The 57,671-nt window shown below is 62.4% G+C and carries 42 protein-coding genes and 2 pseudogenes (2 of these 44 cut by a window edge); 27 read left to right on the top strand and 17 right to left on the bottom strand.

What is annotated here, in order from left to right; genetic code table 11:
• Together ACZ5M5_RS02505 and ACZ5M5_RS02510 are read right to left on the bottom strand one after the other, a co-directional pair.
• Positions 1–782: pseudogene (locus ACZ5M5_RS02505) on the bottom strand (lysophospholipid acyltransferase family protein); it reaches 27 nt to the left of the window's first position.
• Positions 758–1,477 (bottom strand): beta-ketoacyl synthase chain length factor, encoded by a 720-nt coding sequence (locus ACZ5M5_RS02510; protein WP_060739509.1) that lies wholly within the window; start codon positions 1,475–1,477, stop codon positions 758–760. Before ACZ5M5_RS02510 ends, ACZ5M5_RS02505 begins: the two are co-directional and overlap by 25 nt.
• A 357-nt stretch (positions 1,478–1,834) precedes the next feature.
• Here ACZ5M5_RS02510 and ACZ5M5_RS02515 point away from each other — a divergent pair, with 357 nt between their 5' ends.
• Positions 1,835–2,602 carry a ParA family protein gene (locus ACZ5M5_RS02515; protein ID WP_060739508.1) on the top strand — a complete coding sequence of 256 codons (768 nt, stop codon included), beginning with the start codon at positions 1,835–1,837 and terminating at the stop codon, positions 2,600–2,602.
• A 24-nt stretch (positions 2,603–2,626) separates the two neighbouring features.
• On the opposite strand, the gene ACZ5M5_RS02520 is transcribed toward ACZ5M5_RS02515, so the two are convergent.
• Entirely contained in the window at positions 2,627–3,628 is a 1,002-nt protein-coding gene (locus ACZ5M5_RS02520; RefSeq protein WP_060739507.1) for a GntR family transcriptional regulator, read from the bottom strand.
• 347 nt (positions 3,629–3,975) lie between these two features.
• Here ACZ5M5_RS02520 and ACZ5M5_RS02525 point away from each other — a divergent pair, with 347 nt between their 5' ends.
• The 8 genes from ACZ5M5_RS02525 (at position 3,976) to ACZ5M5_RS02560 (ending at position 11,728) form a co-directional block, all read left to right on the top strand.
• The gene (locus ACZ5M5_RS02525; protein ID WP_464738540.1) at positions 3,976–5,337 is read left to right on the top strand and encodes an amidase; all 1,362 of its coding nucleotides are present in this window, start codon (positions 3,976–3,978) and stop codon (positions 5,335–5,337) included.
• A 37-nt stretch (positions 5,338–5,374) separates the two neighbouring features.
• On the top strand, positions 5,375–6,256 hold the full coding sequence (locus ACZ5M5_RS02530; RefSeq protein ID WP_060739506.1) for a polysaccharide deacetylase family protein: 882 nt from the start codon (positions 5,375–5,377) through the stop codon (positions 6,254–6,256).
• A 27-nt stretch (positions 6,257–6,283) separates the two neighbouring features.
• Positions 6,284–7,624 (top strand): MFS transporter, encoded by a 1,341-nt coding sequence (locus ACZ5M5_RS02535; protein ID WP_060739505.1) that lies wholly within the window; start codon positions 6,284–6,286, stop codon positions 7,622–7,624.
• A gap of 11 nt (positions 7,625–7,635) precedes the next feature.
• Positions 7,636–8,397 (top strand): SDR family NAD(P)-dependent oxidoreductase, encoded by a 762-nt coding sequence (locus ACZ5M5_RS02540; protein ID WP_103308862.1) that lies wholly within the window; start codon positions 7,636–7,638, stop codon positions 8,395–8,397.
• A 70-nt stretch (positions 8,398–8,467) separates the two neighbouring features.
• Complete coding sequence (locus ACZ5M5_RS02545) at positions 8,468–9,217, top strand: SDR family NAD(P)-dependent oxidoreductase (protein ID WP_207283423.1); 750 nt, start codon at positions 8,468–8,470, stop codon at positions 9,215–9,217.
• Between the two features lie 14 nt (positions 9,218–9,231).
• Positions 9,232–9,531 (top strand): hypothetical protein, encoded by a 300-nt coding sequence (locus tag ACZ5M5_RS02550; protein WP_192261917.1) that lies wholly within the window; start codon positions 9,232–9,234, stop codon positions 9,529–9,531.
• Positions 9,528–10,532, top strand: a complete 1,005-nt coding sequence (locus ACZ5M5_RS02555) for a CobW family GTP-binding protein (RefSeq protein WP_060739501.1) — start codon at positions 9,528–9,530, stop codon at positions 10,530–10,532. The genes ACZ5M5_RS02550 and ACZ5M5_RS02555 overlap by 4 nt, the downstream gene beginning before the upstream one ends.
• Complete coding sequence (locus ACZ5M5_RS02560) at positions 10,532–11,728, top strand: ABC transporter substrate-binding protein (RefSeq protein ID WP_060739500.1); 1,197 nt, start codon at positions 10,532–10,534, stop codon at positions 11,726–11,728. Before ACZ5M5_RS02555 ends, ACZ5M5_RS02560 begins: the two co-directional genes overlap by 1 nt.
• Positions 11,729–11,731: 3 nt before the next feature.
• On the opposite strand, the gene trxC is transcribed toward ACZ5M5_RS02560, so the two are convergent.
• Complete coding sequence (trxC, locus tag ACZ5M5_RS02565; RefSeq protein ID WP_060739499.1) at positions 11,732–12,154, bottom strand: thioredoxin TrxC; 423 nt, start codon at positions 12,152–12,154, stop codon at positions 11,732–11,734.
• Positions 12,155–12,327: 173 nt separating this feature from the next.
• Entirely contained in the window at positions 12,328–12,954 is a 627-nt protein-coding gene (gene ycaC, locus ACZ5M5_RS02570) for an isochorismate family cysteine hydrolase YcaC (RefSeq protein WP_025211469.1), read from the bottom strand.
• A 207-nt stretch (positions 12,955–13,161) separates the two neighbouring features.
• Here ycaC and ACZ5M5_RS02575 point away from each other — a divergent pair, with 207 nt between their 5' ends.
• The 4 genes from ACZ5M5_RS02575 (at position 13,162) to ACZ5M5_RS02590 (ending at position 15,472) form a co-directional block, all read left to right on the top strand.
• Positions 13,162–14,067 (top strand): LysR family transcriptional regulator, encoded by a 906-nt coding sequence (locus tag ACZ5M5_RS02575; protein ID WP_464739323.1) that lies wholly within the window; start codon positions 13,162–13,164, stop codon positions 14,065–14,067.
• Positions 14,068–14,333: 266 nt separating this feature from the next.
• Positions 14,334–14,612 carry a hypothetical protein gene (locus ACZ5M5_RS02580; protein ID WP_464738541.1) on the top strand — a complete coding sequence of 93 codons (279 nt, stop codon included), beginning with the start codon at positions 14,334–14,336 and terminating at the stop codon, positions 14,610–14,612.
• Between the two features lie 165 nt (positions 14,613–14,777).
• Positions 14,778–15,074 carry a type II toxin-antitoxin system HigB family toxin gene (locus ACZ5M5_RS02585; protein WP_464738542.1) on the top strand — a complete coding sequence of 99 codons (297 nt, stop codon included), beginning with the start codon at positions 14,778–14,780 and terminating at the stop codon, positions 15,072–15,074.
• The gene (locus tag ACZ5M5_RS02590) at positions 15,071–15,472 is read left to right on the top strand and encodes a helix-turn-helix domain-containing protein (RefSeq protein ID WP_092253088.1); all 402 of its coding nucleotides are present in this window, start codon (positions 15,071–15,073) and stop codon (positions 15,470–15,472) included. The genes ACZ5M5_RS02585 and ACZ5M5_RS02590 overlap by 4 nt, the downstream gene beginning before the upstream one ends.
• A 245-nt stretch (positions 15,473–15,717) precedes the next feature.
• Here ACZ5M5_RS02590 and selO read toward each other — a convergent pair whose 3' ends face one another.
• From selO to ACZ5M5_RS02610, 4 genes are all read right to left on the bottom strand, one after another.
• Positions 15,718–17,181, bottom strand: a complete 1,464-nt coding sequence (gene selO / locus ACZ5M5_RS02595) for a protein adenylyltransferase SelO (protein WP_464738543.1) — start codon at positions 17,179–17,181, stop codon at positions 15,718–15,720.
• Positions 17,182–17,218: 37 nt separating this feature from the next.
• Positions 17,219–20,581, bottom strand: a complete 3,363-nt coding sequence (mscK, locus tag ACZ5M5_RS02600) for a mechanosensitive channel MscK (RefSeq protein WP_464738544.1) — start codon at positions 20,579–20,581, stop codon at positions 17,219–17,221.
• A gap of 34 nt (positions 20,582–20,615) precedes the next feature.
• Complete coding sequence (locus ACZ5M5_RS02605; protein WP_060739492.1) at positions 20,616–22,358, bottom strand: potassium/proton antiporter; 1,743 nt, start codon at positions 22,356–22,358, stop codon at positions 20,616–20,618.
• A 213-nt stretch (positions 22,359–22,571) separates the two neighbouring features.
• A complete protein-coding gene (locus ACZ5M5_RS02610; RefSeq protein ID WP_060739491.1) occupies positions 22,572–24,197 on the bottom strand; it encodes a methyl-accepting chemotaxis protein in 1,626 nt (541 codons plus the stop codon).
• A gap of 256 nt (positions 24,198–24,453) precedes the next feature.
• Here ACZ5M5_RS02610 and ACZ5M5_RS02615 point away from each other — a divergent pair, with 256 nt between their 5' ends.
• On the top strand, positions 24,454–24,684 hold the full coding sequence (locus ACZ5M5_RS02615) for a hypothetical protein (RefSeq protein ID WP_060739490.1): 231 nt from the start codon (positions 24,454–24,456) through the stop codon (positions 24,682–24,684).
• Positions 24,681–24,983, top strand: coding sequence for a cell division protein ZapA (locus tag ACZ5M5_RS02620; protein WP_464738545.1), 303 nt, complete (start codon positions 24,681–24,683; stop codon positions 24,981–24,983). Before ACZ5M5_RS02615 ends, ACZ5M5_RS02620 begins: the two co-directional genes overlap by 4 nt.
• A 217-nt stretch (positions 24,984–25,200) precedes the next feature.
• On the opposite strand, the gene ACZ5M5_RS02625 is transcribed toward ACZ5M5_RS02620, so the two are convergent.
• Together ACZ5M5_RS02625 and putA are read right to left on the bottom strand one after the other, a co-directional pair.
• Positions 25,201–27,003, bottom strand: coding sequence for an acyl-CoA dehydrogenase (locus ACZ5M5_RS02625; RefSeq protein ID WP_060739488.1), 1,803 nt, complete (start codon positions 27,001–27,003; stop codon positions 25,201–25,203).
• A 274-nt stretch (positions 27,004–27,277) separates the two neighbouring features.
• A pseudogene (gene putA / locus ACZ5M5_RS02630) lies at positions 27,278–31,230 on the bottom strand (trifunctional transcriptional regulator/proline dehydrogenase/L-glutamate gamma-semialdehyde dehydrogenase).
• A 462-nt stretch (positions 31,231–31,692) separates the two neighbouring features.
• Here putA and putP point away from each other — a divergent pair.
• Positions 31,693–33,177, top strand: a complete 1,485-nt coding sequence (putP, locus tag ACZ5M5_RS02635; protein WP_192261926.1) for a sodium/proline symporter PutP — start codon at positions 31,693–31,695, stop codon at positions 33,175–33,177.
• A gap of 72 nt (positions 33,178–33,249) precedes the next feature.
• On the opposite strand, the gene ACZ5M5_RS02640 is transcribed toward putP, so the two are convergent.
• Positions 33,250–33,747, bottom strand: coding sequence for a DUF2165 family protein (locus ACZ5M5_RS02640; protein ID WP_464738546.1), 498 nt, complete (start codon positions 33,745–33,747; stop codon positions 33,250–33,252).
• A 268-nt stretch (positions 33,748–34,015) separates the two neighbouring features.
• On the opposite strand from ACZ5M5_RS02640, the gene ACZ5M5_RS02645 reads away from it, so the two are divergent.
• The 3 genes from ACZ5M5_RS02645 to ACZ5M5_RS02655 all read left to right on the top strand — a co-directional run bounded on the left by ACZ5M5_RS02645 (position 34,016) and on the right by ACZ5M5_RS02655 (position 37,719).
• A complete protein-coding gene (locus ACZ5M5_RS02645) occupies positions 34,016–36,073 on the top strand; it encodes a type VI secretion system Vgr family protein (RefSeq protein WP_464738547.1) in 2,058 nt (685 codons plus the stop codon).
• Entirely contained in the window at positions 36,070–36,801 is a 732-nt protein-coding gene (locus ACZ5M5_RS02650; protein ID WP_464738548.1) for a DUF4123 domain-containing protein, read from the top strand. Before ACZ5M5_RS02645 ends, ACZ5M5_RS02650 begins: the two co-directional genes overlap by 4 nt.
• 81 nt (positions 36,802–36,882) lie before the next feature.
• Entirely contained in the window at positions 36,883–37,719 is an 837-nt protein-coding gene (locus ACZ5M5_RS02655; RefSeq protein ID WP_092203467.1) for a 23S rRNA (adenine(2030)-N(6))-methyltransferase RlmJ, read from the top strand.
• A gap of 87 nt (positions 37,720–37,806) precedes the next feature.
• On the opposite strand, the gene msrA is transcribed toward ACZ5M5_RS02655, so the two are convergent.
• The 5 genes from msrA to aceE all read right to left on the bottom strand — a co-directional run bounded on the left by msrA (position 37,807) and on the right by aceE (position 47,479).
• Positions 37,807–38,454: a peptide-methionine (S)-S-oxide reductase MsrA gene (gene msrA, locus ACZ5M5_RS02660; RefSeq protein ID WP_060739480.1), complete on the bottom strand. Its 648-nt coding sequence runs from the start codon at positions 38,452–38,454 to the stop codon at positions 37,807–37,809.
• An 84-nt stretch (positions 38,455–38,538) separates the two neighbouring features.
• A complete protein-coding gene (locus ACZ5M5_RS02665) occupies positions 38,539–41,232 on the bottom strand; it encodes a putative bifunctional diguanylate cyclase/phosphodiesterase (RefSeq protein ID WP_060739479.1) in 2,694 nt (897 codons plus the stop codon).
• A 182-nt stretch (positions 41,233–41,414) separates the two neighbouring features.
• Positions 41,415–42,806, bottom strand: coding sequence for an alkaline phosphatase D family protein (locus ACZ5M5_RS02670; RefSeq protein ID WP_464738549.1), 1,392 nt, complete (start codon positions 42,804–42,806; stop codon positions 41,415–41,417).
• Between the two features lie 375 nt (positions 42,807–43,181).
• Positions 43,182–44,822 (bottom strand): dihydrolipoyllysine-residue acetyltransferase, encoded by a 1,641-nt coding sequence (gene aceF / locus ACZ5M5_RS02675; protein ID WP_464738550.1) that lies wholly within the window; start codon positions 44,820–44,822, stop codon positions 43,182–43,184.
• A gap of 11 nt (positions 44,823–44,833) precedes the next feature.
• On the bottom strand, positions 44,834–47,479 hold the full coding sequence (aceE, locus tag ACZ5M5_RS02680; RefSeq protein ID WP_060739476.1) for a pyruvate dehydrogenase (acetyl-transferring), homodimeric type: 2,646 nt from the start codon (positions 47,477–47,479) through the stop codon (positions 44,834–44,836).
• Positions 47,480–47,861: 382 nt separating this feature from the next.
• On the opposite strand from aceE, the gene glnE reads away from it, so the two are divergent.
• The 8 genes from glnE to ACZ5M5_RS02720 all read left to right on the top strand — a co-directional run.
• Positions 47,862–50,813 carry a bifunctional [glutamate--ammonia ligase]-adenylyl-L-tyrosine phosphorylase/[glutamate--ammonia-ligase] adenylyltransferase gene (gene glnE, locus ACZ5M5_RS02685; RefSeq protein WP_464738551.1) on the top strand — a complete coding sequence of 984 codons (2,952 nt, stop codon included), beginning with the start codon at positions 47,862–47,864 and terminating at the stop codon, positions 50,811–50,813.
• A gap of 866 nt (positions 50,814–51,679) precedes the next feature.
• The gene (gene waaF / locus ACZ5M5_RS02690; RefSeq protein ID WP_060739474.1) at positions 51,680–52,714 is read left to right on the top strand and encodes a lipopolysaccharide heptosyltransferase II; all 1,035 of its coding nucleotides are present in this window, start codon (positions 51,680–51,682) and stop codon (positions 52,712–52,714) included.
• Between the two features lies 1 nt (position 52,715).
• Positions 52,716–53,774 carry a lipopolysaccharide heptosyltransferase I gene (waaC, locus tag ACZ5M5_RS02695; RefSeq protein WP_060739473.1) on the top strand — a complete coding sequence of 353 codons (1,059 nt, stop codon included), beginning with the start codon at positions 52,716–52,718 and terminating at the stop codon, positions 53,772–53,774.
• The gene (locus ACZ5M5_RS02700) at positions 53,774–54,898 is read left to right on the top strand and encodes a glycosyltransferase family 4 protein (RefSeq protein ID WP_060739472.1); all 1,125 of its coding nucleotides are present in this window, start codon (positions 53,774–53,776) and stop codon (positions 54,896–54,898) included. The genes waaC and ACZ5M5_RS02700 overlap by 1 nt, the downstream gene beginning before the upstream one ends.
• Positions 54,895–55,701, top strand: coding sequence for a lipopolysaccharide core heptose(I) kinase RfaP (gene rfaP / locus ACZ5M5_RS02705; RefSeq protein WP_060739471.1), 807 nt, complete (start codon positions 54,895–54,897; stop codon positions 55,699–55,701). Before ACZ5M5_RS02700 ends, rfaP begins: the two co-directional genes overlap by 4 nt.
• Positions 55,701–56,435: a lipopolysaccharide kinase InaA family protein gene (locus tag ACZ5M5_RS02710; RefSeq protein WP_060739470.1), complete on the top strand. Its 735-nt coding sequence runs from the start codon at positions 55,701–55,703 to the stop codon at positions 56,433–56,435. Before rfaP ends, ACZ5M5_RS02710 begins: the two co-directional genes overlap by 1 nt.
• Entirely contained in the window at positions 56,432–57,184 is a 753-nt protein-coding gene (locus tag ACZ5M5_RS02715) for a lipopolysaccharide kinase InaA family protein (protein WP_464738552.1), read from the top strand. Before ACZ5M5_RS02710 ends, ACZ5M5_RS02715 begins: the two co-directional genes overlap by 4 nt.
• Positions 57,184–57,671, top strand: partial view of a lipopolysaccharide kinase InaA family protein gene (locus ACZ5M5_RS02720; protein ID WP_464738553.1) — the 5' end (the start) only. 958 nt of this gene lie beyond the right edge of the window; the window shows 488 of its 1,446 coding nt (coding positions 1–488); it begins with the start codon at positions 57,184–57,186; the stop codon falls past the right edge of the window. The genes ACZ5M5_RS02715 and ACZ5M5_RS02720 overlap by 1 nt, the downstream gene beginning before the upstream one ends.

The following is a 57,671-nucleotide window of genomic DNA, read 5'->3' on the forward strand; positions in this document are numbered from 1 at the left end:
GAGCTCCTTGATGAAATAGTGATGCAAGAAATCGTTGAGCCTGCGCGAAGCCTGGGGCGGCGGGCCGAGCGCGGCGAACGCCTGTGGATCTATATCGGCCCCGACGTGAAAACTGAAGTGCACGCGGCGCCGGGGGATGCGATACCAGGGTTCGGCCTTGGTCAGGGTCGTGGGGTTGACCTTGATCGTGACGGGCGTGAGGATTTTCGCACCCCGCAGGGCGATGGCCGCGGCCCCCGATGAAAGGCCGGCACTTGGCCTGGCTGGGTGCGCGTCCCTTCGGGAAACACGATCAGTGTCTGGCCATCTTGCAGGGTATCGCTGGCGGCATCGAGCATGTCCATGCTGCCGTCGTTGCTGATGTACTGGGTTGAACGCAATGGTCCACGGGTAAAGGGATTGTCCCACAGGCTTTGTTTGACCACGCAGTTGGCGTTGGGCACCAGCCCGATCAGGAACACCACGTCGATCAGCGAGGGGTGATTGGCAATGATCATCTGCCCGGGGCGCCCGAGCCGTTCGGCGCCATCGATCTGGTAGGTGAGCACGCCGGTACGGGCCATGAACCGGATAAAGAACCAGAACAACCGCCCGACGGTGCGGCGGGCCCTTTGTCGGTGGGCCTGGGCATCGCCGGGCAGCCAGGCCAGCAACGGAAAAACCAGCAAGCGCAGGCACAGCCCGCCCAGCCCGAACAGGGCGAAGCTTGCGGCGGTCGCGACCAGGCGCCAGTAATAGGCGTCGCGATGTTTACCGGTCACCGGTTGCGTTGCCAGGTCCATACACGATTCTTCCAGGCATGTTGGCAGGTGGTTTCGTTGTTCAGCAGGGTACGCAACAGGTCCAGGGCATGGGGCCAGTCGCTGCCGGATCGTTGGTCGGCCTGCGCGGACAGGTCCAGTTGCCAGTCGTCGCCCGGCGTCAGCAGCAGGCCCATGGCATAGGGGAAGGGCACGTCATCGACCCACGGTGCGTAGACCTGCGGCGGCTGTTCTTCGGTGATCACCAGCAACACCGCTGGCGAGCCTTCGTTCAACAAAGCGGCGGCCTCCAGCACACCGTGTTCCAAGCCGTCGCCGGTGGCGGCCAGGGCGGTCATTTCGCTGGTTTCGCCGCGCATGATCGACCACAGGCCGATCACCGCGTTGTGCACCGACAGGCTGAACTGAGTTGGCGACAAGGGCTGGTCGGCCGCCAGGTCCTTGAGAATCTCAAAAGTGCGCGGGGTTTCGCCGTGGCGGGAAATAAAGACCAACGGTAGGTCCGGCTGGCCCTCGGCCAGTGGCCAGCCGACACTGAAGGCCATCCGCGCCAGGCGGCTGAGGCGACGACGCTGCATGGCAGGCAGGAACGATACGTCAGGGGCGGCATCACTGGCCGGCAATACAACCGGCTGTCGGCTCCAGGCCTGCCAGTCGTCCACGCTTTCGAGCCCAGGGGCCCACGCGCGCCATTGGGCGATATTGAAATTGATCAAAACTCATCCCACCCCTGCGGGCTTTTATTGTCACGGTTCAGTGGTTTGACCCGCGTCCAACCCTGCATGGCCTTGCGACCCAAGTGGCGCGCATTATCCCGGTGCGGTTGGCTTGTAGCAAATACTGGTTACATTTTGCCCAGCAAAATGTACGAGTCGGTCCGCTCGATGCCTGGCTTGGACCATTATCTCGATCGTCACGGGCTTGTCTGTCGGTTGTTTCTGTCTTTATCGGGCACGATTGACGTCTGAATCGTTGGAAAAGCCACTGTTGCTGTAGTCCTTCTACGCAGAAGGTAGCTAAGCAGTGTCGCGGCCTACTACACTCGGGAATCTTTGATACACGGAGGTTTTGACATGCGGCGTGTGGTGTTCAATCAGAAAGGTGGCGTGGGCAAGTCCAGCATCGCCTGCAATCTGGCGGCCGTCAGCGCCAGCGAGGGCTATCGCACGCTGTTGGTGGACCTGGATGCCCAGGCCAATTCCACTCAATACCTGACTGGCCTGACCGGCGACGATATCCCCATGGGCATTGCCGACTTCTTCAAGCAGACCCTGTCGTCCGGGCCTTTCTCGAAAAAGAACAAGGTGGATATCTACGAAACGCCGTTCGACAACCTGCACGTGATCACCGCCACGGCGGAGCTGACGGACCTGCAGCCCAAGCTCGAGGCGAAGCACAAGATCAACAAGCTGCGCAAATTGCTCGAAGAGCTGGAGGAGGATTACGACCGGATTTACCTGGACACCCCGCCAGCGCTGAATTTCTATGCGGTTTCAGCGTTGATCGCCGCTGATCGGGTGCTGATTCCGTTCGACTGCGACAGCTTCTCCCGTCAGGCCTTGTACGGCCTGCTGGCGGAAATTGAAGAACTCAAGGATGACCATAACGAAGGCCTGGAAGTCGAAGGCATCGTGGTCAACCAGTTCCAGGCCCGCGCCAGCCTGCCGCAGCAGATTCTCGACGAACTGATCGCCGAAGGCCTGCCGGTATTGCCGGTGTACCTGAGCAGTTCGGTGCGCATGCGCGAATCCCACCAGGCCAGCCTGCCGCTGATCCACCTTGACCCGCGGCACAAGCTGACCCAGCAATTCGTGGACCTGCATGGGTTGCTGGAAAGCTGAGGGCTGGCCGCCGACCATGGGCGATCAGCTGATTTTGCTCAGGTAGGGTGGCAAGTCCTGCTCCGGCACGACCGATAGCACCTTGAGGCGTTGCAACATCCGTTGCCGGGCGCGTTGCAAATGCTCCTTGAGGTTCAGCGCGGCGGCGTCGAAGGCACCGTGTAGCAATAGTTCCAAGATCAGGCGGTGCTCGGCCAGCATGGCGGGGTCCGCGCCGATTCCCAGCAGCCGGGAAAAAATCCGGCTGATGATCATCGGGCTTTGGGCCTGGCGAATCAGTGCTGCCATTTTGCGATTTTGCAGGCCGCTGAGGCAGTGCTGGTGCAGGTCTTCCTCGATGCGCTGGATCGTCTCTTCCGGGCAATGCTCAGCCTGTTGCGCTTGGGTTACCCGTTCCAGCATGGCTTGCAGTTGCTCGCGGCTCAGCCCTGGCGCACTTTGACGTAGCGCCTCAGGCTCCAGGCAGGCGCGCAGCTCATAATCTTCGGTGACTTCCCGGGCAGTGAGCGGGCCGGCCAGCCACTGTGAGTAGGGCTCTTTTTCCAGCAAGCCCCGGTCCCTCAGGCGCATCAAGGCTTCTCGCACCACGGCCCTGCTCACGCCGTAATGCTCGGCGGCGGCTTGTTCATCGAGGCGGTAGTGCCCGAAGGTAATGCAGGTCAGTAACGCGCTGCCGATTTCTTCGTGGATCCGCTCGCCCAGTGGTCGCGTGTCCACCCGTTCTTCGCCACGCGCCAGGCCAAGGTGAACATGGCTCAAGGGCAGGCGCAGCGGCTCGATATCCAAACCCAGGGGATTGATCAAGTACCCACGCCCGTCAAAACGGCTGATCAACCGCTCTTCGTGCAACAAGTCCAGCGCCTTGCGCACCGGAACACGGCTGGTGCCGAACAGCTCCGCCAGCGGTGCTTCCAGTAACACCAAGCCCTGCAGTGCGGTGCCCTCGGTGATTGCATCACGCAATACCTGATGAATCATCGCGTAGCGAGACGCGGTGCGCGGGTCTTGGGCTGGCGCTGCTTTCATCGATTCCTCTGGGCATGACGGCGATGGAGGGATTCTCTCACAGTGTCCAGTGTCACTGAGGGTCACATTGGCGCGCCCTTTCGTGGGGCTCGCTCCATCAAAACGTTACTTTTATGCACCTAAATGTATCTTTTATAAAAATATACATTAGATAAGCCTGCCATCCGGATGTTGGCCAGGGCCCTGCTCATCCAAGTCATTCGCGCGGCTCTAAGCTGATGGTTACAGCCCCTCGGGAGACTTTGGCGCTCAGCGGCTATGGACTGCGCAAGCGTAGCTGGCACGAAATCTGCTCCATATAAAATGTACATTTTAATAATAGATACGTTTTTTGGATGCCGTAGCCCATGAGCCCATTTTCCTCGCTGGATGCCATTGCACTCGCCGAAGCCTTCGCGTCAGGGCGCACCGATCCGGTCCAGGTGCTGGAACAAGCGCTGGAGCAAGCCGCTCGCGCCGAACACGTATTCGTGTCGCTGACCGACGCCCGGGCCCGGCGTGAAGCGCAGGCCTCGGCGGCGCGCTGGCGTGCCGGGCAACCGTTGAGCGGCTTCGACGGTGTGCCGATGGCCTGGAAGGATTTGTTCGACGTGGCCGGCAGTGTCACCACCGCGGCAGCGGCGGTGCGCCGGAACGCACCGCCCGCGCTGTTGGATGCCGCCAGTGTCAGCCTGCTCAGCCGGGCCGGCATGGTCTGCCTGGGCAAGACCAACCTCAGCGAGTTCGCCTATTCAGGGCTCGGCCTCAACCCGCACTTCGGCACGCCGGTCAACCCGTTCAGCGATGCACAACCGCGGATCCCCGGCGGCTCCTCCAGCGGTTCGGCGGTCGCGGTCGCGGCGGGCATCGTGCCGATCGCCATGGGCACCGATACCGCCGGTTCGATCCGCGTCCCGGCGGCTTTCAACGCTCTGGTGGGGTTTCGCGCCAGTTCCCGTCGTCACAATCGCGATGGGGTATTTCCCCTGGCCCACAGCATCGACAGCATCGGCCCGTTGACTCGCAGCGTGCGTGACGCCTGGATGATCGACGAACTGCTTCAGGGGCGCGACCCACGACAAGCGCCACCGGTGCGCAGCCTGGCCGGGCAGCGTTTCTGGGTCGAGCAAGCGGTGCTGGAGGATGCCCGTGTCGAGGCCGCGGTGCGGGCCAATGTGCTGGCCGGTGTCCAGGCGCTGCGCACCGCTGGGGCGCTGGTAGAGATTCGGCCATTGCCGGCTTTCCAGGCCAGCCTTGCGCTGATCCGCGACCACGGCTGGCTGGGGGCCGCCGAGGCGTTCGCCTTGCATGAGGCCTTGCTCGACAGCGCCGATGCCGAACGTCTCGACCCACGGGTACGCCGGCGTCTCGAAGCGGCGCGGCCCATGACCGCCAGCCAGGTGCTCAAGCTTTACGACGCGCGATCGACCTTGCAACGCCAACTTGTCGAGGAGCTCGACGGCGCGGTGCTGATCACGCCGACCGTGGCCCATGTCGCCCCGCCGCTGGCGCCTTTGGAGGCCGACGACGAACTGTTTGCCCGTACCAATCTCGCGACCCTGAGCCTGACGATGCCCGGCAGTTTGCTCGACATGCCCGGCGTCAACCTGCCCAGCGGCCGGGACAGCCAGGGGCTGCCCACAGGCCTGCTGCTCAGCGTGCCTCAAGGCGAGGATGCCCGGCTCCTGCGAGTCGCACGCTCGGTCGAAGCGACGCTGGCCAATTCCTGATTGATGTTTGAACAACCACCACAACCGGAGGCCGATCATGGCTAAAGATATTCTTTGTGCATTTGGGGTCGATGTCGACGCCGTGGCGGGCTGGCTCGGCTCCTACGGCGGTGAAGACTCACCCGACGATATTTCCCGCGGCCTGTTTGCCGGTGAAGTCGGCTCGCCGCGGCTGCTCAAGTTGTTCGAGCGCTACGGCCTGCGCACCACCTGGTTTATTCCCGGGCATTCCCTGGAGACCTTCCCCGAGCAGATGAAAGCCGTGGCGGATGCGGGCCACGAGATCGGCGTGCACGGCTATAGCCACGAAAACCCCATCGCGATGACCCCACAGCAGGAAGAGGCGGTGCTCGATAAATCCATCGAGTTGATTACCCAGGTGACCGGCAAGCGGCCTACCGGCTATGTCGCGCCCTGGTGGGAGTTCAGCAAAGTGACCAACGAGCTGCTGCTCAAGAAAGGCATCAAGTACGACCACAGCCTGATGCACAACGACTTCCATCCCTACTACGTTCGCGTCGGCGACAGCTGGACCAAGATCGACTATAGCCAGCACCCGGACACCTGGATGAAACCGCTGGTGCGTGGCCAGGAAACCGATCTGGTGGAGATCCCAGCGAATTGGTACCTCGACGACCTGCCGCCGATGATGTTCATCAAGAAATCGCCCAACAGCCACGGTTTCGTCAACCCGCGGCATCTCGAAGAGATGTGGCGCGACCAGTTCGACTGGGTCTATCGCGAACACGAACATGCCGTGTTCACCATGACGATCCACCCCGACGTCTCCGGGCGTCCGCAGGTGCTGCTGATGTTGGAGCGCCTGATCGAACACATCCAGGGCCATGCCGGCGTGCGCTTTGTCACGTTCGATGAAATTGCCGACGACTTCATTCGCCGTAACCCCCGCAGCCGCTGATCCGGCATTTATTCGAGGCGTGTTCTCATGTCCATCTACAACAAACTCGACCTGACTGGTTGGAAACCCGAGCAATTGACGCCGGCCCAGGTGCGCTTTGCCACCTGGATCGCTTTTTTTGCCTGGGTATTTGCGGTCTACGACTTCATTCTGTTCGGCACGTTGTTGCCGGAAATCGGCCGGCACTTCAATTGGAGCGAAGTCGAGCAAGCCGAAATCGCCACCTGGGTGGCGGTCGGCACGGCGGTGGTGGCGTTGGCCATCGGCCCGCTGGTGGACCGCTTGGGCCGGCGCATGGGGATCATCTTCACCGTCAGCGGCGCGGCGATCTGTTCGGCCCTGACGGCCATCGGCGGTGCCTGGGGCAAGTCCCCGTTGATCCTGATCCGTTCTCTCGGCGGGTTGGGTTACGCGGAAGAAACCGTCAATGCCACCTATCTGAGCGAGCTCTACGCCGCCTCCGATGACCCGAGGCTGGCCAAGCGACGTGGCTTCATCTACAGCCTGGTGCAGGGTGGCTGGCCGGTGGGCGCGCTGACCGCCGCCGGATTGACCGCCGTGTTGCTGCCGACCATCGGCTGGCAGGGCTGTTTTATCTTTGCGGCGATCCCGGCCATCGTCATTGCGATCATGGCGCGCAAGCTCAAGGAAAGCCCGCAGTTCCAGATCCACCAGCGTATCGGCCAGTTGCGCAAAAGCGGCGCGGTCGCCGATGCCCAGGCAGTGGCGTCCACCTATGGCGTCGACTATGAGGAACACAGCAAGGCCGGCCTGGCATCGGCCTTTCGCGGCACGTCGCGGCGCGCGACACTGGTGATCGGCGCGGCGATCCTGCTCAATTGGGCGGCGATCCAGGTGTTCAGCGTGCTCGGCACGACGGTGATCGTCAGCGTGCACCATATCTCCTTCGAAAACTCGTTGATCATCCTGGTGCTCTCCAACCTGGTGGGCTACTGCGGTTACCTGAGCCATGGCTGGATGGGCGACAAGATCGGCCGGCGCAATGTCATTGCGTTGGGCTGGATGCTGGGCGGGCTGTCGTTTGCCGGCATGCTCTACGGTCCGAGCAACCTGCCGATGGTGGTCGGTCTCTACAGCCTGGGCCTGTTCTTCCTGATCGGGCCCTATTCGGCGGCGCTGTTCTTCATCGGCGAGAGTTTCCCCACCAGTATCCGCGCCACGGGCGGCGCGATTATCCATGCCATGGGGCCGATCGGCGCGGTAGTGGCCGGGTTCGGTGCCACCCAGGTGCTGGCGGCGGGGGGGAACTGGCAGACCTCGGCGCTGTACTTCGGCGCGCTGCCTTGTTTCCTCTCTGGCGCGCTGATGTTCGCGGCACGCCATGTCCGTCCAGAAACGGTGAAATAAGGAGGCGGCTGATGACTCGTAGAGTTGCATTGATTACCGGTGCCGCCAGCGGCATCGGCCAGGCGCTGGCCGTGGCGTATGCCCGTCACGGTGTGGCGGTGGCCGCCGGCTATCTGCCGGCGGACCCTCACGACCCGCAAGACACCCGCCAGCAGATCGAGGCGTTGGGTGGCGAATGCCTGATGCTGCCACTGGACGTCACCGACAGTCGTTCGGTGGATAACCTGGCCGAGCAGGCATTCAGCACCTTCGGGCGTCTTGATTACGCGGTGGCCAACGCCGGCCTGCTGCGCCGTGCGCCTCTGTTGGAAATGAGCGACGAGGCCTGGAACGCCATGCTCGATGTCGATCTGACCGGGGTGATGCGCACCTTCCGCGCCAGCGTTCGCTACATGAGCGAGGGCGGTGCGTTGGTGGCGATTTCTTCAATCGCCGGTGGCGTGTATGGCTGGCAGGACCATTCTCATTACGCCGCGGCCAAGGCCGGTGTGCCAGGGCTATGCCGTTCGCTGGCGGTGGAATTGGCCGGGCAGGGGATTCGCTGCAATGCGGTGATCCCGGGCCTGATCGAGACGCCGCAGTCCTTGGACAGTAAAAATTCCCTCGGGCCCGAAGGCTTGGCCAAGGCGGCCCGGGCGATTCCGCTGGGGCGAGTCGGTCGGGCCGATGAGGTGGCGTCGCTGGTGCGGTTCCTGACCAGCGACGAGTCCAGCTACCTGACGGGCCAGAGCATCATCATTGACGGCGGTCTGACCGTGCGTTGGCCGGATTGAAGCCGGGCGTCACGGGTTTTGTTTTCAGTGATGGCCATCCCTGTTTGCCCTGGATCTGGAGGATTGTCCCATGCAACAACTGTTCAACCGCCGCGCCGTGATCACCGGCGCCGGCAGCGGTATCGGTGCCGCCATCGCGCGGGCTTATGCCGCGCAAGGCGCGCGCCTGGTGCTGACCGATCGCGATGCCGAGCGTTTGTCCGCCACTGCAAACGACTGTCGCGCACTGTCGGTCGAGGTGTACGAGTGCGTGGCCGATGTCGGCACGGTCGAAGGGGCCCAGGCTGGGGTCGATGCGTGCGTCGAGCAGTTCGGCGGTATCGATATCCTGGTCAACAACGCTGGCATGCTGACCCAGGCGCGTTGCACCGAGCTGAGCATCGACATGTGGAACGACATGCTCCGGGTCGACTTGACCAGCGTATTCATCGCCAGCCAGCGAGCCTTGCCGCATATGCTGGCGCAGCGCTGGGGACGGATCATCAACGTCGCCTCGCAATTAGGCATCAAAGGTGGGGCCGAGCTCAGCCACTACGCGGCGGCCAAGGCCGGGGTGATCGGTTTTACCAAGTCACTGGCCCTGGAAGTGGCCGCCGACAACGTGTTGGTCAATGCCATCGCCCCCGGGCCGATCGAAACACCGCTGGTGGCCGGCATCAGTGAAAGTTGGAAACAGGCCAAGTCCGCCGAACTGCCTTTGCGACGCTTCGGCCTGGCCACGGAAGTGGCGCCCACTGCCGTGTTGCTGGCCAGTGACCCGGGAGGCAACCTGTTCGTGGGGCAAACCCTGGGACCGAATGCCGGCGACGTCATGCCATGAAGGAGTGCTGAAGCATGTGTGGCTTGTGCGGTCTATTGGGCGAAGATGTGCATTGGAGCGATCCGCTGGGTGATGGGCTGCCCCGGCGTCGCGAGCGATTGCGGCGGATTTCGGCGATCAATCGCGTGTTGGCGCCGTTACGGCTCAAGGTCGAGGATTTCCAGGGCACGGCATATCTGCTGCTGGGCGCCACCGGGCGGCAGGAACTGGCCAGCGGGCTCGACCAGCTGTGGAGCCTGGCAGAGTCGATGACGGGCCGCGCGGCGGATCCCCTCGACCCGGTCCTGCTCCAGTCGTTGGAGCCGGCCTCATGAGCATCGCCCTGAACGTCGTGACCGGGTTTCTCGGCAGTGGCAAGACCACTTTGCTCAACCGTCTGCTGCAAGACGAAAGCCTCGGTGACACAGCGCTGCTGATCAATGAATTCGGCGATATCGGCATCGATCACTTGTTGGTCCAGGAGGTGGCGCCGGACACGGTGTTGTTGCCCAGTGGATGCGTCTGCTGCTCCATTCGCGGCGAGTTGAAAGACGCGTTGCTCGATCTGCTGGCGCGGCGTGACCGGGGCGAGATCCCGCCCTTTCGCCGGGTGATCCTGGAGACGACCGGGCTGGCCGATCCGGCGCCGATCCTGGCGACACTCAACAACGACGTGCAATTGCGCGGACGCTTCCATGTCGGCTTGGTGGTGACGCTGGTCGACGCCTGTCACGCCGAGTTGCAGGCGCGCATCCATCCGGAGTGGCTGGCCCAGGTGGCCGCCGCGGACCGCCTGCTGCTGAGCAAGACCGATCAGGCCGCTGCGTCGGCTGTCAGCGCGTTGCGTCAGCGGCTGCAAGCATTGAACCCGGGGGTGCCGCTGCTCGACACCCACGATGTGCTCAGTGGCGATCAATTATTGTTGGGCGAAGGCCTGCGCGGCGCCGCGCCTGAAGTCGAGGTGGCCCGTTGGCAATTGCATCGTCCGCAAGGCCAGGTTACGTCGCACGGCGAGGCCCAGGTGTGCTGCCTGACCTTCGATCAGCCGCTGGACTGGATCGGCTTCGGAGTCTGGTTGTCGATGCTGCTAAGATGCCACGGCGAACGCATTCTTCGCGTCAAGGGATTGCTCAACGTGAACAGCCTCCAGGCCCCAGTCGTCATCCATGGCGTGCAGCATTGCCTGCACGCGCCGGTACATTTGCCCCACTGGCCCTGTGCCGAGCGCCAATCGCGGTTGGTATTTATTGTCAGGGGCCTGGACCCGGAGCGGTTGCGGCATTCGTTCGATGTCTTCGCCCGTTGTTTCGCCCCGGCGGTTGAGGTGAGCGCTTGATGCACAGCGGCTCACCCATCACGTTGCGGGTGCTTGGCACCTCCGTCACCTTGCTCGAATCCCTGCGGGTTCGCGCCGAACAGGACCTGGGCATTCGCCTGGTCTATCAGGTCCACAGTGTCGAGCAGGCCCAGCGCATCGCGGTGATGCAACCGGACAGCTACGACCTGTACGACCAGTGGTTTCACAATGTTGATTTCGTCTGGCCGGCACGCGCGATCCAGCCCATCGACACCCGGCGCATCGCCCTGTGGCACGAGATCAACGACCTGCCCAAGCGCGGCCGGTTGTCCGCCGCGGATCGCCCGGTCAGCGGCAGCGTGCCCAATGAGCGCTTGTACGTGCAACACGACGGCAGCCTGGGCAGCACCGTCAGCGACTACATCAGCATGTTGCCGTTGACCCACAACGCCGACAGTTTTGCCTATCGCCCGGAACGCTTGCCCACGGGGTTTTCCCGTGACAACGAGAGTTGGGGCTGGCTGCTCGATCCGGCCTGGAGCGGGCGTACCGCGCTGCAAAGCGACGCGGCGATTGGTGCCATCGACGCGGCGCTGGCGATACAGGGCATGGGTTTGGCGTCGTTCAAGGACATCGGCAATCTCAGCATCGAAGAGATCGACAGCCTGGCCGATGTGTTGGTGCGCAAACAGCGCGAAGGTCATTTCGCGGCGTTCTGGTCGGATGACGAACAGGCGGCGCAACTAATGCTCAGCCCGACCATCGACATCGAGAGCCTTTGGTCTCCGACCCTCATGCGCCTGCATCGGGCCGGGATCAAGTACCGCCTTGCCGTGCCCCGTGAAGGTTATCGCGCCTGGTTCGGCGGTTTGTCCGTGTCACGCCATGCCCGGGGAGCGGTGCTGGATGCCGCCTATGCGTTCCTTAACTGGTGGCTCTCGGGATGGCCTGGCGCGGTCATGGCGCGCCAGGGGTATTACATCAGCAACCCGCCCCGCAGCCGTGATCATTTGAGCGATGCCGAATGGGACTATTGGTACGCCGGCAAACCGGCCCGTGAAGTGTTGCCAGGCAGCGATGGCGAACCGCTGATCGACATCGGCGAAATGCGTGACGGCGGTTCGTATGAGCAACGCATGGGCCATATCGCCGTGTGGAACTCGGTGATGGACGAGCACAACTACCTGGTGCGGCGTTGGGGGGATTTTCTGCGTGCGGCCAACAAAGGCCGCTGAGCATCAAATCCCCTGGCTGCGCAACCAGCTCATCAATTGCGGCAACGGAAACGCACCGCTCTGACGCGCCACTTCCCGGCCTTCCTTGAACAGAATCAGGCTGGGAATCGAGCGGATCCCCAACTGCGCCGACAGTTGCTGGTTGGCCTCGCTGTCGAGCTTGGCCAAGCGGCATTTGCCCGCCAACTGCGCGGCGGCCTGTTCGAACACCGGGGCGAAGGACTTGCACGGCCCACACCAATCGGCCCACACATCCACCAGCAACGGCAGGTCACCCTTGATCTGGCTAGCGTAGTCGCCTTGCTTGAGTTCGAACGGTTTGCTCAATAACACCTGGGCCTTGCAGCGTCCGCACTTGGGCTGGTCGCCGAGGCGTTCGGCAGGTATGCGGTTGAGCCCGTTGCAATGGGGGCAGGGGATCAGCATCAGGTCAGTCTCCCGGAAAAATCATTGGCACAGATTGAACACTATATAGAAACCAGCACAAAAACCTGTGGGAGCGAGCTTGCTCGCGATGGCGGTGTATCAGTCAATACTGCATCGACTGTCAGACCGCTATCGCGAGCAAGCTCGCTCCCACATTTTGTACTACGTCGCTGTTACTTGGCGTTGGTCAGCGTGTTGTAGCTGGTCATCAGGTTGCGGTAGTCCGGGATGTGGTTGGAGAACAAGGTCGCCAGACCTTCCACGTCGTTGCGCCAGTCGCGGTGCAGTTCACAGGCCAGGCCGAACCAGGTCATCAGTTGCGCACCGGAGGACGACATGCGGTCCCAGGCCGATTGACGGGTCAGTTCGTTGAACGTGCCGGATGCATCGGTGACCACGAACACGTCGAAACCTTCGGCCAGGGCCGACAGTGCCGGGAAGGCTACGCAGACTTCGGTGACCACGCCGGCGATGATCAGTTGCTTCTTGCCGGTGGCCTTGATCGCCTTGACGAAGTCTTCGTTGTCCCAGGCGTTGATCTGGCCAGGGCGAGCGATGTACGGCGCGTCCGGGAACAGCGTCTTGAGTTCTGGCATCAACGGGCCGTTGGGGCCGGTTTCGAAGCTGGTGGTGAGGATGGTCGGCAGTTGGAAGTACTTCGCCAGGTCGGCCAGGGCCAGCACGTTGTTCTTGAAACGGTCCGGGTCGATATCGCGGACCAGGGACAGTAGGCCGGCTTGGTGATCGACCAACAGAACGGCGGCGTTATCTTTGTCGAGACGGTTGTAGGAAGTGGTCATGGCGTAGCCCTCATTAAGTTTTGGTTGCCGAAGGTTTCGGCGTGGTTAAGGTTTTTAATGTCGGTGTAGCGATTGATCGGTGACTCATCCGGTCGAAGCGCTCCGGCTTCAATCCGTGTTGCGTTTCGATGGGTGTAGATTAAAACTGGCACCTTTGATGCGCTAGACTGCAAAAATCCGCCTTAGCGTTCTATTTGGAGAACGATCATCGAAGACCTCAACACGCTGTACTACTTCACCCAGGTCGTGGAACACCGTGGCTTCGCCGCCGCGGGACGGGCGTTGGACATGCCCAAGTCGAAGCTCAGCCGGCGTATCGCCCAACTGGAAGATCGGCTCGGGGTACGCTTGCTCCATCGCACCAGCCGCCATTGCACGTTGACGGAGATCGGCCAGGCCTATTACCAGCGCTGCCTGGCGATGCGGGTCGAGGCCGAGAGCGCGGCGGAAGTGATCGAGCGCAACCGTTCCGAACCCCAGGGGCTGGTGCGTATCAGTTGCCCGACGGCGCTGCTCAATAGTTGGGTCGGGCCGATGCTGACCCGCTACATGCTCAAGTACCCGCGGGTGGAGTTGTTCATCGAGAGCACCAACCGCCGGGTCGACTTGATTCATGAAGGGTTCGATATAGCCTTGCGGGTGCGCTTTCCGCCGCTGGAAAACACCGACATGGTCATGAAAGTGCTGAGCAACAGCACCCAATGCCTGGTGGGCAGCCCGGCTTACCTTGAGCGCTTGTCTTCACCCGCTTCGCCGGCGGACCTCAACGGCCTGCCGAGCGTGCATTGGGGTGGGGCGCAGCGGGAATATCAGTGGGAATTGTTCGGCCCGGACGGCAGCCGCGCATTGATCCGCCATGAACCGCGCATGGTCACCGACGACCTGCTGGCCCTGCGTCAAGCGGTGCTGGCCGGCATCGGCATCGCTCACCTGCCCACCGTGGTGGTACGCGAAGACATAGCGGCCGGTCGACTGGTGGAACTGGTGCCGGGCTGGACGCCCAAGTGCGGCATCGTCCACGCGATCTTTGCCTCACGACGCGGGTTGCTGCCGTCGGTGCGTACGCTGATCGATTTTCTGGCTGAGGAATTCAGTCACAGCGACATGGCGTAGGGCCGGGCCCGTTGGTTTATGCGAGTCAGTTAAATCTCAAGCCCGTGGGAGCAAAGCTTGCTCGCGATTGGGGTGAGCAGTCGACTACGCCATTGACGGGGCTGCCGCCATCGCGAGCAAGCTTCGCTCCCACAGGTTTTGTGTCGTTTGATCCTTAACTGACCGGCATTAGCCACCCAGGCTGCCATTCATCAGGTGCGTTGCACTCAACGCCCGCCAGGCCCTCAAAAAAATCACAACGTACCTGTTCGCAACCCGGAGGTCCCATGAGCAATCCTCAAGACCCAGACACCCCACAGGCCGTGGACAACCCCAACGACGACGGCTTCGTCCTCGGCACCGCCGGCCGCGACGAAGACCCCAACGCCGCCCCGGCCTACGCCATCGACCGCCGCCACGACCGGGATGAACTGACCCCCGAAGACGCCCGCGGCATGCCCGGTTATCCCGAGGAAAAAACAGCGGCCAAACCCAAGGAGAAGGGGGTTGAAGAGGCGGAGCCGGGGATCGAGACGCCTGAGCAGGGGAACGATAAGGTTGGGTGAGCAGGACTCATATCTGCTCACATTTCTTACCGAGACCTAAATCTTTTGGCGACTAGGCTGGAAACCAGCAAGAGCTAACCATTTGTCTAACTGGCGCTATCGCAATTTGCGATGCGGCAGATTTGTGTTTAACTTCCCCATAGCAAAATGCGATAAGGACGTTGCATGCATGTGATCACTGAGAAACGCATTTGGGAGGCCAAGGAGAAATGGCCACATTCAGCGAATGCGTTGGATCAATGGTATCGGCTGATCAAGCCCAATAGCCCGGCTGATTTCGCGGCGATGAAATCCATATTTCCGGCAACCGATAAGGTCGGTCCGCTGCATGTGTTTGACATCGGTGGAAACAAGTTGCGGCTGATTGCGGTGATTCGATACCGAGCACAGCGTCTGTATATCAAATGCGTGCTTGACCATCAGGAATACGACAGAGGCAAGTGGAAGGAGGAAAAGGGATGAGTGCACTGATCGAACAAGTCGCCGCCCATTGGGAGTTTGTGTCGCCCCTGCTGCGTAAGCCCAGGAGCGAAGAGGATTATGACCGATTGGCGAGTGCTCTTGATGAGCTGTTGGCGTTGGTGGGCGAAGACGAAACCCATCCTCTCATGAGCCTGGTGGATATTATCGGCGAATGGATCGAGGCATGGGACCAGCAGCACCGGCCAATGCCCAAGGCGAGCGGTGTCGAGGCGCTGCGTTACCTGATGCGTGAACATGGCATGAGCCAGAGCGACTTGCCGGGCGTTGGTACCCAGTCGGTGGTATCGGAGGTATTGAGCGGTAAGCGTCAGCTCAATTTGAGGCAGATCCGCTGGTTGGCCGAGCGCTTCGGCGTATCGGTGGAAACTTTCATTTGATGGCTAGGCACGCTCATCGTGCCGAGGGAGCTTGCTCCCGCTTGGTTTTGTAGGAGCTGCCGAAGGCTGCGATCTTTTGATCTTTCGCTTTAGACTCAAGTGTCTGGGGAAAGATCGCAGCCTCGTTGCACTCGACAGCTCCTACAACGCAGCCCAGCGGGAGCAAGCTCCCTCGCCACAGGGTTAGCCATGCCCCCAAACAGTTATGTGTTGGGCGGGAAGGTGATTTCAGCCGTGGCGCCGCGTTACGACGAGCAACTGATCTCCAGGTGCTTGCCCCACTCCGGCGGACGTTGCGCGTAGCTGTCCATACCCGGTTGTTCCTCGAACGGCTTGCTCAGCACGGCGTGCAGGCGGCGCACTTCGTCGTAGTCGCCTGACTCGGCGGCGTCGATGGCTTTTTGCGCCAGGTAGTTGCGTAGCACGTACAGCGGGTTGACGGCGTGCATGCGCGCGCGGCGTTGGTCTTGATCGACGGGGCCTTCGCGGTTGACGCGGGCAACATACAATTCGCCCCAGGCGTCGAAGCCCTTGAGGTCGACGAAGTCATCGCGCAGGGCGCTCACGGCTTGCTCGGGGGCTTGATCGCCCAGTCGGCGGAAGAACAGGCTGTAGTCGACGCCGCTGTTCTGCATCAATTGCAGCAAGCGCTCCAGCAGTTTCTGGTCGTCTTCTTCGGCGCAGGTCAGGCCGAGGCGGCGGCGCATCAGGTCCAGGTAATGGGCCTGGTACAGCGGCAAGTACAACCCCAGGGTCTCACGCAGGGCGTCGACGCTGATGAAGGGCGTCAGGGCCTGGGCCAGGGCGCTGAGGTTCCACTGACCGATGGGCACCTGGTTGCTGAAGGAGTAGCGGCCCTGATCATCGGAGTGGTTGCAGATGAAGTTGGCATCGAAGTCGTCGAGGAAGGCGAACGGTCCGAAGTCGAAGGTGATGCCCAGGATCGACATGTTGTCGGTGTTCATCACGCCATGGCAGAAACCGTAGGCTTGCCATTTGGCAATCAGTTCGGCGTTGCGCTCGACGATTTCGCGGAACATCGCCAGGTACGGCTCCGGCTGCTCGCGGCACTCGGCAAAATGCAGGTTCAACACGTGCTCGGCCAGGGCCGCCTGCAGTTCGGGTTTCTTGGTGTAGTAGAAGTATTCGAAATGCCCGAAGCGCACATGGCTGGGGGCCAGGCGCAGCACCATGGCGGCGCGCTCCTGTTTTTCCCGCCACACCGGGGTGTCCGAGCCGATCACGCACAAGGCCCGGGTGGTGGGAATGCCGAGGGCGTGCAGGGCTTCGGAGGCGAGGAATTCGCGGATCGAGGAGCGCAGCACCGCGCGCCCGTCGCCCATCCGTGAAAACGGCGTCTGGCCGGCACCCTTGAGGTGCAGGTCCCAGTGCTCGCCCGCCTCGTTGTACACCTCGCCCAGCAGCAGCCCGCGGCCATCGCCCAGTTGTGGGTTGTAATGACCGAACTGATGCCCGGAATACACCATCGCCCGTGGCTCGGTTTCGGCCCAGAGCTTGTGACCGCCAAAAATCTCGGCGAACAGCGGTGCCTGGGCTTCTGCCGGGTCCAGGTCCAGCAACGCCATGGCCGCCGGGCTGGCGACGACCAGTCGCGGATTGTCGATGGGCTCGGGCAGCACGTGGGCCGAGAAACCGTCGCCCAGGCGGGCGAAACGGTTATCGAAGGTCAGGGTTTCCAGGGTTTTCATGGCCGTCTCCGGCGGGACGCCCGCAGGCAACCCGCGATCAGTCGAGTTTGCCTTGCGGTGGCTCAGGCACCGGCTTGATGCTGGCGACAGCCGACGGCACGGGCGTGATGGTCTTTTTGTCGGGCTCGGCAGGCACCAGTTTGTATTCCTGGCCTTGCATGTTCTTCAGATAGATTTCCATCTGCCGGAAGGAGATGTTGATGTGCTCCTTCTTGAATTCCCGATTGATGAAACGGTTGATTTCGTCCAGCACCGGGTTGCGGTCACCGAGGTCGCGTACGTGCATGCGCAGCTCATGGTCGAGGGTGCTTTCACCGAAGTTCAGGAAGTACACGATCGGCTCCGGCTCCTTCAGCACCCGTGGGTTCTCGCGGGCGGCCTTGAGCAGCAACTCACGCACCAGGTCCAGGTCCGAGCCATAGTCCACGCCCAGTTTCAGGGTTACCCGGGTGACGGTGTCGGTCAGCGACCAGTTGATCAGTTGCCCGGTGATGAACGTCTTGTTCGGGACGATGATGTCCTTGCGGTCGAAGTCGGTGATGGTGGTCGCACGAATGCGGATCTTGCTCACCGTGCCCGACAGGTTGCCGATGGTGATGGTGTCGCCGATGCGCACCGGGCGCTCGAACAGGATCATGATCCCGGAGATGAAGTTGGCGAAGATCTCCTGCATGCCGAAGCCCAGGCCCACCGACAGCGCGGCAACCAGCCATTGCAGTTTGTCCCAGCTCACGCCCAGGGTGGACAGGGTGGTGACGAAACCGACGCCGGCGATCACATAGGACAGCAGCGTGGTGGTGGCGTAGGCACTGCCCTGGGCCAGGTTCAGCTTCGACAGCACGAACACTTCCAGCAGCCCCGGCAGGTTGCGCGCCAGGGCGAAGGTGATGCCGATGATGATCAGCGCCCCGAGCATGTCGCCGATGCTGATGGGCACCATGCTCATATTGGCGCCGGTGCCGCTGGTGTATTCGTAGAGGGTGATGTTGTCCAGGTAAGAGAACACGCTGATCAGGTCCGACCAGACCCAATACAGCGCGGCGATGAAACCGCCCAGCAGGGCCAGGCGGATCAGGCGCAGGGACTGTTCGTTGACCTTCTCGATGTCCAGCGTCGGCTCCTCGACCATCGCTTCGCCATCGCCGGCTTCCTTGGCCGCCTGGCGCTTGGCCAGGGCACGCTGGTAGGCCAGGCGCCGCGCCGCCACCGACAGGCCGCGGACGAAGGTCGCCTCGATCACCAGCCAGAACATCAGCAGGTACAGGGTATTGATCAAGCGGTCGCTGAGCTTCAGCGCGGTGTAGTAGTAGCCAAAGCACACCGCCACGAACAGCGCGATTGGCAGCGCAGTGAACAGCACCCCGACGGCCTTGCGGAACAGCGAGGTGTTCCTGTGCGTCGGGCTGCTGAGCAACAGGCGGCTGAGCAACCACGCCATCAGTGCGTAGCAGGTCAGCACCACCGGCATGCCGAGCACGTCATCGGCCAGGGTCGCGGGTTGCAACTCGGCCACGGCCACCACGGCCACCAACGCCAGCACCACCAGCCCGAGGCGGCGGATCCAGCCCTGGAGGAATTCGACCTGGGGTTTCTCCCAGCGGAAATGCAACTCGGCCACGCCGCCCGGCGACAACACTCGATAGGCGGTGTAGAACACCAGCCAGGCCTGGCCGATCTGCAGCAGCGCCGCGCCGAGGTTGGCGTTCTGGCCGCGGGCGTCGATCTGCAAGGCATAGCCGCAGAGGGTCAGCGCCAGGGCCACCGGCATGGCCAGCAGGATATTGATCAGGATCGCCTGGGGGGTGTGCCACTGGCTGTCGCGCTTGAAGTGGCCGACGTCTTGGTGAACCTTGTTCAGGCGGGCATAGAGATGCTTGCGCCGCCACAGCAGCGCACCGATCAGCAGCGCCAGGGGCAGGAACAGCAGCGGCCGCTGGGTCAGGCCATCGGCCAGCTCGCTGAGGCTGGAGGCCCAGGGCAACGAGTCGATCTGTTTTTCCAGGCGCGTCGGTACGGCACGCATCCATTCGAAATCCAGCGGTTTATTGCTGGGAATCCAGAACATCTGCTCTTCGAGGGTCGCCCGCAGGTTCTGGGCGGTGCTGAGCAGTTGTTTCTGGTTGAGCTGCAAGGTGATGGATTCGTTGAGCACCGCGCTCAATTCGCGGTTCAGCCGTTCCAGCAGGTCGACACGGGTCAGGGCCAGCTCCAGCAAGGTCTTGCGCAGTTGCGGGGTGACTTGTTCCGAGGGCTGGGAGGCCAGCAGGCTGTCGACGTAGGCGCTGGGGTTGTTCAGCAGTTCACGTTGCTGGCTGACTTCGAACTGGTACAGGCGGATGTCGGCGATCTGGTCGGCCAGGTTCTGGTCGAGTTTGAGGCGCGGCAAGGTCTGGCGCTGCTTGTAGAGAATCTTGGAGAGCAGCAGGCTGCCCTTGAGCACACTGATCTGCTCGTCCAGGGCTGCGTCGGTCTGGGTCACGCTGTCCAGCAGTTGCTTGGTCTGCAGGTTCTGCTGGGTGACCTCGTTGAGGCGGTCGGTGCTTTTGAGCAGGTAGTCGGAGAGCTTCAGGTTGGCCGCGCTTTCGGTCGCCAGCAAGCTGCTGCCACCGGCCTTCTGGGCTTCGATGGATTGCTGGGTCACCGTCTCCTGGGATTGGGCCAGGCGCTTCTGGTTGATCAGGTTCTGCAGGTCCTGGATTTCCTGCTCCATGCGGGCGATTTTTTCCATCAGCAGATCGTGCTGGCCGTTGCCCAGGTCCTGCAGTTGGCTGTTGCCGGCCAGTTCCTGGCGGCGCAGCGGGATCAGTGCATTGAGCGCCGCCAACTCGGCGTTGAGCTGGTCGCGTTGCTCGCCGCTCAGGGTCTTGCCGGCGTCCCGGCCGGCCTTGAGGATGGTATTGATCTGCTGGATACGGGTCTGGCTGCTGGAAATTTCCGCCTGGGCCCGCTCGGGACGGGTCTGGGCGGTGATGATCAGGCTGTTGGCATCGGCCAGGGCTTTTTGCAGATCACCCTGCTGGGTGGAGCGATCCGTGAGCATTTGCTCGAGCTGGGGAATCGGCAGGTTGGCGTAGCGCTGCGCCACCGGCACCACCGTGGTGCCCTTGAGTCGCGCCAGTTCGCGCTGGTTCTCGATGTTCTGCTTGGGGGCAGTGGCCAGTTGCTGCTTGAGCGCCTGCAGCTTCTGCTCGTAGTCGGCCTTGTTGTTGAGCTGGGTCAACGTGCTCTGCAAGACCGCCTGCAGGGCTTTCTGGTCGGCTTCCGGCAGTTTGCGGTCGGCGATCTTGTCCAGGCTGGCCTGCACCGAAGCGCTGGCGGGAAGATCAGCGGCTTGCAGCGTGCAGACGGAGAGACTCAGGCCCAGCAGGGCGGTGGCGAAAAAGGAGCGCAGGATAGGCATAGAGACCGGTCAAGCAAATGAGAGTGGGAGCAGTTTAGAGGAACAAGCCGGGACCCGGGCGACTTCCTTCGGGGAATCTGACGCCCACTTTGCCGATCTTGTTCCCGTCCATGGCCGCGACGGTCCACAGGGTGTTGTTCCAATCCACCTGGTCGCCGACCACTGGGGCGCCGCCCACTTTCTGGGCGATGAAGCGGCCCAGGGACATGTCCGGATCGATGCCGTCCAGCTTCAACCCGTACAGCGCGGCAACCGCGGCCAGCTGGGCGTCTCCTTCGAGTACGAAGTCGCCGAAGAAGCGCAGATCCAGGCCCCGTTGCGGCGCCTGGCTGAACAGTTTTCCAAGGGCCGGCAAGTCGTGTTCATGGCCGATAACACACAGCAAATCATCGACTTCCAACACCGTACTACCCGACGGATGGAGCAGTTGCTGGCCACGAAACAGGGCGGCGATGCGGGTGCCTTCGGGCATTTTCAGGTCCCGCAGGGGCGAGCCGATGCACCACTTTTCCGCGCCCAGGCGATAGATGAACAGCTCCCACTCGCTGGTGACGTGCACTTCCAGCGCGGCCCGGGAAATCGGCAGCGGCTCGGGCGGGACGGTCACGTGCAGCAACTTGGCGACCCATGGCAGGCTCGTGCCCTGCACCAGCAGCGAGACCAGCACGATAAAGAACGCCAGGTTGAAGTAGAGCTGGGCGTGGGGCAGGCCGGCCATCAACGGGAACACGGCCAGGATGATCGGCACCGCGCCGCGCAGGCCGACCCAGGAAATGAAGGCTTTCTCGCGACCATGGAACGCCTTGAACGGCAGCAGGCCCACTATGACCGACAACGGACGGGCAAACAGGATCATCCACAATGCCAGGCCCAGGGCCGGCAGGGCGATCGGCAGCAGGTCGTGGGGCGTGACCAGCAGCCCCAGCACCAGGAACATGCCGATCTGGGCCAGCCAGGCCATGCCATCAAGCATGTGCAGGATGCCGTGGCGGCTGCGCACCGGACGGTTGCCGATCACCAGGCCGCACAGGTACACCGCCAGGAAACCGCTGCCGTGCAGGGCGTTGGTCAGGGCGAACACGGCCAGGCCGCCGCTGATGACGAGGATCGGGTAGAGGCCGTTGGCCAGATTGATGCGATTGACCAGCTGCAGCATCAGCCAGCCACCGCCCAGGCCGAGTACCGAGCCGATGCCGAACTCACGCAACAGGTGCCCGAGCAGGCTCCAGTGCAAGCCGGTTTCACCACTGGCAAGCATGCCGATCAGGGTGACGGTGAGGAACACCGCCATGGGGTCGTTGCTGCCGGACTCGATCTCGAGGGTGGCGCTGACCCGCTCGTTCAGGCCCTTGCCGCCCAGTAGCGAGAACACCGCCGCGGCATCGGTCGAGCCGACGATGGCGCCGATCAGCAGGCCCTGGATCAGGTTCAGATTGAACAGCCAGGCCGCGGCCAATCCGGTCAGCCCGGTGGTGATCAACACACCGACCGTGGCCAGGGACAACGCCGGCCACAGCGCCACGCGAAAGCTCGAGACCCGCGTGCGCAAGCCGCCGTCCAGCAGGATGACGGCCAAGGCGAGGTTGCCGACCAGATAAGCCGTGGCGTAGTTATCGAAAAGAATACCGGCGCCGTCGACACCGGCCACCATGCCCACGGCCAGGATGATCACCAGGATCGGGATGCCCAGGCGGGACGAAAGAGAACTGACCAGGATGCTCGCACCTACCAGCAACGCGCCGATCAAGAACAGGCTGTTGATGGTCGCTGCAGTCAAAGGCGTTACTCCGGGAAAACTGAGGGGCGGGCACAGACTGACCATGCAGTCTGCGTGCCAGCGATTCTAACCTGTTGAAATGTGATGCTGTCAAAAAAGGTTTGGGATTGGGGGTACAAGGCAGCAATACCGTGGCGAGGGAGCAAGCTCCCTCGCCACCAAAGCTTGAGGGTTGATCGCTCACGGTCTGTGGACGATCAACCGTTACGCGGATTAAAGGCTGAACCGCCCAACCATGCTGTTCAAGTCCACGGCCAGGCGCGACAGTTCGGCGCTGGCGGCGGTGGTCTGGTTGGCGCCGGTGGCCGATTGCACCGACAGGTCGCGGATGTTCACCAGGTTGCGGTCCACTTCACGGGCCACCTGGGCCTGTTCTTCGGCGGCGCTGGCGATCACCAGGTTGCGTTCGTTGATCTCGACGATGGCCGTGTTGATGGTGTCCAGGGACAGGCCGGCGCCACGGGCGATGTTCAGGGTCGACTCGGCGCGCTCGGTGCTGTTGCGCATCGAGTCCACGGCGTGTTCGGTGCCGCTCTGGATGCTGCCGATCATGCGTTCGATCTCGCTGGTCGACTGCTGGGTACGATGAGCCAGGGCGCGGACTTCGTCGGCCACCACGGCAAAACCACGGCCGGCCTCACCGGCACGGGCGGCTTCGATGGCGGCATTCAGAGCCAGCAGGTTGGTCTGGTCGGCCAGGCCGCGGATCACGTCCAGCACTTTGCCGATATCGCGGGACTCATTGGCCAGGTTACCGATCAGCGTGGCGGTGCTTTGTACGTCGGCACTCATGCGTTCGATGGCACCGACGGTTTCCTGCACCAGGTCGCGGCCGTCGCCTGCGGATGTGGTGGCGTGTTTCGACGCTTCCGACGTGCTGACCGCATTGCGAGCGACCTCTTCTACGGCGCTGGTCATCTCGTTGACCGCTGTCGCGGCCTGCTCGATTTCGTTGTTCTGCTGGGTCAGGCCCCGGGCGCTTTCGTCAGTGACGGCGTTAAGCTCTTCGGCCGCCGACGCAAGCTGTGTGGCGGAACCGGAGATCCGTTGCAAGGTATCGCGCAGTTTTTCCTGCATGGTCGACATCGCCCGCAGCAGGCGACCGGCTTCGTCGCTGCCGTCAACGGTGATCGGTCGGGTCAGGTTGCCCTTGGCGATTTCTTCGGCGGCATCCAGCGCGTTGGCGATCGGCTTGGTGATGCTGTTGGTCAGCAGCCAGGCGAACAGCAGGGTCAGGCCGGTAGCGATGACCAGCAGGGCGACCACCCAGTTGAAAGCGCTTGAATATTGTTGCGCCGCGCCCTTATTGAGCGCCTCGGCTTGCAGGTTGTTGATCTCCACCAAGTGGTCGATTGCGGCATTGATGGCATCTGAGTTGCTCAGCAGTTCAGTGTTGAGCAGCGCCCGCAGTTCATCGACCTGATTATTTCGCGACAGGGTTTTCATGCGCTCTTCGAGCTGACGGTACTGCCCGAGCAGTTGCACATACTGATCGTAGGCGGCCCGTTCGTCCGAAGCGCTGATGAGCTTTTCGTAGGTGGTCTGGGCCGCGCGGATCTGCTGGCTGCGTTGTTCGAGCAGATCGTAGGTTTTCTGTTGGATGTCCGGCTCGCGGTTGACCAGCAAGCGATAGGACAAGACGCGCAGGCGCAGGGTGAGCTGGGTGAACTCATTCAGGGCCTTGATGCTGGGTACGCTGTTCTGGGCGATGCTTTCGCCGGACGTGCGGATTTTGCTCATCTGGGACAGGGCAAACACCCCAAGGGCCAGCATCAGGGCGCCGATCAGGGCAAACCCCAGGAACGCCCGCGGCGCGATGTTCATATTACGTAGGGACATGGAAAGTACCGAGAGGGGCGCGTCCGTGCGGGACTGTGGCTGGTGTTAACTGACTTATCGGTCATACGACTGAAGTCTTGAACGGGATCCTTGCTTTTGCCGCAGAACCACCCTGGAATGCGACGAAGGGTAGGAACCAGACTGCCCCTTCACAGTCTTTACCACTCGCCAGCGAAGCACCGCCGCTGGTAAAGCGTGGCATCGGCGGTGACTTTTCTTTATCGTACGCGCCCCTTGGAAAAGCCTGGAAATCAATATGTTGGAAACATCCCTCAGCCAACTGGAGCAACTGGTCAACGACCTGGTGCAACAGAACCTGCACCTCACCGGCCTGAACGAAACCCTGAGCGCCGAACTTGCCCAGGCCAAGGATGAAAACGAAAGCCTGCAACTGAGCCTGATGGAACAGGAAGAGCTGCACGGCGCCACCGCCGCCCGCATCCAGGCCCTGATCGAGCGCGCCAGCGCCGGTCCTGTCAGCGCATGAAGCACGGCGCCGATGGGGTGACGGTCATCTCGATCCTGGGAGAAGACTATTCAATCAAAGCGCCGGCCGGGCAGGAACAGGCCCTGTTGGACGCCGCTTCGATGCTCAAGGCCGCCCTGGCCGACACGAAAAGGAAATACCCGACGCTGATCGGCGATCGCCTGCTGGTATTGGCGGCCATGAACCTGTGTTCGCAACAGATCGAAATGCAGAAGAGCCATCAGGCGGAACTCGACCGTTACCAAGAGCAAGTCAGCGCCACGGTCGAGGTGATTGCCAAGACGATCCATCAGGCCTGAAACCGTTAACGAATGTTGACTGTGGGGCTTGTGTGGGAGCGAGCTTGCTCGCGATGGCGTCAGCACAGCTGCCTGTGTGTTGGCTGAAACACCGCTATCGCGAGCAAGCTCGCTCCCACAGTGGATCGGTGGTGAACGCAGATGTCGTGTTCACTTGGAACCCCTGTGGGAGCGAGCCTGCTCGCGGTTGGATCTCAGCCGCGCCACGAGTCTTGCCTCAGAACCACTCATCCCGCATCCCCAGGCACGTATCATCCCGCGCCTCGAGAATCGCCAGCTCATGGTGACACCCCGGCACTTCCCAGGTCAGGAAGTAGCGCGCCGCTTGCAGCTTGCCTTTATAGAAGTCGCTGTCCGCGGCATTGCCCCTGGCCAGGCCTTCCTCGGCACGAATCGCCTGTTCCAGCCAGCGCCAGCCGATCACCATGTGCCCAAACACTTTCAGGTACAGCGCCGAGTTGGCGAGGCTGCTGTTGACCTTGCCCTGGGCCAGGTCTGTCAGCAGGCCCAGGGTGACGGTTTGCAGGCGCGCCACCAACGCTTCCAGTGGCTGGTGTAATGGCGTCAACGATGGGTGCGCCTGGGCCCGTTCAATGGTGTCGGCCACCAGGCGGATCAACTGCTTGAGCCCGGCGCCGCCGTTCTGCGCCAGCTTTCGCCCCAGCAGGTCCAGGGACTGGATTCCATGGGTGCCTTCATGGATCGGGTTCAGGCGGTTGTCGCGATAATACTGCTCCACCGGGTATTCGCGGGTGTAGCCGTGACCGCCCAGGATCTGGATCGCCAGTTCGTTGGCTTTCAGGCAGAACTCCGAGGGCCAGGATTTGACGATGGGGGTCAGCAGGTCCAGCAGTTCATGGGCGCGCCGACGCTCGGCTTCGCTGTCCAGGGTGGTGGTGTCGTCGAACAGCCGCGCTGCGTACAAGCCCAGGTCAAATGAACCCTCGACGTAGGCTTTTTGGGTCAACAGCATGCGGCGCACGTCGGCGTGCTGGATGATCGCCACCGGGGCGGTGGTCGGGTCCTTGCTGTCGGGCACCCTGCCCTGCGGACGTTCGCGGGCGTATTCAAGGGAATACAGGTAGCCGGCGTAACCCAGCATCACCGCACCCATGCCGACGCCGATGCGCGCCTCGTTCATCATCTGGAACATGTAGCTCAGGCCGTGGTGCGGCTTGCCCACGAGGTAACCGACACATTCGCCGTTGTCGCCGAAGTTCAACGCGGTCGACGTGGTGCCGCGCCAGCCCATCTTGTGGAACAGCCCGGCCAGCAGCACGTCGTTACGCGGGCCGAGGCTGCCATCGTCGTTGACCAGGAACTTGGGCACGATAAACAGCGAAATGCCCTTCACGCCCGGCGGTGCGTCCGGCAATTTCGCCAGGACCATGTGCACGATGTTTTCCGACAGCGGATGATCGCCACCGGAGATGAAGATCTTGTTGCCCTTGAGTCGATAGGTGCCATCGGACGCAGGCTCTGCCCGTGTACGAATATCCGACAGCGAAGAACCTGCATGGGGTTCGGTCAGGGCCATGGTGCCAAAGAAGCGGCCGTCGATCATCGGTTGCAGGAAGCGTTGCTTCTGCTCCTCGCTGCCGAAGCTTTCGATCAGGTTCGCCGCGCCCATGGTCAGGAACGGGTAGGAGGTCGATGCGGCATTGGCCGACTGGAAGTGTGCGAAGCAGGCCTGGGACAGCAGTGTCGGCAACTGCATGCCTCCGGCGTCGAAGCTGCGCGCGGCATTGAGAAAACCGGCCTCCAGAAAGGCATCCACCGCTGGCTTCACCTCGGGAATCAGGATCGCCTGGCCGTTCTCGTAGCGCGGTTCGTTTTCATCGTTCTTGCGGTTGTGGGGCGCGAAGAATTTCTCGGCGATGCTGCGGGCCGTGCCGAGGGCTGCGTCGAAGGTTTCGCGATTGTGTTCGGCAAACCGCTCGCGCTGGGTCAGGCCCTCGGCATCGAGGACTTCGTACAGCTCGAAAGCCAGATTACGGGAACTGAGCAACGTCTCGGACATGGCGGCCTACCTTTTTTTGGAATGGGCCGAGTCTAGGCGTGGCAATGGAGGCTGAACAGGATGATTGATTTGAGTGATGGAGGAGCGAGGGTGACGCTAATCAAAATGTGGGAGCGAGCTTTGTGGGAGCAAGGCTTGCCCGCGATGAAAGCGCCGCGGTTCTCTTGAGTACCGCAGTGCCTGGATCGCGAGCAAGCTTTGCTCCCACAGCGTTCATGCCCACAGGGATTTCGTTGACCAGGCACCCATTGCAGGTGCCTGGTCTACAGCGGGTTTAGCCGATGGTCATCAGGCTGGCGTTACCCCCGCCGCGGCGGTATTGACGCTCAAGGCCCGCTCGATCACCAAACGCTCCAACGCAATGTTGGTCTCGCCCTGGGACAAACCATGCACCCCGACGATGGCGCCGGCACGCTTGGCCACCTGCTGGCAAACGTCGCGCAGTTGGTCCGAATCGCCGTGGTGCAGGACCGCGTCGAACAGCACATCGTCCTTGGTCCAGTCGGCAACCCGCTGAATGCGTGCCTGAATCTCTTTCGGCAAGCGGGCGAACAAGGCCTTGCTGGTGTCGGTTTCCGGCCATACGGCCGAGCCGCCCACGGCCAGTACGGCCGCCAGTTGCGTCAGCAGGTCGCCTTCCACGTCGGCCAGGCACAGCACGTGCTCGCGCGGCAGGATGGCATAACTGTTGCGTTCGCCGGTCGGGCCGGTCAACTGGCGGGTGATGCCGCTTTGCGATTGGGCCGCGAACTGCACGCACAGGGCGCTCAGTTCGGCGAGCTTCTGGCTGTCGGCCCAAGCTTGCAGGGCGGTCAGCGGTTTGCTCATGGCATCGCGCAAGCGCAGGTCCGGCGCAACCAAGGCATCGCCACGGACGAAGGACTGCTGGATCGCATCGGTAGGACGAGTCGACAGCAGGCGGTACAGGTACAGCGGACCACCGGCCTTGGGGCCGGTGCCCGACAGGCCTTCGCCACCAAACGGCTGCACACCGACCACGGCGCCGACAATGTTGCGGTTGACGTAGACGTTACCGGCATGGACGTTGTCGATCACCTTGGCGATGGTCTCGTCGATGCGTGTGTGCACGCCCAGGGTCAGGCCGTAGCCGGAGGCGTTGATCTGGTCGATCAACTGACCCAGTTCCTTGCGCTTGTAGCGCACCACGTGCAGCACCGGACCGAAGATCTCCCGCTGCAGCTCGTCGAAGCTTTCCAGCTCGATCAGGGTCGGCATCACGAAGGTGCCGCGCTTGCACTCGTCGCTGTCGGCGATTGCCATCTGGTACACGGTGCGCCCCTTGTCGCGCATGGCCTGGATGTGTTTCTCGATGCCAGCCTTGGCTTCGGCATCGATCACCGGGCCGATGTCTACCGACAGACGCTCAGGGTTGCCGAGACGTGCTTCAGCCATGGCGCCCTTGAGCATTTCGATGACGCGGTCGGCGGAATCTTCCTGCAGGCACAGGACGCGCAGGGCCGAGCAACGCTGGCCGGCACTGTCGAAGGCCGAGGACACGACGTCGATGACCACTTGTTCGGTCAGGGCCGAGGAGTCGACGATCATGGCGTTCTGGCCGCCGGTCTCGGCGATCAGCGGGATCGGTCGGCCCTGGTTGTCCAGGCGTCCGGCGATGTTGCGTTGCAGCAGCCGGGCGACTTCGGTGGAGCCGGTGAACATCACGCCTTTGACCCGATCGTCGCCGACCAGGCGGGCGCCAACGGTTTCGCCACGGCCCGGCAGCAGTTGCAGGACGCCTTCCGGAATGCCGGCTTCGAGCATCAGGCGCACCGCCTGGGCAGCCACCAGCGGCGTCTGCTCGGCGGGCTTGGCCAGAACCGGGTTGCCGGCGGCCAGTGCGGCGGCAACCTGGCCGCTGAAAATCGCCAGCGGGAAGTTCCACGGGCTGATGCAGACCACCGGGCCCAGAGGGCGGTGGGCGTCGTTGGTGAAATCGTTGCGCGCCTGCACCGCGTAGTACCGCAGGAAATCCACGGCTTCACGCACTTCGGCGATGGCGTTGGCGAAGGTCTTGCCGGCTTCGCGGGCCAGCAGGCCCATCAGCGGCTGGATCTCGCCTTCCATCAGGTCGGCGGCACGCTCGAGGATCGCGGCACGTTCGGCTGGCGGCGTGGCCTGCCAGATCGGTGCGGCGTTGAGGGCGCACTGGATGGCGTTGTCGACGTCGGCAACCGTGGCTTCCTGCACATGGCCGACCACATCGCGGTGATCGGACGGGTTCAGCACCGCTGCCGGGGTTTCTTCGCTGGCAGCGCAACCGAGCATCGGCGCGGCTTTCCAGTCGTTGTGGGCAGTGGCCAGCAGAGCGCAGGACAGCGACGCCAGGCGATGCTCGTTGGCCAGGTCGATGCCGCTGGAGTTGGCGCGGTCGCTACCGTACAAGTCGCGCGGCAGCGGAATACGTGGGTGCGGCAAGCCGAAACCGCCTTCCAGGGTTGCCATCTGCTCGATGCTGGCCACTGGATCGGCCACCAGCTCCTGAATGGAAATCGACTGGTCGGCGATGCGGTTGACGAACGAGGTGTTCGCGCCGTTTTCCAGCAAGCGGCGTACGAGGTAGGCCAGCAGTGTTTCGTGGGTGCCGACCGGGGCGTACACACGGCACGGACGGTTCAGCTTGCCTTCGGAGACCTTGCCTACAACTTGTTCGTACAGCGGTTCACCCATGCCGTGCAGGCACTGGAATTCGTACTGGCCCGGGTAATAGTTCTGACCGGCGATGTGATAAATGGCCGACAGGGTATGGGCGTTGTGCGTGGCGAATTGCGGGTAGATGACTTCCGGCACCGACAGCAGCTTGCGCGCGCAAGCGATGTAGGACACGTCGGTGTACACCTTGCGGGTGTACACCGGATAGCCTTCCAGGCCTTCGACCTGGGCGCGCTTGATCTCGCTGTCCCAGTACGCGCCTTTTACCAGGCGAATCATCAGGCGGTGGCGGCTGCGCCGGGCCAGGTCGATGACGTAGTCGATCACGTACGGGCAACGCTTCTGGTAGGCCTGGATCACGAAGCCGATGCCGTTCCAGCCGGTCAACTGCGGCTCGAAGCACAGGCGCTCCAGCAGGTCCAGGGACAGTTCGAGGCGGTCGGCTTCCTCGGCGTCGATGTTCAGGCCGATGTCGTATTGCTTGGCCAGCAGGGTCAGCGACAGCAGGCGCGGGTACAGCTCGTCCATGACGCGCTCGTACTGGGCGCGGCTGTAGCGCGGGTGCAGGGCCGAGAGCTTGATGGAAATGCCCGGGCCTTCATAAATCCCACGGCCATGGGACGCTTTGCCGATCGAGTGAATGGCTTGTTCGTACGAGGCCAGGTACTTCTGGGCGTCATGTTCGGTGAGTGCGGCTTCACCCAGCATGTCGTAGGAATAGCGGAAACCTTTGGCTTCGAACTTGCTGGCGTTGGCCAGGGCCTCGGCGATGGTTTCGCCGGTGACGAACTGTTCGCCCATCAGGCGCATGGCCATGTCGACGCCCTTGCGGATCATCGGCTCGCCGCTCTTGCCGATGATGCGGCTCAGGGAGGAGGTCAGGCCCGTTTCGTTATGGGTGGCGACCAGCTTGCCGGTCAGCAACAGGCCCCAAGTGGCGGCATTGACGAACAGCGACGGGCTGTTGCCGAGGTGCGGCTGCCAGTTGCCGGTGCTGATCTTGTCGCGGATCAGTGCATCACGAGTGCCTTTGTCCGGGATGCGCAGCAGTGCCTCGGCCAGGCACATCAGGGCCACGCCTTCCTGGGACGACAGGGAAAATTCCTGCAGTAAGCCCTGAACGATACCGGCACGGCCGCCGGCACTTTTCTGGTTACGCAGTTTTTCCGCAATCGAAGCCGCCAGCTTGTTGGTGGCTTCGGCCATTTCCAGCGGCAGGCGGGCCTGCTCGATCAGCATCGGCACCACTTCCGGCTCAGGGCGACGGTAAGCGGCGGTAATGGAGGCGCGCAGGACCGATTGCGGCAGGATGCTCTCGGCAAATTCGAGGAAGCATTGGTGAGCATGGTCGACCTGTACGTCGCCGGCATCATCGCTGTCGGCGCGGGGTGAACCGTTCAGCTCGGTCAGGGTTGCACCACCCTCGAGTTTTTCCAGGTAATTGAAAATTGCCTGCTTGATCAGCCAGTGCGGCGTGCGATCGATCGAGGTTGCGGCCGCCTTGAGGCGTTCGCGGGTCGGGTCATCGAGTTTGACCCCAAGGGTGGTGGTAGCCATATTTTTATCCTCATGTTTACCACGTATGGCGTGGCATCAGCTGGCGGCAAGATTAGCTGTGGGATGAATGAGGTGCAACCGGGTGCAACCCTTTTTTTCTTGAAATGACAGGCAGCTCATCCGGAAGCCAGGGCGACCCCGTCAATCCTGCACCGGCTTAGTGCTTTGACTTCTAGTGATGCGCTACGGACTGCACTAAAAGGGAGCAAAAAACGGCGTTTTTGCGATAAAACCGATCAGGTGCAACTTATTCGAGCGAAACTGGTTGCACCTTATTTGATTTGTTGAATAGCATTCGCGGCCAAGGTGCAACCGGCTCCAAGCCGAGGGGCATCGGCTGATGGCTTTCCTGGGGAAACATCAGTCATAAATTCGCGGAACTGCAAATCGTCGCTACAACGTCTGCGTTGTCGGCGCTTCCAACTGCCACCGCACCATAAAAACAAAGCCAGGGCGTAACTCATGAGTGTTAGTAATCCCACCTTGATCACTTTCGTGATCTACATCGCAGCCATGGTCCTGATCGGCCTGATGGCTTACCGCTCCACCAATAACCTTTCCGACTACATCCTGGGCGGTCGCAGCCTGGGCAGCGTGGTCACGGCCTTGTCCGCCGGTGCTTCCGACATGAGCGGTTGGTTGTTGATGGGTTTGCCGGGTGCCATCTATATGTCTGGCCTGTCGGAAAGCTGGATCGCCATCGGCCTGATCGTCGGCGCCTACTTGAACTGGCTGTTCGTGGCCGGTCGCCTGCGGGTACAGACCGAGCACAACGGTGACGCCCTGACCCTGCCGGATTACTTCTCCAGCCGTTTCGAAGACAAGAGCGGCCTGCTGCGAATCATCTCCGCGGTGGTGATCCTGGTGTTCTTCACCATCTACTGTGCTTCCGGCATCGTGGCCGGTGCCCGTCTGTTCGAAAGCACCTTCGGCATGTCCTACGAGACGGCATTGTGGGCCGGTGCTGCCGCGACCATCGCCTACACCTTCGTTGGCGGTTTCCTGGCCGTGAGCTGGACCGACACCGTACAAGCCACCCTGATGATCTTCGCGCTGATCCTGACGCCGATCATCGTGCTGCTGGCCACTGGCGGCGTGGACACCACGTTCCTGGCCATCGAAGCGAAAGATCCTTCGTCCTTCGACATGCTGAAAAACACCACCTTCATCGGCATCATCTCGCTGATGGGTTGGGGCCTGGGTTATTTCGGCCAACCCCACATCCTGGCGCGCTTCATGGCGGCGGATTCGGTCAAGTCGATCGCCAATGCCCGTCGCATTTCCATGACCTGGATGATCCTGTGCCTGGGCGGCACCGTGGCGGTGGGCTTCTTCGGTATCGCTTACTTCTCGGCACACCCCGATGTGGCCGGTCCCGTGACCGAGAACCCAGAGCGCGTGTTCATCGAGCTGGCGAAGATCCTGTTCAACCCGTGGCTTGCGGGTGTGTTGCTGTCGGCCATCCTGGCGGCGGTGATGAGTACCTTGAGCTGCCAGTTGCTGGTGTGCTCCAGCGCCCTGACCGAAGACTTCTACAAGACTTTCCTGCGCAAGAGCGCTTCCCAGCTGGAACTGGTCTGGGTCGGTCGCGCCATGGTGTTGCTGGTGGCCTTGGTCGCCATTGCCCTGGCCGCTAACCCGGAAAACCGCGTACTGGGTCTGGTGAGCTACGCCTGGGCTGGTTTCGGTGCTGCCTTCGGTCCGGTTGTCCTGATCTCCGTCATCTGGAAGAACATGACCCGCAATGGCGCGCTCGCCGGCATTCTGGTGGGTGCAATCACCGTGATCGTCTGGAAGCATTTCGCGCTGCTGGGCCTGTACGAAATCATCCCGGGCTTCATCTTCGCCAGCCTGGCCATCTACCTGGTCAGCAAGATGGGCTCGCCTACCGCGGGTATGCTGCAGCGCTTCGACGCGGCGGAAAAAGATTTTCGTCTGAACCAGTAAGGTCTTCAGTGCGGCTTCGAGCCTGCGGGTGATCCATTGTGGCGAGGGAGCAAGCTCCCTCGCCACTGCCCTCTATCCCTTCATCTCGGCGTCAGGCTGGTTGAGAAAGATCAACACGCCCATGATCGCCATATAGAACCTGAACGCGGCGTCCTGGCCATTCCAGATTTCTGATTGCCACATCAGAAACCATTCGCCACCAACGACCATGAAGCCAAAGAACCAGACGAAGAAACCGACCGTCAAACCGGCCACGGACCATCGTTTGGCGCGGGCGAACGCCCCGGCCTCGGCTCGGCGTGCCTGCCACAGTTTCACTGCGCCGTAGCCCAAAAGCCCCGACGTCAGCGCTTCGCCGAAGATGATCAGCCAATACGCGCCATGCCACATCCAGGGTTGATCGATGGCGCGATACCGGGAGGCATTGTCGGGGAAGGTGGTGTCCATACTCAGCACGTGCTGGACGAAGTTGAAGTTGGAGCGGTAGTCCGTGACGTTGTTGAATACGGTCAGGAAAGCGAATGCGGCGAGTGCCAGGATCATTGCGATTTTTGCGTAGCGTGTCGTCATGCCATGCGTCCTTTGCTTTTTTGCGACCAAGAGCACGTTATCACGCCCACCCCCGACCAGAGATCGAGCACATTGCAAGAAACGGCTGATTCACGTGTAGGAAGGCTGCGGGTGGCCGCGATGCTTCGAATGTCTATCGGAAAATGCATCACGCTCTGCAGCTTTTAGCTTCTTGGATGTAGGGCAAATCTGTTTTTCCTGACCTCCCATACACGTCCCCTACTGCTCGTGCAGAATCGCCCGCCTCCATTCAGCAGAGGCACATCGGATGTTCCCGCCTGCCAATCCACCGCGTTTCACGCTGACCTTCGACAGCGGGCCGAATGAACTCAGGGTACTTGAGTTCAAGGGCAAGGAAACCATCAGCCAGCCCTATCGCTTTGACGTGGAACTGGTCAGCGAGCGCTGCGACCTGGTACTGGAAGAACTTCTGCATCGCCAGGCATTCCTGCGGTTCGATGGTCGGGGAGGGGGCGTGCACGGTCAGGTCTATAGCGTAGCCCAAGGCGATTCGGGCAGACGCCTGACCCGTTACCAGGTCAGCCTGGTGCCGCGCCTGGCCTACTTGCGCCACCGCACCAACCAGCGGATTTTCCAGCATTTGAGCGTGCCTGATATCGTCGCCCGGGTGCTGAAGGAGCACGGGGTCCTGGAGGGGGCCTTCCAGTTCATTCTCGCAGGGCACTATCCCGAGCGTGAATACTGTGTGCAGTACGCCGAAAGCGACCTGACGTTCATCGAGCGGATCTGTGCCGAAGTCGGTATCCACTATCACTTTCGGCACCGCCCTGACGGCCATCTGCTGGTGTTCGGTGACGATCAGACTGGGTTCCCCCGCCTGGCCGAATCGACGTTGTACCTGGCGGACAGTGGCATGGCTGCCGACGCGCCGGCCATCAAGCGTTTGGCGGTGCGGCTCCAGACCCGCGCCACGGCCGTAACGTTGCGCGATTACGACTTCCGCAAGCCCGGCCTGTTGTTGCAAACCCACCTCGACAGTCGGCAGTTGCCAGCGCTCGAGGACTATCGCTACCCCGGTGGGTTCTGCGACCGGGACGATGGCAAGCACCTGGCCCGGCGTGCCCTTGAGCGTCACGGTGCCGATCATCGCGTGGCGCAGGGCAACAGCGATGACAGCGCTTTCGTCAGCGGGCATTTCATGCGTATCAAGGGCCACCCCAGGGAGCAGTGGAACGATCTCTGGCTCCTGACGCATATCGACCATCATGGCCGCCAACCCCAGGTGCTGGAAGAAACAGCCGCCGCCGGCCCGGATGAATTCCAGGGCTACAGAAACACCTTTCTCGCCACACCGTGGGAAGCGTTTTTTCGGCCGCCCCTGCACCCTGAAAAGCCCCGTGCCAACGGCTACCAGTCAGCGGTGGTGACCGGGCCGGTGGACAGCGAGATCCATTGCGATGAGTTCGGGCGGGTCAAGGTGCAACTGGCCTGGGATCGCGACGGCCAGCGCGACGAACATTCCAGTTGCTGGCTGCGAGTGGCCTCGGGTTGGGCCCATGATCACTATGGTGCAGTGCTGATTCCCCGGGTCGGCATGGAAGTTTTGGTGGGGTTCATCGATGGCGACGTGGACAAGCCATTGGTGGTGGGTTGCCTGCCCAACGGCGCCAACCCGGTGCCGTTGGACCTGCCGGCGGACAAGACCCGCAGTATTTGGCGCAGCCAGAGCAGTCCCGGTGGGGGAGGCTATAACGAGTTGCGTATCGAGGACCGCAAGGGGGCCGAGGAAATCTACCTGCGGGCCCAGCGCAACTGGACCCAGCACGTGCTGCACGACCAGCGGGTGCAGGTCGATCACGAGCGCAGCATCGTCGTCACCGGTACGGCACGGCACGAACTCAAGGCCGATGAGCAGCGCGTTACCCATGGCCGGCGCCAGGCTGAAGTCCGCCAGGACGATCATCTGCTGGTGGGCGGCGAGCGGCATGTTCGCGTGACCGGCCAGGTCCTGAACGCCAGCCGGCAGTTTCATGTCAGTGCCGGCCAGCAAGTGGTCCTGGAGGCTGGCGCCAGTGTGACCCTCCAGGCTGGCGGTCATTGGATCAACATTGGTGCCGACGGGATTTTCAGCAGCGTGCCGATCGAGGTCGGTGGGGCGCCGATGGCGGTCATGAGGGCGGAGGCGGGTTCGCCGGTCAGCTCCGGGCAGCAGGTCGCTGCGCCGGCCCCTCGGCTTTCCCTGGCGCAAATCCTCAGCTTCCAAGGCTCGGCGCCGTTCTGCGAGGAGTGCGAGCGGTGCAGAAGCGGCGTCTGCGCAGGGCTATCGGTCTTTCACAAAACTGTCGACACACAGGAGCGCCCATGAACAGCGGCCAAACGCCCCGCGCCTGGCTTGAGCACCATCCGTTGCAGGCGTCCGAGCAACTGTTCGCCATTTTCAGCAATGCCAGCAGCGCTGGGGCGTTGGCGGCCTGGCGCCGTTCGATGGCCGCGACACCCACGGCGATCTGGGCCGACACGCCGTACGCCGAGTGGGAAGCGGTCATGCCCTATGTAGGGCTTGTTCGCGCGGACTGTGGGTTTCTTGATTGGATAGCGACCGCCGACTCGCTCGATTGGGGCTGGCTGGCGGTGTCGTGTGCCAGCCAGGAAACCCTTGCCGAGCATTTGCGGGGGGTGACGCAGGTGCTGTTGCCGGGTGGCAAGCCGGTTTTCCTGCGTTTTTGGGATGGGCGCTTCATGGGACCGATCCTGCAATCGACGGCGGTGGATGCCGGGGAGCTCCTGCCGGTCATCAATCGTTGCCTGATCAACGCTCAATCCCTTGAGTTCGTGGGAAGCCTCCAGCGGCCGGCGCGGATGTTTCCTTGGTGGGAAGTGCCGGTGGCGCTGCTGGACGCCATGACCGAGGTCCCGACGAATTGTCTGGTGGATAACTTGCTCACCTGGCTTGGCCAGGAGCATCCGTCTCTGTACGAGCGCGTTGACCACCGCATCCTGCGGCGCAAGATTGCTCACTTTCTTGAGCGATCGAAGCCGGTTGTCGCGCCAAAGGCGCCCTTGCAGGCGTACTTGCTGCGGGAGCTGGGCTGATCGTGGCGTGTCCGCCGGGCTGCCAACCCCTGACGTTCGGCGCGCTTCAAGGTAAACTCGTCGCCCTTCGCAGGAGCCGCCATGAATTATCGCCACGCCTTCCACGCCGGCAATCACGCCGACGTGTTCAAACACCTGACCTTGACCCGCCTCATCGCGCTGATGTCGCGCAAGGAACAGCCCTTCGCCTACCTCGACACCCACGCGGGCATCGGGCTGTACGACTTGCAGGGTGACCAGGCCAACCGTACCGGTGAGTATCTGGAAGGCATTGCGCGGTTGTGGGGCGAGGGCGACCTGCCGCCATTGACTGCCGATTACATGAAGGTGCTGCACGAGATGAACCCGGACGGGCAACTGCGCTACTACCCGGGCTCGCCGGAACTGGCGCGGCGCCTGACTCGTCCCCAGGACCGTGTGCTGCTCAACGAAAAACACCCTGAAGACGGTGTGTTGCTCAAGGACAACATGAAAGGCGACCGTCGCGTGGCGGTGCACCTGGGTGAAGGCTGGCATGTGCCGCGGGCGTTGCTGCCGGTGGCCGAAAAGCGTGCCTTGATGCTGATCGATCCGCCCTTCGAGCAGCTTGACGAGATGCAGCGCTGCGCCGCCTCGCTCAAGGAGGCCATTGGCCGGATGCGCCAGACGGTGGCGGCCATCTGGTACCCGGTGAAGGACCAGCGGATGTTGCGCCGCTTCTACCAGGACCTGGCCGGCACGGGAGCGCCGAAGCTGTTGCGCGTGGAGCTGCTGGTGCACCCACTGGCGACGCCCAACAGCCTGAACGGCTCCGGCCTGGCGATTGCCAATCCGCCGTGGGGGCTGGAAGAGGAGTTGCGTGAGCTGCTGCCGTGGCTGTCGAAAAAGCTGGGGCAGACCCAGGGCGGGTGGCAGATGGATTGGTTGATCGCTGAGTGATGCCTTGCTGGCGTCTGGAAGGGCGCTATCGCGAGCACATTCAACATCTCCGCCCCAGGCCCACCGCTATCGCGAGCAGGCTTTCAGTCAGATCGGGCAGGTCACGCCGGTCCCGCCAATCCCGCAATAGCCTTCCGGGTTTTTCGCCAGGTACTGCTGGTGATAGGTCTCGGCGAAGTAGAACGTCGGTGCTTCTTCGATTTCGGTGGTGATGGTGCCTTTGCCGGCCTTGGTCAACTCAGCCTGGAAGACTTGCTCGCTGTGTTTGGCCGCCGCCAGTTGGTCCGGGTTGGTGGCATAGATCACCGAACGGTACTGGGTGCCGATGTCGTTCCCCTGGCGCATGCCCTGGGTCGGGTTGTGCAGTTCCCAGAACATCTTCAGAAGCTGTTCGTAGCTGACTTTCGCAGGCTCGTAGACTACCAGCACCACTTCGCTGTGGCCGGTAAGGCCCGAGCAGACTTCTTCGTACGTCGGGTTCGGGGTGAAACCACCGGCGTAACCCACCGCGGTACTGACCACGCCTTCGCGCTGCCAGAACTTGCGTTCCGCGCCCCAGAAGCAGCCGAGGCCGAAGATCGCGAAATCCACGTCCATGGCAAACGGGCCCAGCAGGGGCGCGTCGAGGACGAAGTGTTTGTCCGGCACGGTCATCGGGGTTTCACGGCCAGGCAGGGCTTGTTCTTGAGTAGGAAGCACGTTTTTATTCACCAGGATTTCCGAGCGCAAGACCATTATCAGTCCTCTCAGTCAGATTGAATTGAGCGAAGTAGACCGTCAGTGTGCCTCAGAAAAGCCGCCGCAAGCTATACGCAGCTGTCAGACCAGAGGCCCGCGCGGGTAGCGCTTGAGCTTTTCGATCAGCTCCGCGCCGGGGATGGGACGGTCGAACAGGTAGCCCTGGCCGACGTCGCAGCGGTGACGCCGCAGGAACGTCAGTTGCTGGGCGGTTTCGATGCCTTCGGCCACGACCTTGAGTTTCAGGTTGTGAGCCATGGCGATCACCGCCGAGGTGATTTCCATGTCGTCCTGGTTGTCCGGGATCTCATGGATGAAGCTGCGATCGATCTTGATGATGTCGATCGGGAATTTTTTCAGGTAGCTCAGGGATGAGTACCCGGTGCCGAAGTCGTCCATGGCCAGGGTCAGCCCCAGGCGCTTGAGCTGGTCGAGCTGCAAGTGGGTGTCTTCGGTGGCTTCCAGCAGCAGGCCTTCGGTCAACTCCAGTTCCAGCAGGCGGGCCGGCAGTTGTTCCTCCTTGAGGATGCTGGCGATGGAGGCCACCAAGTCCGGGTCGGAGAACTGCTTGGGCGACAGGTTGATCGCCACTTGCAGGTTGCCCAGGCCGGCCGCGGTCAGCTGTTTACTCATCCGGCAGGCCTGGCGGGCGATCCATTTGCCGATGGGGATGATCAGGCCGGTTTCTTCGGCCACGCTGATGAACTGGTCCGGGCGGATCATGCCCTTTTCCGGATGGTTCCAGCGCAGCAGTGCCTCCATGCCCAGCAGACGGCCGCTGCGCAGGCACAGCTTGGGCTGGTAGAACACGTCCAATTCGTTCTGGGTCAAGGCGCGACGCAGGTTGTTTTCGACGAACAGCTTGTAGCTGGCCTCGGCATTCAGCGCCTCGGTGAACACCTGGACCTGATGCTTGCCGTTGGCCTTGGCCTTGTGCAGGGCGAGACCGGCGTTGCGCATCAGGGTCTGCGGATCACGGCCGTGCAGCGGCGCGCAGGCCAGGCCCACGGAGCCGGTCACGCTGATCAACTGGTTGTCGACGAACATCGGTTTGTCGAGGGTCATCAGCAATTGGCTGGCAATCTGCTGCCCGGCCTCCAGGCTCGTGTCGTCCAGCAGCACGGCGAACTCGTTACTGGCGAAGCGCGCCAGGCTGCCGCTGGGGCTCAGGCTGTTGCGCAGGCGCCGGGCCAGGCTGATCAGCAGCTTGTCGCCGGTCTGGTGGCCGAGGCTGTCGTTGATGCGCTTGAAGTTGTCGATGTCCACCAGCAGCAGGCTGATGGGCGAGTCGCTGTCCCGGGCAAAGCGCTCATCGAGGTTGCGAATGAACGCCGGACGGTTGCCCAGGTTGGTCAGGTTATCGGTGTAGGCCAGGCGCTCGATGCGCTGCTGGGCCAGTTTGGTCTGGGTGATGTCTTCGTAGATGCCGATGTAGTGGGTCAGCTCGCGGTTGTCGCCGTAGACCTTGGAAATCGACAACTGGCCCCAGTAGGGTTCCAGGTTCTTGCGCCGGCTCTTGAACTCGCCCTGCCAACTGTTGCTCTGGGCCAGCGCCGAGGGCGCGTCGAACAGCAGCTCGCTGAGGTTCTCCAGGGCCGGCAGTTCCGAGAGGCGTTGGCCGTGGACTTCCTCGGTGGTGTACTGGGTGATCGCGGTGAAGCTTGGGTTGACGTACTCCACCACACCGTCGCAATTGACCAGCAGGAACGCGTTGGCGCTTTGCTCCACGGCGCGCTGGAACAGGTGCAGGGCGCTGGTGGCGGTGCGGCGGTTGTGGTTGTTGATGACCTGGGCGAATTGGTCCGCCAGTTCGCCGGCAAAGGCGATCTCATCCGACTGCCAGGCGCGGGTGGCCCCCACTTGTTCCAGGCACAGCACGCCCACCACTTGGCCGTCGATGCGCACGCTGGCGTCGAGGATGGCGTTGACGTCGCGGGCGCGCAGGCTTTCGGCCATTTCCCGGGTGCGCGGGTCACGCATCGCATTGTGGGCGTCGATGGCGCGACAGGTCTGCAGCGCTTCCATGTAGTCGGGAAACTCGCTGGCGTCGATGACCGCCGGCAGGAAGTATTCCTGGGAGGCGCGGTTGTAGGCGGAAATCGGCACCAGTTTGCCGTCGTCCAGGTTCCAGATACTGGCGCAGTCGATTTGGTAGATGTCGCAGGCGCTGCGGGTGATGAGTTCGGCCGCTTCGAGCAGGGAGTTGTTGGCGCTGTAGCGTTGGCGGGTCAATAGCAGGATGAGGTCTTGTTGGGCGCGTACCCGGTCCAGGTGCTGGAGCTGCTCTTGCTGGGCGCGCTGGTTCAGTTCCAGGGCGATCTGCAGGCGCGAGTTCTGGGTTTCCAGGTCCAGGGCCGGCAGGGAGGGTTCGCTTTGCAGCAAATTGTCCACCACCAGCAGGTAACCGCGCAGCAGATGACGATTGTGCTGTCTGTAGGCTTCGCCCGTCTCCAGCACATTCATCGGGCCCTTGGCGGTGTGGAGCGTGTAGCGAATCTGGTAATGCGCGGCCTGGGCCAGTTGCTGCTGGATGGCGTCGTGCAATTGATAGCGCGCTTCGGGTTCCATCAGGCTGGCGTAGGGCGAGCTGACCAGCGAGCACAGTTCTACCGCCGGCAGGCCGAAGTGTCGCTCGCAGTTGGGGTCGAGAAACAACAGCGCCCAGCTAGCTTCATTCAGCCGTTCGAAACGCAGCATACCGAGCCGCGCGGGCACCGGTAACTGCGTCACTACCTCGGCCGCCATACGGCTGGCGGCATCGGGTTGGCTTTTCATGGGGAAACTCGCTTCGAAAATGCTGATCGCGCCGGGCTGACGCCCTCGTTATTACGGATTGGCGCAAGGTTGCATCATTGCGGCACTGGCTGACAAGAGAGATGAAGGCCAAGTGCTATAAACCTTTTATCGGCCGACAAAGGGATTTCTCCAGTCGCCAGCCGATCAGAGGGCATGGAAGTTCATCGCAGCGCAATATCGATCGTCTGCAAGGGCTCGCCGTCACGGTCGTGGAAGGTGACGTGAAGGCTCTGCGCCGTGACCTGCAGGCGGGCGAAGTTGTCCTGGCTCACCACTTCGCTGGTCAGTTCATAGCGGTACTCACCGCTGTCCGTGCGGGCCATGGGCTTGTGGAAAATAAAATCCGCGGCTTTTGCAAAAGGCAGCAATTTACTGTTGTAGAACGGCGAGGAAACGACGGTGTTGACCTCGAAATCAGGATCCTGCGTGTGACGCAGGCGGCTGGTCATGGAACCGTGGACGTCGCCCGAGATGAACACCACGTTTTTGATCCGATGGCGGCGGATGGTTTCCAACAGGCGCAGGCGTTGTTCCGGGAAGGCCTGCCAGGCATCGCCGTCATTGCGCTGGCTGTCAGGGAAAAACATCACGCTGGTGACGACGAGCTTGACCCGGGCGGGGCTGCTGACGAGCCATTCGAGCAGGGATTGTTCCTGGTCCGCGTCGAGGATGCGCCGATCGTTCGCCGAGAGGTTGCGTTGCGTCCGGCTGTCGGTGACGAACCAGTGGATATCGCCATGGGCAAAGGTGTACCAGTAGCGGGTCAGCGGCTTGTTCAATGTTCCGTCGCTCGACAGTTCATGGGCGGGCCCATGGCTGGCCTGGTAAAGCCCATAAGCGCTCATGGCATTGGCATACAGGACGTCGTCGTGGCCGGTTTTCCTGGCGGGCCAGTTGTCTTCGATTTCATGGTCGTCGAGGATCATGTAGGTCGGCGTGCCAGACATCAGCTTGCTGATGTGCGGCTGGTTAAATACCGTTCGGTATCTGAAGAGAATGTGTTTATAGCTTCGGTCCGGGCCGATGATATTCAAGTCATCGAGATAAACCTGGTCTCCGGTCATCAACACCGCGCTGATCGGCGGGTCGGCCTGTTCGACGATGCGATTGATGCCGGCAAAGGTGCGATCCCCCAGGCTGGGAAGTAACGGGGTGCTGGCGGCGATCCGCAAGTAGCGACATGAGCCCACGATATAAGCCCGTGGCGCATCGGGTTTGTCGGCCGGCGTGTGCAAGCAATAGGTGTTCCGAGGCCATTGCAGTGGCAGCTCCTGAATGGTTTCCACGGTATGGGTCGGGCTCAAGGGGCTGAGCCAGCCGGCCTGGTATTCGTAGGCGGTGTCGGGTTGAAGGTCTTTCAGCACGATGACATCGGACATGTCGCGGTAGGCCTTCAATTGGACAAAGTGCCCTTTTGACCAGCGCGTGTCCCCTCGGCGCCGGTGTCGGATACCGGCGAATACCCGGTTGTTGCCGTGATCGCCCCGCAGGAATATCCGGGCGTGGTCAGTGGTCGTGTGCCCGACAATGGGGCCGACGGTAGGTTTGAACATATTCGAATCCATTCGAAGTTTTAGTCGGTGGGTGCCAGCATCAAGTGGCCTTGGCGGTGTTGATGCTAAAGCCCGGCGCGCCATAAATATCGACGGGGAAGGGGGCGCAAGTTGTGGGCAATGACCAACAGGTGGTGTAGTCATTTAAAACTTGCTGGGTAGGAAATACCGCTATCGCGAGCAAGCTCGCTCCCACAGGAGCACCGCAAATCCACTGTGGGAGCGAGCTTGCTCGCGATGAGGCCGCCACATCCATGCACATGGCTTGAATGCCAGGTAAAAAAAGCCCCGCCAAACGGACGGGGTTGAGGTACGAGCGTGGCGCTCGGAAAACGGTGTTCCGAATGGCCCTCCCCAAGGGAGGGCCGCCCGGTGTTACAGCAGGATGGTGCGGATGTCGCCCAGCAAGTCGCTCAAGCGCTTGGTGAAGCGTGCAGCGGCGGCACCGTTGATCACACGGTGATCGTAGGACAGCGACAGTGGCAGCATCAGCTTCGGCTGGAAGGCCTTACCGTCCCAGACTGGCTGGATGGTGGCCTTGGAAACACCCAGGATCGCCACTTCCGGCGCGTTGACGATCGGCGTGAAGCCGGTGCCGCCAATGTGGCCGAGGCTGGAGATGGTGAAGCAGGCGCCCTGCATGTCGTCGGCGGTGAGCTTCTTGTTCCGGGCTTTTTCGGCCAGGGCAGCGGCTTCGCCAGCCAGTTGCAGCAAGCTCTTCTGGTCGACGTTGCGGATGACCGGTACCAGCAGGCCTTCCGGGGTGTCGACGGCAAAGCCGATGTGCACGTATTTCTTGCGGATCACAGCCTTGCCGCTTGGGGCCAGGGAGCTGTTGAAGTCCGGCAGTTCCTTGAGCAGGTGCGCACAAGCCTTGAGCAGCAGTGGCAGCACGGTCAGCTTCACGCCGGCCTTTTCCGCCACGGCTTTCTGCGCGACGCGGAAAGCTTCCAGCTCGGTGATATCGGCCTGGTCGAACTGAGTCACGTGTGGAATGTTCAGCCAACTGCGGTGCAGGCTCGACGCGCCGATCTGCATCAGGCGAGTCATGGCCACTTCTTCGGTTTCACCGAAGCGGCTGAAGTCCACTGCCGGGATCGGCGGGATGCCCGCGCCGCCGGTGGCGCCTTCGGCCGGTGCGTTCTTGGCCTTCTGCATCATGGCCTTGACGTAGGCTTGCACGTCTTCCTTGAGCACACGACCGTGCGGGCCGCTTGGGCCAACGGCCGACAGCTCGACACCGAATTCCCGGGCCAGCTGACGCACCGCCGGGCCGGCGTGCACCTTGGCACCGCTTGGCGCAGGCGCCGCGGCGACAGGAGCAGGCGCTGCTTCGGCCTTGGCGGCAGGCGCGGCGGCAGGCGCTGGAGCTGCTTCAGCCTTGGCGGCAGGTGCAGCGGTCGGGGCTGGCGCGGCTGGTGCCGAGGCACCCGCCACTTTGAGCTTCAGGATCAGGTCGCCGGTGCCGACTTCGTCTTCCAGCTTGATCTCGACGCTTTCCACCACACCGGCGGCCGGCGACGGGATTTCCATGCTGGCCTTGTCGGATTCCAAGGTGATCAGCGACTGGTCGGCTTCGACGGTGTCGCCGACCTTGACCAGCACTTCGATGATCTTGGCCTTGCCCGACGAACCGATGTCCGGGACATGAATGTCCTGGACCGTGGCCGCGGCAGGGGCGGCTGCCGGAGCGGGAGCCGCTTCGGCAACTGGTGCGGCGGCAGGCTTTTCAGCCGCGGCCGGGGCAGCAGCGGGAGCGGCCGCTTCAGGCGCCGCAGCGGCGCCCTCGACTTCCAGTTCCAGCAGTTCGTCGCCTTCTTTCAGGCGGTCGCCCAGCTTCACTTTCAGGCTCTTGATGACACCGGCCTTCGGCGCAGGCACTTCCATGCTGGCCTTGTCCGATTCAAGCGTCAGGATGCTCTGGTCGGCTTCGATACGGTCGCCGACCTTCACAAACAGTTCAATTACTTCACCTTCACCGCTGCCGATGTCAGGTACGCGAATGAGTTCGCTCACGAAAATTCTCCTCAGCAGTCCAGTGGGTTGCGTTTTTCCGGATCGATGCCGAACTTGGCGATGGCTTCGGCCACCACTTTAGGTTCGATATCGCCACGGTCAGCCAGGGCTTCCAGGGCTGCCAACACAACGAACTTACGGTCGACTTCGAAGAAGTGACGCAGCTTCTTGCGACTGTCGCTACGGCCGAAACCGTCGGTGCCCAGCACTTTGAATTCCTTGGAAGGAACCCACTGGCGGATCTGCTCGGCGAACAGCTTCATGTAGTCGGTAGAGGCGATGACCGGACCTTTGCGGCCGTTCAGGCACTCTTCGACGTAGCTCAGCTTTGGCTTCTGGCCAGGGTGCAGGCGGTTGCTGCGCTCTACGGCCAGGCCGTCGCGACGCAGTTCGTTGAAGCTGGTGACGCTCCAGACGTCGGCGCCGACGTTGAACTCTTCACGCAGGATCTTCGCTGCCTCGCGCACTTCGCGCAGGATGGTGCCCGAGCCCATCAACTGGACGTGGTGCGCCGCTTCGCGGGTGTCTTCCTCGAGCAGGTACATGCCCTTGACGATGCCTGCCTCGACACCGGCCGGCATGGCTGGCTGCTGGTAGGACTCGTTCATCACGGTGATGTAGTAGAAGACGTCCTGTTGCTCTTCGGTCATCTTCTTCATGCCGTCCTGGATGATCACCGCCAGCTCGTAGCCGTAGGTCGGATCATAGGTGCGGCAGTTCGGGATGGTCCCGGCCAGCATGTGGCTGTGGCCGTCTTCGTGCTGCAGGCCTTCGCCGTTCAGCGTGGTGCGGCCGGCGGTGCCGCCGATCAGGAAACCACGGGTACGGCTGTCGCCAGCGGCCCAGGCCAGGTCGCCAATACGCTGGAAGCCGAACATCGAGTAGAAGATGTAGAACGGCAGCATCGGCTGGTTGTGGCTGGAGTACGAAGTACCGGCGGCAATGAAGGAGCTCATGGCGCCCGCTTCGTTGATGCCTTCTTCGAGGATCTGGCCCTTCTTGTCTTCGCGGTAGAACATCACCTGGTCTTTATCGACTGGCTCGTAGAGCTGGCCGACGGACGAGTAGATGCCCAACTGACGGAACATGCCTTCCATACCGAAGGTACGGGCTTCGTCCGGGATGATCGGGACGATGCGCTGGCCGATTTCCTTGTCCTTGACCAATTGCGCGAGGATCCGCACGAAGGCCATGGTGGTGGAGATTTCACGGTCGCCCGAACCGTCCAGGATCGCCTTGAGGGTCTCCAGTGGCGGGGTCGGGACGCTGAAGCTCTTGGCGCGGCGCTGGGGCACGAAACCGCCCAGTGCGGCACGGCGCTCGGCCAGGTAACGGGCTTCGGCGCTGCCTTCTTCGGGCTTGAAGAACGGCAGGTTTTCCAGCTCGCTGTCCTTGACCGGAATGTCGAAGCGGTCGCGGAACAACTTCAGGCTGTCGACATCGACTTTCTTGGTGTTGTGCGCAGTGTTCTTCGCTTCGCCGGCACCGGTGCCATAACCCTTGATGGTCTTGGCCAGGATGACGGTCGGCTGTTCTTTGTGATTGACCGCCTGGTGGTACGCCGCGTAGACCTTGTACGGGTCGTGGCCGCCACGGTTGAGTTTCCAGATCTCGTCGTCGGACAGATCGGCAACCATGGCCTTGAGTTCAGGCGAGTTGAAGAAGTGCTCGCGGACGAACGCGCCGTCCTTGGCCTTGTAGTTCTGGTACTCGCCGTCGATGACTTCGTCCATGCGGCGTTGCAGGATGCCGTCGACGTCCTTGGCCAGCAGTGGGTCCCAGAAGCGGCCCCAGATGACTTTGTTGACGTTCCACTGGGCACCACGGAACACGCCTTCGAGTTCCTGGATGATCTTGGCGTTGCCGCGAACCGGGCCGTCGAGGCGCTGCAGGTTGCAGTTGATGACGAAGATCAGGTTGTCCAGCTTCTCGCGGCCGGCCAGGGAGATCGCGCCCAGGGATTCCGGCTCGTCGCACTCGCCGTCGCCCATGAAGCACCAGACTTTCTGCTTGCCTGGCTGGATGAAACCGCGGGCTTCCAGGTACTTCATGAAGCGCGCCTGGTAGATCGCCTGGATCGGGCCCAGGCCCATGGACACGGTCGGGAACTGCCAGAAGTCCGGCATCAGCCAAGGGTGCGGGTACGAGGACAGGCCGTTGCCGTCCACTTCCTGGCGGAAGTTGTTCATCTGGTCTTCGGTGATGCGGCCTTCCATGAACGCACGGGCGTAGACGCCTGGCGATGCGTGACCCTGGAAGTAGATCAGGTCGCCGCCGTGTTCGTCGGTCGGGGCCTGGAAGAAGTAGTTGAAGCCGATGTCATACAGCGTCGCGCTGGAGGCGAAGCTGGAGATGTGACCGCCCAGGTCAGAATCTTTCAGGTTGGTACGCATGACCATGGCCAACGCGTTCCAGCGTACCAGCGAGCGAATGCGGCGTTCCATGAACAGGTCGCCAGGCATGCGTGCTTCGTGGGTAACGGGGATCGTGTTGCGGTACGGCGTGGTGATGGCGTAGGGCAGTTGCGAGCCGCTGCGGGTCGCGAGTTCGCCCATACGGGTCATCAGATAATGAGCACGGTCTTCGCCTTCTTTGTCGAGAACCGATTCCAGGGCGTCCAGCCATTCCTGGGTTTCGACGGGATCGAGGTCTTGCATGGCTTGCTCCAGGGCGGAAAGGCTACCAGAATCGGTTGCCTGAGTTTGCGACTGGCCTTGTGGGCAGACGATATAAATTCTTGGATTGCCGAAGGTTGTTTCGGCGGCGTGTAGTTTTACTACAAATCGTCGGCCGTTTCAGCCTTTCGAATGTATAGACGAGTAGTAAAACTACACATGAGCGGCGTATGGCCCCTCATTTCGTTGTGAGAATAATCGTTACTGTTGGTCTTTAGCCAACTCGAACAGGTAAAAACTTGATGCCGGCTGCCAATAAAATCAGATTTTCAGCTATTTATCATCTTTGTTCGACAGTCGATCAGGTAGTGTCTTCTGAAAAAACACTACATCCAGCCTCTCCCGCGCCGATCAAGGATAGACCATGAGCCTGCCTTCGCTTGCCCCAATACCGGAAATGGTACCGGCCATTCTCCAGTCATTGGTCAACCGTGCCGAGCAGTCGTTCCGTGCGGCGGTCGCCTCCCTCGACGACGATCGCGGGCTGTCGGCCTGGACCCCGCAACGCTGGGAAGCGTTCAGCCGTATTGCCGCCGCCAGCGACTTTGTCATCGAGCAGAGTGTCCGTGACCCGGCGATGCTGCTGGAGCTGGTACGCAGCGGCGAGCTGGACCGCAGCCTGGCGCCCGGTGAAATGCGCGCGCAGATTGCCGCCGCCGTGCAGGCCGCCGAAACCGAAGACGAACTGGGTCGCGTCCTGCGCCGCCAGCGTACCCGCCAGCAGGTACGGATCATCTGGCGCGACCTGAACCGTCAGGCCGATCTGGTCCAGACCTGTCGCGATCTTTCGGACATGGCCGACACCTGCATCGACCAGGCTTACCACTGGTTGTACCAGCGCCTCAGCCAGCAATTCGGTACGCCCACCGGACGGCGCAGCGGCGAGCCGCAGCAGATGGTCATCCTGGGCATGGGCAAGCTGGGTGCCGTGGAGCTGAACCTGTCGTCGGACATCGACCTGATCTTCGCCTACCCCGAGGGCGGCGAAACCGTGGGCGTCAAGCGGCCGCTGGATAACCAGGAATTTTTCATCCGTGTCGGCCAGCGCCTGATCAAGGCCCTGGACCCGATGACCGTCGACGGCTTCGTGTTCCGCGTCGACATGCGCCTGCGCCCCTACGGCTCGGCCGGTGCGCTGGTGCTGAGCTTCAATGCCCTGGAGCAGTATTACCAGGACCAGGGGCGCGACTGGGAGCGCTACGCCATGATCAAGGCGCGGGTGGTGGCGGGCGACCAGGTCGCCGGCGCGCAATTGCTCGACATGCTGCGCCCGTTCGTCTATCGGCGTTACCTGGATTTTTCCGCCATCGAAGCGCTGCGCACCATGAAGCAACTGATCCAGCAGGAGGTGCGGCGCAAGGGCATGGCCGACAACATCAAGCTGGGCTCGGGCGGCATTCGCGAGGTGGAGTTCATTGCCCAGGCGTTCCAACTGATCCATGGCGGTCGGGACTTGAGCTTGCAGCAGCGCCCGCTGCTCAAAGTGTTGAGCACCCTGGAGGGCCAGGGGTACCTGCCGGCCAAGGTGATCGACGAGCTGCGCCAGGGCTATGAGTTCCTGCGCTATACCGAGCATGCGATCCAGGCCATCGCCGACCGCCAGACCCAGATGCTCCCGGACAGCCCGCAGGATCAGGCACGCATTGCATTCATGCTGGGGTTCGCCGACTGGTCGGCCTTTCACGAGCAGTTGATGTACTGGCGCGGGCGCGTGGCCTGGCATTTCGGCCAGGTCATCGCCGACCCGGATGAAGAAGAGGGCGGTGAAAGCGAAGTGGTGGTGGGCGGCGAATGGTTGCCATTGTGGGAAGACAGCCAGGATGAAGGGGCGGCGTGCCGTCAGTTGGAAGAGGGCGGCTTCAGCGATGCGCCCAAAGCCCTCAAGGCCCTGGCCGCCCTGCGCGCCAGCCCGCAATTGCGCGCCATGCAGCGCTTGGGGCGCGAGCGCCTGGATGCATTCATTCCTCGCCTGCTGGCCCAGGCCGTGGAGCATGCCGATCCGGACCTGGTGCTGGAGCGGGTACTGCCCTTGGTGGAGGCCGTGGCCCGCCGTTCGGCCTACCTGGTGTTGTTGACGGAAAACCCCGGCGCCCTGCGGCGCTTGCTGACGCTGTGCGCGGCGAGCCCGTGGATTGCTGAGCAAATCACCCGTTTCCCGTTGCTGCTCGATGAGTTGCTCAACGAGGGGCGGCTGTTCAAGCCGCCCCTGGCGCCGGAGTTGGCCGCGGAGTTGCGTGAGCGCCTGACGCGCATTCCCGAGGATGACCTGGAGCAGCAAATGGAGGCGTTGCGGCATTTCAAGCTGGCGCACCGCTTGCGGGTGGCGGCTTCGGAAATCGCCGGCAGCCTGCCGCTGATGAAGGTCAGCGATTACCTGACCTGGCTGGCCGAGGCGATTCTCGAGCAAGTGCTGGCCCTGGCCTGGCGCCAGACGGCCGCCAAGCACGGCGTGCCATTGCGCACCGACGGCAGCCTGTGTGATCCGGGCTTCATTATTGTCGGTTATGGGAAAGTCGGCGGCCTGGAATTGGGGCATGGTTCCGACCTGGACCTGGTGTTCATCCACGATGGCGACCCGCAGGCGGAAACCGACGGCCCGAAACCCATCGATGGCGCGCAGTTCTTTACCCGGCTCGGTCAGCGGATCATTCACCTGCTGACGGCCCAGACCAACTCCGGGCAGCTGTATGAAGTGGACATGCGCCTGCGGCCTTCCGGGGCGTCGGGGCTGCTGGTCAGCTCCCTCGGGGCGTTTGCCCGTTACCAGGAGAACGAAGCCTGGACCTGGGAGCATCAGGCGCTGGTGCGAGCCCGTGTGCTGGTGGGCAGCCAGGATGTGGGCCAAGCGTTCGAGAAGGTCCGCGTCCAGATACTGGGACGCAAGCGTGACTTGCCGACGCTGCGCCAGGAAGTCAGCGAGATGCGTGCCAAGATGCGCGACAACCTTGGCAGCAAGGCCACCGCCGCCGGGACCGCGGCGAATGCCTTCGAGGCCACGGCGCCCTTCGACCTCAAGCAGGACGCCGGAGGTATCGTCGATATTGAATTTATGGTGCAATACGCGGCCCTGGCGTGGTCCCAAGAGCATCCATCGCTGGTGCGTTACACCGATAACATCCGCATCCTGGACGGGTTGCAAGAGCTCGGGTTGATGCCGGCCGAAGATGCCACGCTGTTGCGCGAAGCCTACAAAGCCTACCGCTCCGCCGCCCACCGCCAGGCCTTGCAGAAAGATGCCGGGGTGATCGCAGGCGACCAGTTCGTGGATGAGCGTCGGCAGGTATTGCGGATCTGGCGGGAGCTGGGGCTGAGCTGAAGCTTTAAATGTGGGAGCGAGCTTGCTCGCGATAGCGGAGTGTCAGGCGACATTGATGTTGGATGTGATGGCCTCTTCGCGAGCAAGCTCGCTCCCACAGTGGATTTGGGGTGCTGCACGGTATCAAACCTATGCAGGCCCCTTGTGGGAGCGAGCCTGCTCGCGATAGCGGAGTGTCAGGCGACATTGATGTTGGATGTGATGGCCTCTTCGCGAGCAAGCTCGCTCCCACAGTGGATTTGGGGTGCTGCACGGTATTGAAACCTATGCAGGCCCCTTGTGGGAGCGAGCTTGCTCGCGATAGCGGAATGTCAGGCGACATTGATGTCGGATGTGATGGCCTGATCGCGAGCAGGCTCGCTCCCACAGTGGATTTGGGGTGCTGCACGGTATTGAAACCTATGCAGGCCCCTTGTGGGAGCGAGCTTGCTCGCGATAGCGGAGTGTCAGGCGACATTGATGTTGGATGTGATGGCCTCTTCGCGAGCAAGCTCGCTCCCACAGTGGATTTGGGGTGCTGCACGGTATTGAAACCTATGCAGGCCCCTTGTGGGAGCGAGCTTGCTCGCGATAGCGGAGTGTCAGGCGACATTGATGTCGGATGTGATGGCCTGATCGCGAGCAAGCTCGCTCCCACAGTGGATTTGGGGTGCTGCACGGTACTTGAAGCCTATGCAGGCCCCTTGTGGGAGCGAGCTTGCTCGCGATAGCGGAATGTCAGGCGACATGGATGTTGAATGTTATGGCCCTATCCCGAGCAAGCTTGCTCCCACAGTTGTAGATTAGGGCAACAGGCAACGACCTAAGCCACAGTGATTCTCGAGGCGGGGAGGCGTAGGCCTCCCCGTATCGTTTTTGGAAAGCACATGAATATTCTGATCGTTGGGCCCAGTTGGGTCGGTGACATGGTAATGGCGCAGACACTGTTCCAGTGCCTGAAGCAGCGTCACCCGCAGTGCGAAATCGATGTCCTGGCCCCCGAGTGGAGCCGGCCGATCCTGGAGCGCATGCCCGAAGTGCGCAAGGCCTTGAGCTTCCCGCTCGGCCACGGCGTGCTGGAGCTGGCGACCCGTCGACGCATCGGCAAATCCCTGGCCGGTCAGTACGACCAGGCGATCCTGTTGCCCAATTCCTTGAAATCGGCGCTGGTGCCGTTCTTCGCCGGTATCCCCAAGCGCACCGGTTGGCGTGGCGAGTTTCGCTACGGCCTGCTCAACGACGTGCGCGCCCTGGATAAAGACCGTTACCCGCTGATGATCGAACGTTTCATGGCCCTGGCCTACGCGCCGGGAGCCGAGTTGCCCAAGCCGTACCCGCGGCCGAGCCTGCGGATCGACCCGGTGACCCGTGACGCGGCGCTGGCCAAGTTCGGCCTGAGCCTGGACCGTCCGGTGCTGGCCCTGTGTCCTGGGGCCGAGTTCGGTGAGTCCAAGCGCTGGCCGGCGGAGCATTACGCCCAGGTGGCCGAGGCGAAGATTCGCGACGGCTGGCAAGTCTGGCTGTTCGGCTCGAAAAAAGATCACCCCGTGGGCGAGGACATCCGCTCGCGGTTGATCCCGGGCCTTCGGGAAGAGTCGGTGAACCTCAGTGGCGACACGTCCCTGGCCGAGGCCATCGACCTGCTGTCCTGCGCCGATTCGGTGGTGTCCAACGACTCGGGCCTGATGCACGTGGCCGCAGCCCTTAACCGTCCCTTGGTGGCGGTCTACGGTTCCACCTCGCCAGGCTTCACGCCGCCGCTGGCCGACCAGGTCGAAGTCGTGCGCCTGGGCATCGAATGCAGCCCGTGTTTCGACCGCACCTGCCGTTTCGGCCATTACAATTGCCTGCGCCAGCTCATGCCACCGTCGGTGAACGAGGCCCTGGAGCGTTTGCAGGGCACACCCGTGGAGGTTCGGTAACTTGCGGGTATTGCTGATCAAGACCTCTTCGCTGGGGGATGTGGTCCACACCCTGCCGGCGCTGACCGATGCGGCGCGGGCGATTCCGGGCATCAAGTTCGATTGGGTGGTGGAAGAAGGCTTCGCCGAAATCCCCACCTGGCACCCGGCCGTGGGCAAGGTCATCCCGGTGGCGATCCGGCGCTGGCGCAAGAACCTCTGGCAAACCATCAAGAGCGGCGAATGGCGACGCTTCAAGCAGAGCGTGCGCGCCGAAAAATATGACTTGGTGATCGACGCCCAGGGCCTGCTGAAAAGCGCCTGGCTGACCCGTTACGTCAAGGCGCCAGTGGCCGGGTTGGATAAAAACTCGGCGCGTGAGCCCCTGGCGGCGCGCTTTTATTCCCGGCGCCTGGCGGTGGCCCGTGGTCAGCACGCGGTCGAGCGCGTGCGCCAGCTATTCGCCGTGGCGCTGGGGTATGACTTGCCGCAGACGCTGGGTAACTACGGCCTCGATGTCGACCGGCTGGTGGAGTTGCCACGCCCATACCCCTACGTGGTGTTCCTGCACGGCACCACCTGGGAGTCCAAGCATTGGCCCGAACTTTACTGGCGCCAGCTCACTGAGCGCATGGGGCAGTTCGGCGTGGTCGTCAAACTGCCGTGGGGCAACCCGGCCGAAAAGGCCCGGGCCGAACGCATCGCCAGCGGGCTGCGCAACGCCTTGGTACTGCCGAAGCTGAACCTTGGCGGCATGGGCAAGGTACTTGCCGGCGCCCAGGCCTGCGTGGCTGTGGACACCGGCCTCGGGCATCTGGCCGCGGCCCTGGACGTGCCGACCATTTCGCTGCTCGGCCCGACCAATCCGGTGCTGACCGGTGCCTATGGCAAGGGCCAGATTCACCTCGCCAGTGATTTCCCCTGCGCGCCGTGCATGCAGAAACACTGCACTTACCCGCCGACCGCCGAAGATGCCCGGCGGTTTGACCTGAAACGCGAGCAGCCCCTGTGCTTCACGCGTCTGAACCCCGAGCGTGTTGCCAGCCACCTGAGCACGTTATTGGCTGAGGAGCCGCGCTGATGCAATTGGCTTTTGTCCTTTACAAGTACTTCCCCTTCGGTGGCCTGCAGCGTGACTTCATGCGCATCGCCCTGGAATGCCAGCGACGCGGTCACCAGATCCGTGTCTACACGCTGATTTGGGAAGGTGACGTGCCGCCCGGCTTCGAGGTGCTGGTGGCGCCGGTCAAGGCGCTGTTCAATCATCGCCGCAACGAGAAACTCAGCGCGTGGATGGAGGCCGACCTGGCCAAGCGCCCGGTGGACCGTTTGATCGGCTTCAACAAAATGCCCGGCCTGGACGTGTACTACGCGGCCGACGGCTGTTTCGAAGACAAGGCGCAGAACCTGCGCAACTCGCTGTACCGGCGCTGGGGTCGCTACCGGCATTTCGCCGAGTACGAGCGGGCCGTGTTCGCCAAGGATGCAAAAACCGACGTACTGATGATTTCCGAGGTCCAGCAGCCGCTGTTCATCAAGCACTACGGCACACCGCTGGAACGCTTTCACCTGCTGCCACCGGGCATCGCCCAGGACCGCCGGCGGCCCGTCGATGCCGATCAGATCCGCGCCGCGTTCCGGGCCGAATTCGAGCTGGCCGACGACGACCTGCTGCTGGTACAGATCGGCTCGGGGTTCAAGACCAAGGGCGTGGATCGCAGCCTCAAGGCCCTGGCCGCGTTGCCAGCCGAGCTGCGAAAACGCACCCGGCTATTTGTAATTGGCCAGGACGACCCCAAGGTATTCCAACTGCAGAGCGCCGCGCTGGGTCTGGGCGACAACGTGCGGTTCCTCAAGGGCCGCAGCGACATCCCGCGTTTCCTGCTGGGCGCCGATCTGTTGATCCATCCGGCGTACAACGAGAACACCGGCACCGTACTGCTCGAAGCACTGGTGGCCGGGTTGCCGGTACTGGTCAGCGCGGTGTGTGGGTACGCCCATTACATCGCCGAGGCCGACAGTGGCCTGGTGTTGGATGAGCCGTTCGAACAAGCCCAGCTCAACGAATACCTGGGCCGCATGTTGAACGATGCCGATGCCCGGGCGGCCTGGAGCCGCAATGGTCTGGCCTTCGCCGAGACGGCCGACCTCTACAGCATGCCGCAGCACGCGGCCGATGTGATATTGGCGGAGCACGCACAATGAAGTTGATGCTGGCCGAACCGTTCAAGAGCCTTTGGGCCGGACGCGATGCGTTCACCGAAGTCGAAGCGCTCAAGGGCGAGGTCTATCGTGAACTGGAAGCCCGGCGCACCTTGCGCACGGAGGTGGACGGTCGCGGCTTTTTCGTGAAGATCCACCGTGGCATCGGTTGGGGCGAAATCTTCAAGAACCTGTTCACCGCCAAGCTGCCGGTCCTCGGCGCAGGGCAGGAGTGGAAGGCTATCCAGCGTTTGCAGGAAGCCGGCGTGCCGACCATGACCGCTGTCGCCTACGGCGAGAAGGGCAGCAACCCGGCGGACCAGCACTCGTTCATCATCACCGAAGAGCTGGCGCCGACCGTCAGCCTCGAAGATTTCAGCATCGACTGGGTCAAGCAGCCGCCACAACCGACGCTCAAGCGTGCGCTGATCGCCGAAGTGGCACGCATGACCGGCATGATGCACCGCGCCGGCGTCAATCATCGCGACTGCTATATCTGCCACTTTCTGCTGCACACCGACAAGCCGGTGACCCCTGGGGATTTCAAACTCTCGGTGATCGACCTGCACCGCGCCCAGACCCGTCCTGCCATCACCACTCGCTGGCGCAACAAGGACCTGGCGGCGCTGTATTTCTCGGCGCTGGACATCGGCCTGACCCGCCGCGACAAGCTGCGTTTTCTCAAGGGCTATTTCCAGCAGCCGCTGCGGCGGATCCTCGCCGAAGAGGCGTCGTTGCTGGCCTGGCTCGAAGGCAAGGCCAGCAAGCTGTATGCCCGAAAGCTGCGGTACGGGGACGCGCTCTGATGTCGGGTTGGAATCTGGAACCGGAGTACGTCGAGCTGGCGGAGGATTTTGGCAGCCTGGAAGCGGTGTTCGCGTTGCAAGGGGAGCGTTTGACCCGAGACCCGTTGTCGGAGGTGATCCGGGTGCAGCGCAACGGCGTGAACTATTACGTCAAGCGCTACGTTGGTGCCGGCAAAGGCTTGCGACGCTACCTGGGCAAGCCACGGGTCAAGTCCGAATGGCAGAACCTCAAGCGCTTCGCCAAATGGGGCATTCCCACCGCCGAAGTCGTGGGCTGGGGCTTGGAGCGAAACGGTGCGAGCTACGCCCGTGGCGCGCTGATCACCCGCGAACTGCCCCACACCGAAGACCTCTCGGCGCTCGCCGAGCGTCACGATTCGCGGCTGGCGGACCGTGCCTGGGTCGATCATGTCAGTCGGCAACTGGCCGGCTATACGCGGACCATGCACGACCACCGCTTCACCCATAACGATCTGAAGTGGCGCAACCTGCTGATCGACGACCGCTCGCAGCTGTTTCTGATCGACTGCCCGAACGGGGATTTCTGGCGTGGCTTCTGGCTCAAGTACCGCATCACCAAGGATTTGGCATGCCTGGACAAAGTGGCCAAATACCATTTGTCGGCCACGCAGCGCCTGCGCTTTTACCTGCAATACCGCCAGCGCGACCGGCTCGATGCGTGTGACAAGAAACGCATCCGTCACGTGGTGAGATTTTTCGAGGGGCGTGAATGACTGACTTTCTGGCCGCTGAAGACCAAGCGTTGTTGCAACGCCATGGCCTGGACAGCTTCGAGGCCTTGTGGGCGCGGCAACTGGATGCGGTGGACGAACCCAATACCTCGGGTGATGGCTGGAGCAGCGTATTCCGGCTGGAGCTGGACGGGCAGGGCTATTACCTCAAGCGCCAAAGCAATTACCTGACCCGGACCTGGTCCCACCCTTTTGGCGAGCCGAGTTTTTCCCGGGAGTTTCGCAACATCAGTCGTTATCGGCAGTTGGGGATTCCGGCCCTGCAAGCGGTGTTCTATGGCCAGCGCAAGGTGGAGGGCGAGGTGCGGGCGATCCTGCTGACCCGGGCCCTGGACGGCTGGGACGACCTGGACTCGCTGTTGCAACGCTGGCCGAGCCTGACGGCGACGCAGCGCACCACCGTCCTCGACGCCTGTGGGCTGTTGGCGCGGCGCCTGCACGGCATGCATCAGGTGCACGGTTGCTTCTATCCCAAGCACATCTTCCTGCAAGCCACCGCCGACGGTTATCAAGCGCAATTGATCGACTTGGAGAAGACTCGGCCGCTGCTGTTTGGTCAGCGTGACCGGGTCAAGGACCTGGAGCCGCTGTTGCGGCGCGCCTCCATCTGGAGTGATGCCGATGTACGCCAGCTGTTGTCTGCCTACCTGGCCCAACCGTTCGATGCCGGGCTGGTCGACAGCTGGATGGAGCGCCTGAGCGCCCGGCGCAGCCACAAGGGAGCCCGTTGATGCATTTGTCCGAATTGAAGAATGCCGGCCGCAGCCCCAGCCTGCCATTGAGCCTGGAACTGGCCGACGCCGCCGGCCCGGCGCGATTGCAGCTGCTTTCTCTGTTGCGGGTGTTGCCGGGGCAGCGCTATGTCGGGGCGGGCATCTGGCGTGGTCGGCCGGTGCTGGCCAAATTGTTGGTGGGCAACAAGGCCGCCCGGCACTTCCAGCGGGAACTGCAAGGCGTGCGCTTGCTGGCGGAGCAAGGGCTGACGACGCCGCTGTTGCTCGCCGATGGCTTGAACGAGGCTGAAGGCGGCTGGTTGTTGTTCGAATTGCTCGAAGGCGCCGAGAGCCTGGGGGAGGCCTGGCAACGGGTCGAACACCTGCCCTTGCTGGCCGACGAACAGACGGCGGTGCTGGCCGAAGCCCTGGGCGCCATTGCGCAACTGCACGGCAAAGGCCTGTGGCAGGAAGACCTGCACCTGGACAATCTGCTGCGCCACGA

Source organism: Pseudomonas sp. Van50 (assembly GCF_055390755.1).

What these genes read in the sequence shown, in the direction of transcription:
- ACZ5M5_RS02515 (WP_060739508.1), top strand. Translation starts at nt 1,835, where the DNA reads ATGCGGCGTGTGGTGTTCAATCAGAAAGGTGGCGTGGGCAAGTCCAGC.
- ACZ5M5_RS02520 (WP_060739507.1), bottom strand. Translation starts at nt 3,628, where the DNA reads ATGAAAGCAGCGCCAGCCCAAGACCCGCGCACCGCGTCTCGCTACGCG.
- ACZ5M5_RS02525 (WP_464738540.1), top strand. Translation starts at nt 3,976, where the DNA reads ATGAGCCCATTTTCCTCGCTGGATGCCATTGCACTCGCCGAAGCCTTC.
- ACZ5M5_RS02530 (WP_060739506.1), top strand. Translation starts at nt 5,375, where the DNA reads ATGGCTAAAGATATTCTTTGTGCATTTGGGGTCGATGTCGACGCCGTG.
- ACZ5M5_RS02535 (WP_060739505.1), top strand. Translation starts at nt 6,284, where the DNA reads ATGTCCATCTACAACAAACTCGACCTGACTGGTTGGAAACCCGAGCAA.
- ACZ5M5_RS02540 (WP_103308862.1), top strand. Translation starts at nt 7,636, where the DNA reads ATGACTCGTAGAGTTGCATTGATTACCGGTGCCGCCAGCGGCATCGGC.
- ACZ5M5_RS02545 (WP_207283423.1), top strand. Translation starts at nt 8,468, where the DNA reads ATGCAACAACTGTTCAACCGCCGCGCCGTGATCACCGGCGCCGGCAGC.
- ACZ5M5_RS02550 (WP_192261917.1), top strand. Translation starts at nt 9,232, where the DNA reads ATGTGTGGCTTGTGCGGTCTATTGGGCGAAGATGTGCATTGGAGCGAT.
- ACZ5M5_RS02555 (WP_060739501.1), top strand. Translation starts at nt 9,528, where the DNA reads ATGAGCATCGCCCTGAACGTCGTGACCGGGTTTCTCGGCAGTGGCAAG.
- ACZ5M5_RS02560 (WP_060739500.1), top strand. Translation starts at nt 10,532, where the DNA reads ATGCACAGCGGCTCACCCATCACGTTGCGGGTGCTTGGCACCTCCGTC.
- trxC (WP_060739499.1), bottom strand. Translation starts at nt 12,154, where the DNA reads ATGCTGATCCCCTGCCCCCATTGCAACGGGCTCAACCGCATACCTGCC.
- ycaC (WP_025211469.1), bottom strand. Translation starts at nt 12,954, where the DNA reads ATGACCACTTCCTACAACCGTCTCGACAAAGATAACGCCGCCGTTCTG.
- ACZ5M5_RS02580 (WP_464738541.1), top strand. Translation starts at nt 14,334, where the DNA reads ATGAGCAATCCTCAAGACCCAGACACCCCACAGGCCGTGGACAACCCC.
- ACZ5M5_RS02585 (WP_464738542.1), top strand. Translation starts at nt 14,778, where the DNA reads ATGCATGTGATCACTGAGAAACGCATTTGGGAGGCCAAGGAGAAATGG.
- ACZ5M5_RS02590 (WP_092253088.1), top strand. Translation starts at nt 15,071, where the DNA reads ATGAGTGCACTGATCGAACAAGTCGCCGCCCATTGGGAGTTTGTGTCG.
- selO (WP_464738543.1), bottom strand. Translation starts at nt 17,181, where the DNA reads ATGAAAACCCTGGAAACCCTGACCTTCGATAACCGTTTCGCCCGCCTG.
- mscK (WP_464738544.1), bottom strand. Translation starts at nt 20,581, where the DNA reads ATGCCTATCCTGCGCTCCTTTTTCGCCACCGCCCTGCTGGGCCTGAGT.
- ACZ5M5_RS02610 (WP_060739491.1), bottom strand. Translation starts at nt 24,197, where the DNA reads ATGTCCCTACGTAATATGAACATCGCGCCGCGGGCGTTCCTGGGGTTT.
- ACZ5M5_RS02615 (WP_060739490.1), top strand. Translation starts at nt 24,454, where the DNA reads ATGTTGGAAACATCCCTCAGCCAACTGGAGCAACTGGTCAACGACCTG.
- ACZ5M5_RS02620 (WP_464738545.1), top strand. Translation starts at nt 24,681, where the DNA reads ATGAAGCACGGCGCCGATGGGGTGACGGTCATCTCGATCCTGGGAGAA.
- ACZ5M5_RS02625 (WP_060739488.1), bottom strand. Translation starts at nt 27,003, where the DNA reads ATGTCCGAGACGTTGCTCAGTTCCCGTAATCTGGCTTTCGAGCTGTAC.
- putP (WP_192261926.1), top strand. Translation starts at nt 31,693, where the DNA reads ATGAGTGTTAGTAATCCCACCTTGATCACTTTCGTGATCTACATCGCA.
- ACZ5M5_RS02640 (WP_464738546.1), bottom strand. Translation starts at nt 33,747, where the DNA reads ATGACGACACGCTACGCAAAAATCGCAATGATCCTGGCACTCGCCGCA.
- ACZ5M5_RS02645 (WP_464738547.1), top strand. Translation starts at nt 34,016, where the DNA reads ATGTTCCCGCCTGCCAATCCACCGCGTTTCACGCTGACCTTCGACAGC.
- ACZ5M5_RS02650 (WP_464738548.1), top strand. Translation starts at nt 36,070, where the DNA reads ATGAACAGCGGCCAAACGCCCCGCGCCTGGCTTGAGCACCATCCGTTG.
- ACZ5M5_RS02655 (WP_092203467.1), top strand. Translation starts at nt 36,883, where the DNA reads ATGAATTATCGCCACGCCTTCCACGCCGGCAATCACGCCGACGTGTTC.
- msrA (WP_060739480.1), bottom strand. Translation starts at nt 38,454, where the DNA reads ATGGTCTTGCGCTCGGAAATCCTGGTGAATAAAAACGTGCTTCCTACT.
- ACZ5M5_RS02665 (WP_060739479.1), bottom strand. Translation starts at nt 41,232, where the DNA reads ATGAAAAGCCAACCCGATGCCGCCAGCCGTATGGCGGCCGAGGTAGTG.
- ACZ5M5_RS02670 (WP_464738549.1), bottom strand. Translation starts at nt 42,806, where the DNA reads ATGTTCAAACCTACCGTCGGCCCCATTGTCGGGCACACGACCACTGAC.
- aceE (WP_060739476.1), bottom strand. Translation starts at nt 47,479, where the DNA reads ATGCAAGACCTCGATCCCGTCGAAACCCAGGAATGGCTGGACGCCCTG.
- glnE (WP_464738551.1), top strand. Translation starts at nt 47,862, where the DNA reads ATGAGCCTGCCTTCGCTTGCCCCAATACCGGAAATGGTACCGGCCATT.
- waaF (WP_060739474.1), top strand. Translation starts at nt 51,680, where the DNA reads ATGAATATTCTGATCGTTGGGCCCAGTTGGGTCGGTGACATGGTAATG.
- ACZ5M5_RS02700 (WP_060739472.1), top strand. Translation starts at nt 53,774, where the DNA reads ATGCAATTGGCTTTTGTCCTTTACAAGTACTTCCCCTTCGGTGGCCTG.
- rfaP (WP_060739471.1), top strand. Translation starts at nt 54,895, where the DNA reads ATGAAGTTGATGCTGGCCGAACCGTTCAAGAGCCTTTGGGCCGGACGC.
- ACZ5M5_RS02710 (WP_060739470.1), top strand. Translation starts at nt 55,701, where the DNA reads ATGTCGGGTTGGAATCTGGAACCGGAGTACGTCGAGCTGGCGGAGGAT.
- ACZ5M5_RS02715 (WP_464738552.1), top strand. Translation starts at nt 56,432, where the DNA reads ATGACTGACTTTCTGGCCGCTGAAGACCAAGCGTTGTTGCAACGCCAT.